The following is a 53903-nucleotide window of genomic DNA, read 5'->3' as shown; positions in this document are numbered from 1 at the left end:
ATCAAGTTCATTCTTCAAGGCCCGACCATGAGCAAGCTGAGTACCCAGACCGTCATCGATGTCCGCCACTGGAACGATTCCCTGTTCAGTTTCAAGGTGACCCGCGACGCGGGGCTGCGCTTCGAGAACGGCCAGTTCGTGATGATCGGCCTCGAGGTGGAAGGCCGGCCGCTGACCCGCGCCTACAGCATCGCCAGCCCCAATTACGAGGAGCACCTGGAGTTCTTCAGCATCAAGGTGCCGGATGGCCCGCTCACGTCGCGCCTGCAGCACCTGCAGCCGGGCGACCCGATCGTCGTGAGCAAGAAGCCCACCGGCACCCTGGTGCTCCACGACCTGCTGCCGGGGCGCAACCTTTACCTGTTTTCCACCGGCACGGGCCTGGCGCCCTTCATGAGCGTCATCCAGGACCCGGAAACCTACGAGCGTTTCGAGAAGGTGGTGCTGCTGCATGGCGTGCGCTACGTCTCCGAACTGGCCTACAGCGCGTTCATCGAAGAGGCGCTGCCGCAAAACGAGTTTTTCGGCGAACAGGTGCGTGAGCAGCTCATCTACTACCCCACCGTGACCCGCGAGCCCTTCCGCAACCAGGGCCGCGTCACCGACCTTGTGGAGAGCGGCAAGCTCTTCGAGGACATCGGCCTGCCGCCCCTCGACCCGGCGGTGGACCGGGCGATGATCTGCGGCAGCCCGGCCATGCTCGACGATTGCTGCAGGATGCTGGATGCTCGCGGCTTCAAGATCTCGCCCCACATCGGTGCGCCGGGGGATTACGTGATCGAGCGGGCCTTCGTCGAAAAGTAAGGCGCCCACCTACGCAGGAGACGCACGTTATTTCCCGGGCTTCTCCTGCAGGCGGTCCACCATCTTGTGCACTGCGGCCATCTGCGGCCCGTTCCGGGTGGCGTAGTCGACCGAACTGTAGCCCCACCAGTCCCAGCAGCCCTTGGGGTTGAGCACCCAGCGGTAGGAGCCGGCCGCCCAGCCGTTTCTGGCGATGGTCTGCGGGTACAGCACGATCAGCCGGTTGGCTTCGGCCCAGGGGTTGTAGCCGGCGCCTTCCACGAAGCGCCGGCCGATCTTGTCCTCACTCTGCTGGCAGCCGTGGAAGGCCACATGCACCCGGCAGCCGCCGGCCCGGCAAGCCGACGGCACATAGACGAAGCCCTGCTCCGCCATGCTGACGTCGGCCGGCAGCCCGCTGATGAAGGGGCGCTGGTCGAAGGCCTGGAGCGAGGCCGGCTCGGGCGCCCGAGCGGCTTCGAGCTTGCCCAGCAGGTGGCGGAGCAGCTCGCCGGGCGCGTCGAAATCGCCACAGCGGTTGATGTACGGCGGCTCGGAGGTGTTGCAGGCGTTGGGTTTGCCGTCGGCCACCGAGATCATCGCGTGGCCGGCGTCGGGCAGGCTCACCCGGCGCAGCGCATCGGCCGGCACCCACTGGCGGTAGAAGGCCTCCAGCGCATCCATCACCGGCGGTTCGACGGTGCGGTCGGCCCCGCCGCCCAGCATCCACACCTGGTCGTCGGCGAGGCCTTCGGGCGGGTCGATGAGGCCCAGACGGGCGCGGGATTCAATGCGCGGCCGGATCTCGTCGGGCTTGGGCGGCGGCGCCCAGGCCGAGGGCGACATGCAGTGGGCCAGCGCGCGGATGCTGCTGCCTTCGGCGCAGTCGTAGGGGCCGGCGGCGATGATGCCGGCGCCGCGCACCTGCTTCGAAAAGGCCACCTGGAACTGTACCGCCATGTAGCCGCCGGACGAGATGCCCGAGACCGTCAGGCCAGCCCCGTCGGCGCCCAGCCCGGGCAGGGGCTGCGCGGCCTGGCCCGGCAAAGCGCCGCCCAGCGTGGCCAGCACAATCAGCGTTTTGATCTTCATCGTCAGTACCCCAGCAAGTTCCAAAGCACGCCGCCGCCGGCGGCAAGCCCCAGGGCGCCGAAGGCCAGCGCGCCCACCGTGAAGCCCTTCGCTCGCAGGGCCGGCTCCCGCGCGTAGGCGACGGCATACCCGACGCGCCCCGCCAGCCACACGCCACCCAGGCCCGCCGCGACGGCGTCATTCACGTAGGCCGCGCAGATCCACAGGCAGGGCAAGGTCATCACGGCCCATTCGAGGGTGTTCATCTGCACCCGGTAGAGGCGCTCGAAGGCCGGGTGGCCGCTCACCGCCGGCGCCTCGATGCCGTAGCGGTGGCGTCCCTTGCCCACCGCGAAGGCGGTGCCGAACATGAGCAGGACGATCAACAGGGTAACCCCGGCGGTGAGGGGAAGCGTGGACAACATGGCGCATGAGGCTTTCATCGGACTAAAGACCATAGCTTACCGGGCAACACGGCCTTTCAGCCCACCTTGTGCCGGGATGCAGGCCAAGTCACCGTAAAATCGGGCGCTCATCCAGCCCGCGACCGGCCCTGCCGGATTCCATGCTCCGTCTTCTCGTCGAACTCCTGGCGCCCTACCGCCGCCGCGTGATCCTCGCCCTTGTGGCCCTGGTGGTGGCCGCGACGGCCATGCTGGCGGTCGGCCAGGGGCTGCGCACCGTCATCGACCAGGGCTTCTCGGCAGGCGATCCGGCCTGGCTGGACCGCTCGCTGGCGGCGATGGTCGGGGTGATCCTGGTGCTCGCGCTGGCCACCTACGTCCGCTTCTACAACGTGTCGTGGCTGGGCGAGCGGGTCACGGCCGACCTGCGGCGGCGGGTCTTCGACCACCTGCTCACGCTGCCGCCGTCGTGGTTCGAGGCCGGCCGCACCGGCGAGGTGATCACCCGCCTCACCGCCGACACCACCCAGATCGAGAACGTGATCGGCTCCAGTCTGTCGATCGCCCTGCGCAACGCGCTGCTGCTGGTGGGGGGGCTGGTGATGCTGTTCACCACCAGCCTCAAGCTCAGCCTGCTGACGGTAGGCGGCGTGCCCCTGGTGGTGGCGCCGATCATCATCTTCGGCCGACGGGTGCGGGCGCTCGCCCGGGCCAGCCAGGCGCGCGTCGCGGCGCTTGGCGAGCGCATCGACGAGACGATCCACGAGATCCGCATCGTCCAGGCCTACGGCCATGAGGTGGCCGACCGGCAGGCCTTCGGCGAGCTGGTCGAGCAGAGCTTCGCCACCGCCCGCCAGCGGGTGGCCAACCGGGCGCTGCTGGTGGCCTGCGTGCTGGTGCTTGTGTTCGGGGCGATCGCCTTCATCCTGTGGGTCGGTGGGCATGACGTGCTGGCGGGCGAGCTGTCCGCCGGCCAACTGTCGGCCTTCGTCTTCTACGCGGCCATCGTTGCCGGCAGCGTGGGCGCGCTGTCGGAGGTCTGGGGCGATCTGCAGCGGGCCACCGGGGCCACCGAAAGGTTGCTGGAGATCCTCAACACCCGCCCTGCCATTCAGGCGCCGGCACGGGCCATGCCGCTGCCCGAACCGGCGCGCGGGGCGATCAGCTTCGAGCGGGTGAGCTTCCGCTACCCGGCCCGCCCCGACACGGCGGCGCTGGCCGACTTCGACCTGCATGTGGCACCAGGTGAAACGGTGGCCCTGGTGGGGCCGTCCGGCGCCGGCAAGAGCACGGTCTTTCAGCTCCTGCTGCGCTTCTACGACCCGGAGGCTGGGGTGATCCGGATGGACGGCCTGCCCCTCACCGAGGCCGACCCGCTGGCCCTGCGCGGGCGCATGGCGCTGGTCTCCCAGGAGGCGGTGATCTTTGCCGGCAGCGTGGCCGAGAACGTGCGCTATGCCCGCCCCGATGCGAGCCTGGCCGAGGTGCGCGCAGCCTGCGTGGCGGCCTTCGCCGACGAGTTCATCGAGCGCCTGCCCGAGGGCTACGACACCGACCTGGGCGAGAGGGGCGTGCGGCTGTCGGGCGGCCAGCGCCAGCGCATCGCGATCGCCCGGGCGATTCTGGCCGACCGGCCGGTGCTGCTGCTCGACGAGGCCACCTCGGCCCTCGACGCAGAGAGCGAGCGGATGGTGCAGACAGCCCTGGAGGGCCTGATGCGCCAGCGCACCACCCTCGTCATCGCCCACCGCCTGGCCACCGTGCAGCGGGCCGACCGCATCGTGGTGCTCGACGGCGGGCGGGTCGTCCAGCAGGGGCAACACCACGAGCTGGTCGCCGCCGACGGGCTCTACGCAAGGCTCGCCCGCCTTCAGTTTGCTGCCTGAATCGGGCACTTCTGGTGCCAAGTAGTTCCTCGATGCAGCGCGAAATGCGCCGGCTTTGGCAGGAAGCACGGGCGGGTGTGATTTCCTTCGCACGGCCATAAAGGGTGAGGCGCCTCAGAATAGGCGCAATGAATAAACAACGCGCCCTCCCCGTGCCACTGCTGGCCACTCCGACAGACCCTGTCGGCGGGGCGCACATCCGTTCCAGCTACACGGTCGAGAGCGCGGACCCGCTGCGCCACAAGCAGGCCTTGCGACTGCTCATCGAGCGGATGTACAGCTGGCGGGGCCTCAACCTCGTGGAGAGTGCCGTTCATACCGACCGCCCGGATCGGATCACTCTGCTGGCCTCCGAGAAAGGTGATGTCTTCGGCACGGTGACCCTCGGGCTCGACGGCGACGCGGGCATTCTCGCCGAGACCCTCTATCCCGAAGAGATCGCCGTGCTGCGCAAGCAGGGTGCCCGCCTGTGCGAGCTGACCCGGCTGGCCATGGACACCCAGCATAATTCCCGGGAGGTGCTAGGCGCCCTGCTCCATCTGGTGTACATCCACGGCCGCCTGCTCCACCGGGCCACCGACGTGGTCATCGAGGTTCACCCCCGCCATGCGCCCTTCTACCGCCGCATGCTCGGTTTCCGGATTATCGGCAGCGAACGGATCTGCCCGCGGGTGGACGCGCCGGCGGTGCTGATGCATCTCGAGCTCGGCCACATGGACGACCAGATCGCCCGTTTCGGCGGCTCCGCCGATCCCCAGGCGCGCACCCTCTACCCCTATTTCATGTCGCGGGAGGCGCAGGACTCCATTCTCGGCACCCTCGTCGCGGCAAGCGCCGCTGCGGCGCGCGCTCCTTTGACCTGCTGAAGGTTGTCACCCCCGCATGGCTGCGCCAAGTGGGGTAAAGTTGCGCCTTCGATTTTTGCATCTCCGGAAAGTACTCCATGGCCCAATACGTCATGTCCATGCTGCGTGTCAGCAAGGTTGTCCCGCCCAAGCGGCAGATCATCAAGGACATCTCCCTGTCCTTCTTCCCCGGCGCCAAGATCGGCCTGCTCGGCCTCAACGGCGCCGGCAAGTCCACCGTGCTGCGCATCATGGCCGGCGTCGAGAAGGAATACGACGGCGAGGTTCAGTGGCAGCCCAACATGTCCATCGGCTACCTGCCCCAGGAGCCCAGGCTCGACGCTGACAAGACCGTCCGCGAAGAGGTCGAGTCCGGCCTCGGCGAGGTGATGGAGGCCAAGCAGAAGCTGGAGGAGGTCTACGCTGCTTACGCCGAGCCCGACGCCGACTTCGACAAGCTGGCCGAACTGCAGGCGAAGTACGAGAACATCATCGCCACCAGCGGCGCCGATATCGAAACCCAGCTCGAGATCGCCGCCGACGCGCTGCGTCTGCCCCCCTGGGACGCCAAGATCGGCCCCCTGTCTGGCGGTGAGAAGCGCCGCGTGGCGCTGTGCAAGCTGCTCCTGTCGCGCCCCGACATGCTGCTGCTCGACGAGCCCACCAACCACCTCGACGCCGAATCCGTCGACTGGCTCGAGCAGTTCCTGTGCCGCTTCCCGGGCACCGTGGTGGCCGTCACCCACGACCGTTACTTCCTCGACAACGCCGCCGAGTGGATCCTCGAACTCGATCGCGGCCAGGGCATTCCCTGGAAGGGCAACTACTCCAGCTGGCTCGAGCAAAAAGAGGCCCGCCTCGAGCAGGAAGCCAAGCAGGAAGGCGCCCGCATGAAGGCGATGAAGCAGGAGCTCGAGTGGGTGCGCTCCAACCCCAAGGCCCGCCAGGCCAAGAGCAAGGCGCGCCTGGCCCGCTACGAGGAGATGTCCAGCGTCGAATACCAGAAGCGCAACGAGACCCAGGAAATCTTCATCCCCGTGGGCGAGCGCCTGGGCGACAAGGTCATCGAGTTTACCGACGTCACCAAGGGCTTCGGCGACAAGCTGCTGATGGACAAGGTCAATTTCAGCATCCCGCCGGGCGCCATCGTTGGCATCATCGGCCCCAACGGCGCCGGTAAATCGACGCTGTTCAAGATGATCACCGGCCAGGACAAGCCCGACTCGGGTGACGTGGTGATCGGGCCCACGGTCAAGATCGCGTATGTGGATCAGTCCCGCGATTGCCTTGATGGCAGCAAGACCGTGTTCGACGAACTCGCCGGCGGCGCCGACATCCTCACCATCGGCAAGTCCGAGATCCCCAGCCGGGCCTACATCGGCCGCTTCAACTTCAAGGGCGGCGACCAGCAGAAGCTGGTGGGCAACCTGTCGGGTGGCGAGCGCGGCCGCCTGCACCTGGCCAAGACCCTGATGGCCGGCGGCAACGTGCTGCTGCTCGACGAACCGTCGAACGACCTCGATGTGGAAACCCTGCGGGCGCTCGAAGACGCGCTGCTCGAATTTGCCGGCTGCGCGCTGATCATCTCCCACGATCGCTGGTTCCTCGACCGCATCTGCACGCACATCCTGGCCGCCGAGGGCGAGTCCCAATGGACTTTCTTTGCCGGCAACTACCAGGAATACGAGGAAGACAAACGGAAGCGCCTGGGTGACGAAGGCGCCAAGCCCAAGCGTATCCGCTACAAGCCCATCGCCCGCTGAACAAGCGCAGGCCGATGTAATCAGGGCCCTTCGCCGGCGGCAGTCGCGGAGGGCCTTTTCATTTCAGTCACGATCGCCCCGCCCGACCTTTCGGCGTGGGCCGCGTGCGAGAACCGATTAAAAGAACGTCCGACCATGAAATTCACCCAGATCCCCCTCGGCACCCGTTTTGAATTCGAAGGCAAGATCTTCAGCAAGACGGGCCCGATGACCGCCAGCGCCGAAGACGGCAGCGGCCAGCGCCTGATCCCCCGCTACGCGGTGCTGAAGCCGGTGGACGGCGCAGCGCCGGTCGTCGATGCCGCGCCTACCCGGCAAGTGGACGAGGCCCGCGTCATCGCGGCTTTCGACGGCTTCTACGGCACCTGCCTGCGTCTGGTGGATGATTTCTCGAAGGCCGAACTGGAGGCCGCCCGGCGCAAGTTTCTGGCTGCGCTGCAGGCGCAGAAATGAAAAAAGCCGGCAGAGCCGGCTTTTCTTTCACTACCCACGTTCAGAGGAGAACATGATTTTTGGTGCCTTGGGCGAGACTCGAACTCGCACGACTTGCGTCACTACCCCCTCAAGATAGCGTGCCTACCAATTTCACCACCAAGGCACTCGGTGCGAAGGAGGCGAACTATACGTTGCCTTTTTACCTTCGTCAAGATCTAAATGAAAACCATTTAGATCTTTTTACTACGCACAAAAAAATCGCTCGCAAAACAACTCGGGCGATCTTTTCATGCCCCGTTCGGGTTGGGTGGGCGCCAGGGCGCGCCAGCCCGAACGGTCAAGATCAGGCAGCCGCAGCAGCGCCCATCGCCTTGATGGCGGAGGACAGACGGCTCTTGTGGCGGGCAGCCTTGTTCTTGTGAATGATCTTCTTGTCGGCGATGCTGTCGATCGTGCGCTGGGAGGCAACGAAGACTTGCTGAGCGACTTGCTTGTCGCCGCCAACGACCGCCTTGCGAACAGCCTTGATGGCAGTACGCAGACGCGAACGCAGGCTCATGTTGAGGGCGCGGGCCTTGACTGCTTGACGGGCGCGCTTACGGGCTTGTGCCGAATTGGCCATCTTGTAATAGTCCTGAAAGAAATGCAGTAAAGCGCAAGATTTTAAAGGGAAACCTTTTTCTCTTGCAAGCCCTTTATTGTCTTTTTCTTATTATTTCGTGCAATTGCAATTTCGGGCCGTCCTGATAGGACCGCCGCGTGGCAAACCCCAAGCCACGCCTCGGGTGCCTTGGGGGGCGTCATGGCGTTGTATTTCGCGCCCTCCAAGCCTAATATTATTGCAGTCAATCCAGCCTGCAGCCGTTCCCTTTCGGAGTCCGATCCGACATGAATGACAGCACTCCGCCCTGCGCCGACGATAGCAGCCTCGCCTCGCGGCTGGCTGTCCTCACCACCGAGCACCGGGATCTCGATGCCATCATCGCCCAGATCACCGTAGCGCCACCGGCTGGAGACGACCTGCTTCTCAGGCGTCTCAAGAAACGTAAGTTGCTCTTGAAAGACCGGATCGCGATCATCCAGCATCTGATGGACCCTGACGAGCCCGCCTGAGCCCACCTACCCCGGGCTCCTCCCTCCACCCCGTTCCTTCTCAAATCCCGCATGCCAATCCAGCGCAACGCCGGGGCCGACACGCTCGCCCTGCACGCCGGCCAGACGCCGGACCCGCTCCATCATTCCCGGGCCACGCCCATCCACTTCACCACCAGCTACGTGTTCGAGAGCAGCGACCACGCCGCTGCGCTCTTCAACCAGGCGCGGGCCGGGCATGTGTATTCGCGAATCTCCAACCCCACCAATGCGGTGCTCGAGGAGCGCATTGCTGCCCTCGATGGTGGTGTCGGCGCGATCGCCTGCGCCAGCGGCCAGGCGGCCCTGATGCTGGCGATCACCACGCTCATGGGGAGCGGCGGGCACATCGTCGCTTCGCGCTCGCTGTACGGCGGTTCCCACAACCTGCTGGCCTACACCCTGCCCCGGTTCGGCATCGAGACCACCTTTGTGGCACCCCGCGACAAGGGCGCCTGGCGCGCGGCCATCCGCCCCGAGACGCGCCTGCTGTTCGGCGAAGCCATCGGCAACCCGGGCCTCGAGGTGCTCGATGTGCCGGGTATCGCCGAGATCGCCCACGAGGCCCGGGTGCCGCTGCTGGTCGATGCGACCCTGCTCACCCCGGCGCTGCAATGCCCCCTCGACCTGGGGGCCGACCTCGTCATGCACTCGGCCACCAAGTTTCTCGGTGGCCACGGGGTTGCCGTGGGCGGCCTGCTGGTGGATGGCGGCGCCTTCGACTGGGAGGCCGCGGGCGGGCGTTTCCCCACCCTCACCGAAGCCTACGAGGGCTTCCACGGCATGGACTTCGCCGAGGAGTCGCCGATTGCCGCCTTCCTGCTGCGGGCGCGCCGGGAGGGGCTGCGGGATTTCGGCGCCTGCCTGTCACCGATGAACGCCTTCCAGATCCTCCAGGGCATCGAGACCCTCGGCCTGCGCATGGAACGCCACGTCGCCAACGCGCGGGCATTGGTGCGCCACCTCTCGGAACACCCCCTCGTCGAGGCTGTGTCATGGCCCGAGCTCGACAGCCACCCCGACCACGCACTGGCGGCTCGCCTGCTTCCCAAGGGGTGCGGGGGTGTCTTCAGCTTCAGCCTCAAGGGTGGCCGCAAGGCCGGCTGTGCCTTCATCGAAGCCCTGCGGCTGGTTTCGCACCTGGCCAATGTGGGCGACGCCAAGTCGCTGGCGATCCACCCGGCGAGCACCACCCACTTCCGCATGTCGCCGGAGGCGCTGCTGGCCGCCGGCATCGGCGAAGGCACCATCCGCCTGTCGGTCGGCCTCGAGAACGCTACCGACCTGATCGCCGACCTGGATCGCGGCCTGCAGGCTGCCCACAAGGCCACTGCCTGAGGTGCACACCATGAACCTGAATCTCTCCGACGACACCTGCTACTGCTACACCGGCGGCCGCCCGCTGCAGCCGGGCCGCCCCACCGCGGTATTCATCCATGGCGCCGGCCACGACCACAGCGTCTGGACCCTGCAGACCCGCTACTTCGCCTCCCACGGCTGGAACGTCATCGCGCCGGACTTGCCCGGCCACGGCCGCTCGGCCGGCCCCGCCCTCGAATCCATCGAGGCGCTCGCCGACTGGATCCTCGCGCTGCTCGCCAGGCTCGGCTGTGAGCAGGCGATGCTGGTCGGCCACAGCATGGGCTCGCTCATCGCGCTTGAAGCCGCGGCCCGGGCGCCCGATCGCATCACGCGGCTCGCTCTGGTCGGCTCGGTGTTTCCGATGCCGGTGGCGCCGCCGCTGCTCGAGGCCACCTTGTCTGCCCGCGAGCGTGCCCACGGCATGATCAACCAGTGGTCCTACGCTCCGCAAAGCCAGCTCGGTGCGAGCAGCGTGCCGGGCGTCAACCTCACGGCCCTCAACCAGCGCCTGATGCAGCGCCAGGCGCCCGGCGTGCTCCACCGTGACATGAGCGCCTGCAATGCCTACGCCGCTGGTTTCGAGTCGGCAGCCAAAGTGCGCTGCCCCACCCTGTTGCTCAGCGCCGACCTCGACCGCATGACCCCGCCCAAGGCGTTGGGGCCCCTCGTGCAGGCGCTCGGCAACGCAGCGCAAGTCCACCGGGTCGTGCTGTCGGGCGCCGGCCACGCGATGATGGCCGAGGCGCCCGGCGCCGTTCTCGATGCCTTGTGGAACTTTGCCGGCGCGCAGCCCTCTTCATGAGTGTGTCCCGATGAATAGCTGATCCGGATACCGCCAGCCATAAGCCCAAAAACGACAACGGAGACGAACATGGCTCAGCAAGATACCCCCGCAGATTCCCCGGGCGCAGAGGCTGCGCTCCCTTTTCCTAACGTCCGTGTCATCGGCATCGGCGCGCCGTTCCGCTGGATACGCCTCGGTTTTGCCGATTTCCGGGCTTGTGCCCGGTCGAGCCTGTTCTATGGCTTCTGTTTCACGGCCATGGGGCTGCTCACCACCTTCGTCTTCGCCCACGCCTACGCCTACACCTCGGCGGTCACCACGGGCTTCTTTCTCGTGGCGCCCTTCTTTGCGATGGGGCTCTACGAGTTGTCGCGTCGCCGCGAGCTCGGGCTACCGGGGGTGCTTCTGCCCACGCTGACCGTGTGGCGGCGCAACCTGGGCAACATCGCGCTCTTTGCGGGCGTGCTGACGGTGGTTTTCCTGATCTGGGCGCGGGCCTCGATGGTCATCTTCGCGATGTTCTACACCCAGGAGATGCCCAGCCTGGACGGTTTCCTGTCCCAGCTGTTGGCCCTCGAAAACATCGACTTCCTGCTGGTGTACGTGGCCGTGGGGGCCGGCTTTGCGCTGTTCGTGTTTGCCTTGAGCGTGGTGTCCATCCCGCTGATGCTGGACCGCAACCAGGACGCCATCACCTCGATGCTGGCCAGCCTCCGGGCGCTGATGCTCAACCCGCTGCCGCTCCTGGTGTGGGCAGCGCTGATCGTCACGCTGACCCTCATCGGCTTTCTCAGCTTCCACATCGGCCTGGTGGTCATGATGCCCGTGGTCGGCCATGCCACCTGGCACGCTTACCGGGAGCTCGTCGAACCCTTGTCCTGATCCGGTGCGGCCTGGCCACGGGCCAGGGCGATCACGGCGCCGAGCACGATCGCGCCGCCGGCCATCTGCGATGCGGTCACCGGCTCGTCCAGAAAGATCGCTGCCAGCGCAAAGGTCACGACCGGCTCGAGGGTTGACAGCGTCGCCGCGTCGGCGGCGCCCAGACGCTTGATGCCCGCAAAGAAGCCCACCATCGCCACGACGGTCGAGACGAGCGCAATTGCCAGCACCGCAGCCCATGCGGTGGCGGACTGCGGAAAATGTGGTGTCCCGCCAAGCACCAGCAGACCAAACACGCCGGCCGCGGCGAGCATCACCACCGTTGCCGCCGCCAGCGGGTCTTCTTCCTTCAGCACGCGGTTGCCGACGATGATGTAGATCGAATAGATCATCGCCGCGGCAACGCCGAGCCCGATCCCAAGCGGGCTCCCGGCGAGGCCCGCACCTATCGTCAGCGCGGTGCCCAGCAGCGCCGACAGCACGGCGAGGGCGCGCAGCAATGTGAGCCGCTCGCCTGCAAAAATCACCCCGAGCAAGGTGACGAGAAAGGGGTAAAGGTAGAGCAGCAAGGCCACCAGCCCCGCCGAGGCGTGCTTGAGGGCAAGAAAGAAACACAGGGCCTGCGCCACATAGCCGACACCGCCCATCAGCGCGAGCGTCAGCGTGTTGCGCCGTGTGGGCCAGGGGCGGCGCGAGGCGATCATCACCCCTGCCATCAGGGCGCCGGCAATCAGGAAACGCAAGAACAGCAGCGCCGTGACATCCACGCCGCCGGCAAACGCGAAGCGCGCGAAGATCGCCATCGCCCCGAAGGACAGGGCCGACAGGGCCACCAGCCCTGCTCCGATCCAGCGCGGGTTTACGGTCATCGACAACCCCCTTCAGGTGCAAAGCGGCGGATGCTGCCGCCGTGGTGCCCGGCGCGTCAAGCAGGAAACAGCGTTTCGGCCACACTTTGCGATCGGCCCAAGGGCGATTTGGTCGATGGCCTTTGCAATTCGGCGGGCCGTGTGGCGAAATCCGCGTTATAAATCTGACATTCATCCGGTGAGCGCACCCATGCAAAAACGCACCCTGTTGTCTCTCGTCTCCGTCCTTGGCCTCCTCGCCTCGCCGCTCCATGCGGCGGAAGCTTCAGCGCCAGCCCTGCCGACCGCCGAGATCTCGGTGGAAAGCAGCCGCAGCGCGCCCAACGATCAGTTTCGCGCCCAGGTGTATCACGAGGCGAGCGACAGCAACCCGGCCGAGCTCGCCCGCAAGGTGAATGCCGTCATCGCCCAGGCCGTGCAAGCCGGGCGTGCCTACCCGGCCGTCAAGGTTCGCACCGCCGGCAGCAACACCTACCCGGTCTATGGCAAGAACAGCCGCAACATCGAAGGCTGGCGCATGCGCTCGACGCTGGCCCTCGAGAGCCGCGAGGCGGCGCCGCTGTCCGAACTCATCGGCAAGCTCCAGCAGACCATGGCGGTGGCCGGCCTCAACGCTGCGCCCTCCCCCGAAACCTGGAAGAAGACCGAGGACGAGGCCATCGCCGACGCCCTGGCGGCCTTCGAAGCCCGCGCTCGCCTGGTGGCTGGCAGCCTCCACAAGAAATGGAAGATCAAGCGCGTGGCCGTGAACAGCGGCAATGCCCAGCCGCCGCGGCCGATGGTGGCCTACGCCCGCGCCGCCATGGCCGCCGATGCGGCGCCGGCGCCCATCGAGGCCGGCGACAGCCCGGTCACGGTCAACGTCACGGGTGAGATCGAGCTCTTCGAATGATCAGCGTCATCCAGCGTGTCCTCGAAGCCCGGGTGACAGTAGGCGGGCGCACGGTCGGCGAGATCGGGCCGGGCCTGCTGGCGCTTGTGGCCGTCGAGCGTGGCGATCAGCCCGCCAACGCCGCGCGGATGGTGGAGCGCTTGCTGGGCTACCGGGTGTTTGCCGACGCCGAGGGGCGGATGAACCGCTCCCTTGCCGATACCGGCGGCGGGCTGCTGCTGGTGTCCCAGTTCACCCTCGCCGCGGATACGGCCAAGGGCACCCGCGCCAGCTTTACGCCGGCAGCGCCCCCGGACGAGGCCGAGCGCCTGTTCAACGAAGTCGTCGCCCTTGCCCGCAGCCGTCACCCGATGGTGGCGACCGGCGAGTTCGGCGCCGAAATGACTGTTTCACTGGTGAATCATGGCCCGGTTACCTTCCGCCTCACGGCCTGAACGGCGCGCGGCGCTGCTGTTGCTTGCGGCGCTTCTGGCTGGCTGCGGCCAGACACCGATCCGCCAGGCCACCTACCCCGGCAAGCCTTACGCTGGCGCGCCGGCAAATCGCAACTGGTTTGCCCTGCCCAGCGACGACCACGCCCAGGAGGTCGTGCTTTACGCGCTCGGTCTCCTGGACACGGGCTATCGTTTCGGCGGCAAGAACCCGGAAGCCGGGCTCGATTGCAGCGGGATGGTGAGCTACATCGTCGAGCAGGTAAGCGGCCGCAAGCTGCCCTACAACGCCGCCGGCATCGCCGAGCGCACCCGCCCCGTGGCGTCCCACGCGATCCGGCCGGGCGATCTGGTGTTCTTCAACACCCTGGGCCGGTCGTACTCGCACATGGGCATCTACCTGGGGGACGGCAGGTTCATCCACGCCCCCAACAGCCGCGGCAAGGTGAGGGTGGACCGCATGGACAGCCGCTACTACGCCGCCCGCTTCGAGGGCGCCCGCACCCTGCTGCCGGAGGGCTGACGCCCTCCTCTCGCGTTACCTGTTTCAGCCTTCCTTCAACCAGCGCGCCGCATCCAGCGCGAAATACGTGAGGATGCCGTCGGCACCGGCGCGCTTGAAGGCCAGCAAGGATTCGAGGGCGCAGGCTTTCTCGTCGAGCCAGCCGTTGGCGGCGGCGGCCTTCAGCATCGCGTATTCGCCGCTCACCTGGTAGGCGTAGGTCGGCACGCCGAGCTCGGTCTTGACCCGCCGCACGATGTCGAGATAAGGCATGCCGGGCTTGACCATGAACATGTCGGCGCCTTCCGAGATGTCTAGCGCCACCTCGCGGATCGCCTCGTCGGAATTGGCCGGGTCCATCTGGTAGGTGTATTTGTTGCCCTTGCCCAGGTTGCCGGCCGAGCCCACGGCGTCGCGGAAAGGTCCGTAGAAGCTCGATGCGTACTTGGCCGAGTAAGCCAGGATGCGGGTGTAGATCTGGTTGGCCTGGTCAAGCTCGGCGCGGATGCGGGCCACCCGGCCGTCCATCATGTCTGAGGGGGCGACCACGTCGGCGCCGGCCTGGGCGTGGCAGAGGGCCTGCTTGGCCAGCACTTCGAGGGTCTCGTCGTTGAGGACGTAGCCGGCTTCGTCGATCAGGCCGTCCTGGCCGTGGCTGGTGTAGGGGTCGAGGGCGATGTCGGTGATCACGCCGAGCTCGGGAAAGCGCTGCTTGAGCGCCTGGACGACCCGCGGCACGAGGCCGTCCGGGTTGTAGGCCTCTTCGGCGCCGAGGGATTTCTTGCTGTCTTCCACCACCGGGAACAGCGCCAGCGCTGGCACGCCCAGCGACACGGCTTCTTCGGCCGTCCGCAGCAGGCCGTCGAGGGACGTGCGGCTGACGCCAGGCATCGAGGCCACCGGCTGGACGATGTTCTCGCCCTCGAGCACGAAGACCGGGTAGATCAGGTCGTCGGCGGAGAGGCGATGCTCGCGCATCAGGCGACGGGAAAAATCGTCACGGCGCATGCGGCGCATGCGGGTTGCGGGAAAAGCCGACTGGACTGGTTTCATGAATGTCTCACGCACTTACATCTGGAAACGAATTGCCGCGGGAACTTCTTCCCAGGCTTCATGGACTAAACAGGCAGATGGTGACGAACCGTCTCCCGCGATACCTCCCTGAGCGGGGCCTTGAGCAAGCAAGGCATTTTGGCCCCCGGCATCCCCTCGCCGGGGGCTTTTTATTTGTGCCCGGGTTTCCGAACCCCGCCTCGGCGTTGGCTTTGCGAGCCACGACGCCGGACGGCAGGCGCGTCTGCCCGGCCCGGGCAAGGCAAACGAAGCCCGGGTGCTGGGGACGAGACATGGTATCGGTGAGGCGCCGTGTGTCCGGGCTCCGGACACACGCAAGATTGAACCCCGCCGCGATCGGTGGACCGCCGGGGCTTCACAGAGGGCCCTGAAGCGGGCCACGAGGGAATGTACAGTCACGTACTAGAGGCTTTTCTGCCAGTGGTGCGGACGGAGAGACTCGAACTCTCACGCCATGGGCGCCAGAACCTAAATCTGGTGCGTCTACCAATTCCGCCACGTCCGCACACGAGGCCCGCATTCTAACGATAGCCCCGCCCCCGATCCAGCAATTTCGCGTTGGGCTGGCCCGCGCCAGCTTTGCCAGCCTGCTTCATCCGGCCCGTGGCGGCTGAGGGGGCGCTGAATCCAGCCATGCCGCCCAGTCCTTGATCCGCGCCGCCACCCAGGCGCCGTCGTCCAGCGGCAGGTCATGGCCAGCATCCCGGTGCAGATGAACAGGCAGATCCCAGCGCCGCGCGATGGCGAGTGAGCATTCCGGCGAGACCAGTGCATCCTGCCCGCCACAAAGCACCAGCATCGGCACTCCAGGCTGCGATGTCGGGGCCTTGAAGCGGGCTGCGGCGAGCAGCTGGCGCAAGGCGTTGCGTGTCGACACGGGGTGCTGCCCGGCGAGCCTTTCCCAGTCGTCGAGCACATCCGGGGGGGCCCTGTGGCTGGTCAGGCGCAGGATCGCCGCCTCCTTATCCCGGGCCGTCCGTTTCAGGGGGACCGACATCAGCGGCAGCCAGCTTGCCGGTTGCAGGCGCTGATGCAGGGGGTTGATGCCCCTCAGGCTGCCGTTGATGAGCACGCTGCCGCTAAGCTCATCCGGGTGCGCGGCCGCCCAGGCGACGGCCACCATCGCGCCGAGGGACATGGCCACCAGATGCACGGGCCCGGCCACGCCCCGGGTGGCGAGTTCGGCGCGACAGGCGGCGACCATTGCCGGAATGGTGCTTGGGCTGGCCTGCCGATGCAGCGTGCCGTTGCCGGGCAGGTCGATGGCCAGGATGCGCGCCTCCGGCAAGGCGGCCTGCAGCTGGCACGGGAAGTCGCCCCAATGGCCGGCCTCGCGGGTCAGGCCGCGCAGCAGCAGCCATGTGCCCGACCGATGGAGGCTACCCACGATGTCGGGGCGGCAGATGTGGCCGTGATCCTTAGTCGGCATCACTCACGCCTCCCATGTCGTACCAGCGGCGCAGGGCCAGCTCCCGGTGGCGGGCCCGTTCGGGGCCCGTCGGCACCCAGCCCCGGTGGCCGCAGGCGGCGCGTCCGATGAACTCCAGCCAATGGATGTGCCGGCGCAAGACCCGGGCGTGGCGGTGGGCGATGAGGGGGTTGAAGAAGCCCAGCAGGGACAGCATTTGCCGGGGGTTTTTCTTGACCCATAGCCACGACCCCATCTCGAGGGTCAGGGGCAGGTGGATGCAGGCCGGCTCGAGGCCGGCGCGCTGATAGAGGTGGTCCCACAGGTCGCCGTGGGTGAGGTACTGGCTGCTCTGGGGTTCGAACACGTAGGGGTGGTGAAGCTGGGTCTGGTCGAGGATCTCGGCCAGCGCGTGCATCTCGGGCAGGTGGGCGATCGGCAGGCGGGTGCTGGCGTAGGGAAACCAGATGCGGTCGCTGGTGCCGAAACCCGAGTGGCAATCCACCGCGATGCTGAAGTCGTGGCTGAGCAGCTCGCCTTCGACGACCTGGCATAGGGCCTGGCTTTCCGGCTGCATGGGTTCGCCCTGGCGGCCGCGATACCAGGGCAGCCACGGGCTGAACCGCTGGCCGCCGAGCAGCCATGGCACCGGGTCGCGGGCATCCAGCGGCGCGTTGCGCATGAGGTCGACGCCGGCCGGGTTGGCCCGCGTTCCCCTGGCGAGCCCGCCGGGGTTCACCACCGGCATGAAAACCATCCGCAGGTGTTCGAGCTGGTGGTGGAGCGTCTCGTCCCAGCGCAGCCGCATGATCACGCTGCGCAAAAAAGCCAGCACCACCGCCGAGCCGATCCGCTCGACCCCATGGACGCCACCGAAATAACCCACCGCCGGCACGCCGGGCGCCGGGTTGCCAAGGGTGATGGCATACACCGGAAAGTTGCGGGCGCCGGCGCTCACCTCGCACATCACCCGCAGTTCGAGCATGTCGCCGAAGGCGCTCACCAGGCGTTCAAGTTCAACCAGTTCGGGGGGCTCGCGCTCTCCGTAGTGCATGCAGGCTCTCCCGCTTCAGGCCGTGGACCTTGTCAGTCTAGCCCCGCAAAGGTGCCGCCAATATGACAGGCCGGGCTGTTGCCACCGCGGGCCTGCCGGCGTGGCGAACGTCATGCTTCTGCAACCTCGGATGCGCATGCTGTTGCCCGACCCGTAGCACGGCAGCGAGATTCCCCCCACGGAGAGCCCCAGATGATGGACAAGATCTACTGTTATCACTGCATGTCCTACCACCGCCCGGAAAACATGCGGCAGGTCACGACCCGGGCTGGTGTGCGCTGGCGCTGCATCCGCTCCATCGAGGCGGCCCGCAACACGACCGCTGCGCGCGACGCCTTCGGGGTGCGGCAGACCGAGCTGAACCGCTCGCGCAGCCTCGCCGAGCAGGAGCGCGTGATGCGCGAGTATCGCCGCCCGGATTACCGTTGCTAGGCGGCCCGGTGGGGCAGGCGAAGCTCACGGTGTTCGATGCCCTGCTGCGCTGGATCAGCGAGAGCAGCTGCGCGTCAAGACTCGCCCGCCTGGCGACACAAGGCCTCGAGCTCCCGCCCCGGCGGGACGCCGACGCCGAGCGCTGGCGGGAAGACATGGGGGACGCCGACTCACGCCCGGAGCTGCGGCCCTGCCAGGGTTTCCATCAGGGCGAGCCACCGGTCTAGCGGCCTGCAAGGGCTCGAAGAGTCAAAGGGAAAATTCGGCTGGGCGGATCTGCAGCCGATCTCTTTCGAGTCCGACGGGGCTGCGAAAGCTCAGTCGAGCGCCTTGCGGAAATACGGCAGCAGCGCCTTGGCGGCCTCTATCCTCAGGCCGGTGTCCACCGCAGCATCGTTCATGATGGCGAGCAGAAAGCCAACGGGCTCCTGATGGACGCCGTCGGTCTCCCCGGTGGGTGTGTAAGCTGGCGCGCTGGTTGCAGCCGGTTGCAGGATGCCCAGCGCCCTTTCAAGGACGTCGGGCTTGATGCTTGCCTGCCCAGCCAGAAGTTCCGCCTGCTTGTGCGGGCTCGGGGCCATCTCCAGCCAGGGCTCGTCGACGAACATGCTGCCGAGGCTGGCGTCGATGTAGGCCGACCATCTGCCATCGCCCTGGTGGGCCGGCACCAGCTTGAGGGGAGCCTGGGGGTGTAGCGTGACCCGCGTGGTCGGCACCTCGGCCAGGTAATGCTGGCGGAGGCCTTCGGCAAATGCCGCGGCCCGGGCCAGCGGCTCCGCCGTGGCAAACGAGAACCACAGCCCGTAAGCCTTGCCGCCCGACACCGAAACCGCCGGGGCCGGCAGATCGAGCTCGGTCTGCACGCCCTCGTAAAGCTGCGCAGCCTGCGTCCAGAAGCCGCTGTCGAGTTCGATGACCAGGGCACCCACCAGCCCGCCGGGGCCGACGAGATCGACGCTCGCCTCGCTCTCCCCGCGCAGCATGGTGGTCAGGGCGGCAGCGGGTGTGTCGGGCAGGTAGAGCCGCTGAAGCTGGGCGATCAGTTCGTCCATCGGATGCTCGCTGGCTGGGGGTTCAAACCGGCGCCTTCGCGCTCGCCGGCGCTGAAAACGAAACGCCCTCGCAGCGGGAGCAGACCTCCCAGGGCGGGCACTCGCAGACGGGCGGGCAGGCGCGGTAGCCGCTGCCGACGATGACCAGGCTGCTCGCCTCCATCTTGCGCCCAGCCGCCTTTGCAGGGGCAGGAGCCGCCGCGGCGCCGTCGTGGGGGCTGGGCGACCAGCGGGCAAACGGGGTCAGATCCGCCTTGCCTTCCACGTACCACAGCTTGCGCGCCGCATCCCAGCGGGCGCCCAGCTTCTTGGCTTCGTCCTTCTCGGCGAAGGGGACCTTAAGGTTTGTTCTCATGCTCTCTACGGGTCGTCGCGCCGCCCTGCTTCGCGCTGAGCGCAAAGCCTGCGGGCGGGCGCTGAAAATGCTCGGGGGCTGGTTCCATCGTTTCCGGCGATGCGCGGAACCCGCCCGACGTCTTTAAACGCGGTGACACGCCCGGCGCCGGTTTTTACATTCACCGGCTTCCGGCGCGGCTGTGCCAAAAATTTCCCGCGAATCTACCCAAGTCCCGGAGCCCGCACAAGGCGCCTGCTTCAGCCGGCCGCGCGGATCCACTCGGCGACCGACTGGGGCGTGGGAATCCGCCCGGACGACACCAGCTTCTCGTTGATCACCAGCCCGGGCGTTTTCAGCACGTCGTAGGCGATGATCTGCTGCATGTCGGTGACCTTGCTGATCTCCGCCTCGATGCCGAGGGCGGCCACGGCTTCATGGGCGATTTGTTCGAGTTTCCGGCAGTTGGCGCAGCCGGGGCCGAGGATCTTGATGCTCAACATGATCAGACTCCCTTGATTGAAGCGGTTTGCCGGCGGCTGGCCAGCGACAGCAACGCCGTCAGCGCCGCGATGAAGCCGGCCAGCCCCAGCGCCAGCACGAAAAGCGGGGTGCCGTCCATCCAGGCGCCGTAGGTGAGCCCGGCGACGGTGCTGAACAGGGCAACCAGCGCCACGTAGGTCCAGGCCTTGCGGCGGCCGATGATGGCCGAGATGATCAGGATGCTCTGCAAGGAGAGCTCCGGGTCGGCCATCAGGTAGGCCAGCAGCGGCCCGCGGTGCATGCCGAGGTCGAGGAACATCCTGGCGATGGGCACCTCCACCAGAGTCGGGAAATACATGAACACGCCAAAGGCCACGCCAGCCAGGTTGCCCTGCAGCGTGTTGGCGCCGGCGAGGGATTCTATCCATTCGGGGCGGATCAGTACCCGGACCATCCCGACGACAAAGACGCCCGCCACCAGCAGCGGAAAGATCTGCTTCACGAAGCGCCAGGATTCCCACAGCCAGTCCTGCAGTTCGTCCTCCGACATGTGCCGGCGGCCGACCCGCAGGAGCACCGCCAGCGCCAGGGCCACGCCGAAGAACTTGCCGGTGAGCCCGATGCGCAGCCCGGTGGGCGTGGCCCGGATCGCCAGCGCCGCCAGCAGCAGCGTGACGGCGATCAGCGCCAGGCTGATGCCGGTCCATCGGTTGGCGCCGTTCTGGATGTTCTCGATGCCGCGCCAGGCGCTCAAGCCGATCGCCAGCAGCAGGCCGATGAGCACCACGCCCTGCACCGAGACGCCCTCCTCGCCCTTGGCGGCGTCGAAGGGAACCAGCTGGTCCAGCCCCGCCTGCCATGCCTGGGCGGCGGGCACCGGGAGTTCGAACTGGAGCCAGCTGCCGGTCAGCACGCCCAGCTTCAGGGTGCCCGCCAGCAGCAGGGCGATCCACACCAGCAGAAAGAGCCGCGCGGCCCGCCCCATGCCCTGGGCGCCAGCGGCGCCGAAGGCGCTGTCGGTGGCCTGGTCGTGGGCTGCGTCGTCGGCCCTGAAGAGCAGGGCCATGATGAGGCCGATGCCGATCCCGAAAACCAGCGACAGCACGAAGCGTGCGATCGCCAGATCCGGGCCGATGACGCCGCCGGTGTAAACCAGCGCCAGGATGTTGGCCGCCGGCGCAAAAAACAAAAAGGTGATCGCCGGCCCCAGCCCCGCGCCCTTTTTGTGAATGCCCGCAAACAGCGGGACGATGGTGCATGAGCACACCGCCAGCAGCGAGCCGGCCGCTGCGGCTGCCGGGTAGGACACCACCTTGCTGGAGTTTCGCCCCAGAAAGCGGGTGACCGTCTCCTTGGGGATCAGCGCCGCCATCGCCCCGGCGATGAAGAAGGCTGGTAGCAGGCAGAGCAGCACGTGGGCCGCAAGATACGCCGCCAGGTTGCCGAGCCCGCCGTGCAGCACGGGCAAGATCGAGAAAAGCAGGGTGTCCATGATGGTCTCGCCGGTCGAGGGTGTCGTTGGGACTATGTATCTCCTGCCATGAAGACGCGGCGGCTCGCCAAAGGATGCAGCGCCGTCAGCCAAATCAATCGATCGGCGGACGCGGGACGAAGCAGCACACCTGCCCTGCCCCGTCGAGCTTTACCTGGCACGCCACCGACAGTTGCTCGCGCAGCCGCCGGCGCGCCCGCTGCACCCGGGATTTGGCCCCCGGCAGCGACAGGCCCTTGAGCTCGGCAAAGGCCGCCTGCGACATGCCGCCCAGGTCGCACAGGCTGACGGCCTCCCGGTCTTCCGGCGACAGCTCCGCCAGCACCCGCGGCAGGCATTGGGCGAGTTGGTCGACCGGCGCGTCGCAGGTTTCGGCGGGCTCGGCGGCGGCGAGATCGGGTGGCAGTGGCAGCGTCGGGCGCCGGCGCCGGAGGTGGTCGAGGACGGTGTTGCGCGCTACCTCGAACAGCCAGGCGCGGGGCTGGCTCACGGCGCAAAATGCCTCGCCCTGCCGGCAGGCTTTCAGGAAGAGGTCGTGAAGCAGATCGTCGGCCTCGTCCCGATCGGCCAGGCAGTGGCGCAGGTAGCGCCGCAGCTCGGCCTCGTGGGCAGACCAGGCGGCGAGCAAACACGGTACGGTCATGATCACCTCAGCAAGGGCGGCGCGGGAGGGTCTGGCCTGATCTTACGCCGGCCGTCACGCCGCCGCCCGCCCTCCCACGGAGGTCGTCACCGGCCCGCAGGCCGTGGGCGCCCCGGGTAGTCGAACCAGTGCCGGCCACGGTTGAGAATGGCCACCAGAGACAGCATCACCGGCACCTCGACCAGCACACCTACCACTGTGGCCAGGGCCGCGCCCGACTCCAGGCCGAACAGCGAGATCGCCACCGCCACGGCTAGCTCGAAGAAGTTGGAGGTGCCGATCAGGCAGGCCGGCCCGGCCACGTCGAAGGGCAGCTTCAGCAGGCGCGCACCGATCAGCGCTACAGCAAAGATTCCGTAGCTCTGCACGATCAGCGGCACCGCGATCATCGCGATCACCAGTGGCTGCGCGATGATGGTGCCGGCCTGGAAACCGAACAGCACCACCACGGTGGCGATCAGGCCGACGATGGACCAGGGCTTGAGCCGGCCCACGAAGTCGCCCACCGCCCGGGGCGAGCGGCGCTCCAGGGCGTGGCGCGTGGCCATGCCGGCAATGAGCGGCAGCACCACGTAGAGCACCGTCGACAGCACCAGGGTTTCCCAGGGCACCGTGATGTCGGTGACGCCCAGCAGGAAGGCCGCGATCGGCGCGAAGGCAAACACCATGATCAGATCGTTCACCGACACCTGCACCAGCGTGTAGTTGGCGTCGCCCTTCACCAGCTGGCTCCACACGAAGACCATCGCGGTGCATGGCGCAACCCCCAGCAGAATCATCCCGGCGATGTACTCGCTGGCCGACTGCGGGTCGACCCACGGGGCGAACAGGTACTGGAAGAACAGCACGCCCAGCACCGCCATCGTGAAGGGCTTGATCAACCAGTTTACGACCAGCGTCAGGATGAGGCCGCGGGGCTTGCGGCCCACGTCCTTAACCGCGTGCCAGTCGATCTGGATCATCATCGGGTAGATCATCACCCAGATGAACACCGCCACCACCAGGTTCACATGGGTCAGCTCCAGCCCCGCGATGAAGTGGAAGGCGCCCGGCACCAGCAGGCCCAGGCCGACCCCGGCCGCGATGCCCAGCGCGACCCACAGGCTCAGGTAGCGTTCGAAGCGCCCCATCTCAGGCCTCTTGCGTGGACGCGGACTGGCCGATCTGGTCGAGCTCGCGCTTGAGGACCTGCCCCTCCAGCTTGGCCAGCGGCAGGCTCGCGAACAGCGAGATGCGCCGGTGCAGCAGCATGAAGGCCTGGGAGAAGGCGCGCTGGATCTCGTCCGCCGAGCCCACCGCGGCGACCGGATCCTCGACACCCCAGTGGGCCGTCATCGGCTGGCCGGGCCACACCGGGCAAGCCTCGCCGGCGGCCTTGTCGCATACCGTGAACACGAAATCCAGATGCGGCGCATCGGGCCCCGCAAACTCGTTCCAGTCCTTGCTGCGCAGGCCTTCGGTGCTGATCCGGTGGCGCTGCAGCAGCTCAAGCGCGCTGGGGCTGACCTGCCCTGCCGGCTGGCTGCCGGCACTGAAGGCCCGGAAGCGGCCCTTGCCGACTTCGTCCAGGATGGCTTCGGCGAGGATGCTGCGGGCCGAGTTGGAGGTGCACAGGAAAAGCACGTTGTAGATCTTGTCGGACATCTTGAACTCCATTCTAAAAATCAGGGTTTCAGCTTGAAAGCCTTGCCGATGGGTGAGTTACCGGCGCGCTCACGGTGCGTAAGATCCTGCCAATTGAAAACTTTGATTTTTTTACAACTATCGAAATCTTGTACCAAAAACTATTTGCCGAGTCGTGGCCTTCGGTGGGCCCTTCAGCAGGCGAGTTTGTCGATGCAGGCCTTCGCGCCCACCGCCTCGGCGCATTGGCCGGGCACGCCGGCGCAGCACTCCTCGGTCAGGTAGGCGATCAGCTCTGCCATCAGGGGAAGGTTGGCGCGGTAGCGCAGGAAGCGGCCCTCCTGCTCCACGGTGACCATGCCGGCGTGGGTGAGCGCCTTGAGGTGAAAGGACAGGCTGGAAGGTGCGAGATCGAGGGCCGCGGCGATGTCGCCGGCCACCATGCCTTCCGGGCCCTTCTTGACGAGCAGCCGGAAGGCCTCGAGGCGCCAGCCGGACGACAGTGACTCGAAAATCGTGGTTGCGGTCTTGGTTTCCATTGCGTCAATATACAACACTTCGAGAAGTATGGAATTAATTTGCCCGGTCCCGACAGGCTGGCTTGGGTGTAACGGAACTGCAATGATCGGATGAAACAATTCGATCATTGTAAAAATATCAAATCGTGAGGAAAGCATGAGAGTTGGCATCAACGGCATGGGCCGCATCGGCCGTCTGGCGCTGCGCGCCGCCATGGGCGCGGCCGAGCGTCAGCCCGACGACCCGCGGGCGGGCAACCGGCTGGAGGTCGTCCACCTCAATGAGCTCAAGGGCGGCGCGGCGGCCACGGCGCACCTCCTCGCCTTCGACAGCGTGCAGGGCAAGTGGCGCGCCGACATCGCCGCGGAGGGCGACGACTGCATCCGCATCGATGACAGGCGGCTCGGCTTCAGCGCCCACGCCGGCTCGGCGGAGATCCCGTGGGGCGAGCTGGGCGTGGAGGTGGTGCTCGAATGCACCGGCAAGTTCCTCACCCCCGAGACCCTGCAGGGCCATCTGGACCGGGGTGCCAAACGTGTGATCGTTGCCGCGCCGGTGAAGGTGGGTGGTGTGCTCAACATCGTGGTGGGCATCAATCACGAGCAGTACCAGCCGGCGCGGGACCGCATCGTCACCGCGGCGTCGTGCACCACCAACTGCCTGGCGCCGGTGGTCAAGGTGATCCACGAGAACCTGGGCATCCGCCACGGGCAGATCACCACCATCCACGACCCCACCAACACCAACCTGGTGGTCGATGCACCCCACAAAGACTTGCGCCGCGCCCGCAGCGCGATGATGAGCCTGGCCCCCACCACCACCGGCAGCGCCACCGCGATCGCGCTGATCTACCCGGAGCTGAAGGGCAAGCTCAACGGCCACGCGGTGCGTGCGCCGGTGCTCAACGCGTCGCTCACCGACTGCGTGTTCGAGCTGCAGCGCGCCACCACGGCGGACGAGGTGAACGGCCTCTTCGCCGCCGCGGCCAAGGGCGAGCTGGCCGGCATCCTGGGCTACGAGGAGCGCCCGCTGGTGAGCGTCGATTACGCCCGCGACACCCGCAGCGCCATCGTCGATGCGCTGTCGACCATGGTCACCGATGGCACCCTGCTCAAGGTTTACGCCTGGCACGACAACGAGATGGGCTACGCCTGCCGGATGGTGGACCTGGCCTGCCACATGGAATCAGTGGGGATCTGATGCAGCACGCTGCCCGCAACTACGCCATCGTCACCGCCGCCTACTGGGGCTTCACCCTCACCGATGGCGCCTTGCGGATGCTGGTGCTGCTGCACTTCTACCGGCTGGGCTATTCGCCCTTCACGCTGGCCTTCCTGTTCCTGCTCTACGAGGCGGCCGGCGTGGTGGCCAACCTGATCGGCGGCTGGCTGGCGACGCGCTACGGCATCACGCGGATGCTCGCGGTGGGCCTGGTCACGCAGATCGCCGGCTTCACGCTGCTCTCGATGCTGCAGCCCGGCTGGACGGCCTTGATGTCGGTGGCGTGGGTGGTGGCGGCCCAGGGCGTGTGCGGCGTCGCCAAGGATCTCACCAAGACGGCCAGCAAGTCGGCGATCAAGGTGACCGCCGCCGCGGCAAAGGAGGAAAGCGCCAGCCAGCTCTTCAGGTGGGTCGCCTGGTTCACCGGCAGCAAGAACGCGATGAAGGGCGTGGGCTTCTTTCTGGGTGGGCTGCTCCTCGAGACGCTGTGCTTCAGCCAATCCCTGTGGGTCATGGCGGGCCTGCTGGCGCTGGTGCTGGCGGGGGTGCTGACGTCGCTGCCGCCGCTGATGGGCAAGGGCAAGGCGTCGAAATCGGCGAAGGAGCTGTTTGCCAAGAGCCCGGGCATCAACACCCTGGCGGCGGCGCGGGTGGTGCTTTTTGGGGCGCGGGACGTGTGGTTCGTGGTCGGGGTGCCGGTGTTTCTGTACTCCCGGGGCTGGACCTTCACGATGGTCGGCAGCTTTCTGGCCCTGTGGACGATCGGCTACGGCCTCGTGCAGGCCGTGGCGCCGCAGGTGGTAAAGCGTAGCGCCGACGGGCTCTCCACCGAGGTGCCGGCCGCCCGCGGGTGGTCGGCAGCGCTGGCGCTGGTGCCGGTCGCGCTGGCGCTGGCGGTGGCCTTCGACGCGCCCCGGCTCGAATGGGTGGTGGTGGCCGGGCTGGGCGTGTTCGGCGTCGCCTTTGCGGTGAATTCGTCGGTGCACTCCTATCTGATCCTGGCCTATGCGGGGTCGGAGAAGGCGGCGGAGGATGTGGGTTTTTACTACGCGGCCAATGCGCTGGGGCGCTTCATCGGCACGCTGCTGTCCGGACTGCTGTACCAGTGGGGCGGGCTGCTGTACGGGCTGGTCGGTTCGGCGGTGATGCTGGCGATCTGCTGGGCGTGCACGCTCGCCTTGCCCCTGCAGCGTGCCGAAGTGGGCACGGCGCAGGGGTGAAACCGCCGCTCAGCGGATGCCGAGCAGCTGGACTTCGAAGTTGAGGGTGCTGTTGGGCGGGATCTTGCCGAGGTCGCGGGAGCCGTAGGCGGTTTCCGGCGGGCAGGTGAACCTGGCGGTGCCGCCGACCTTCATCTTCTGGACGCCTTGGGTCCAGCACGGGATCACCTGGTTGAGGACGAAGCTGGCCGGCTGGCCGCGTTTGTGGGAGCTGTCGAACTCGGTGCCGTTGAGCAGCATGCCCCGGTAATGCACCATGACCTGGCTGGAGGCCGTCGGGCTGTCGCCTTCGCCGAGCTTGAGGTGCTCGATCTTGACGCCGGACGGTAGGGTTTCAGTGGCCGGCGCGGCGAACGCGGCGGCGGAGGCCAGGAGGGCGACGGCGAAAAACGGGGTGGCAATGTGCATGGTCATGCTCCGTGTGGGTCGAGCCGTCGATTGTAGCCAACATGCCCCGCCGCTTCGTGCCTTTGCGCGGCTTTCAGCGCTTTTGCGGCCAGTACCAGCTGGGAACGCCTTTCCGCCCGCCGCCGACGCCCTGTTTGTAGCGGCTGCGCAGGTGGCCATCGACGGCGCTGATCCACGGCGCGAGGCTCTCGTCGGCCAGCGTGTGGTCGATGAACAGCTCGGGGAGCCGGTAGCCGAACCAGCGGTAGGCGGCCAGCAGGCGCACGGTGGTCTCGGCGTCTTCTAGGGAGGCCTTGCGCGCCGAGGCGGGCAGGAAGTTAAGCTGGATCGGCTTGCCCTGGTTGGCGGTGTAGGCCCAGTCGCGCCAGACGCCGTCAATGGTCTCGTTCTGGGACGCCATCGGGGCCATCGAGAAGGTGTGTTTCTGCTGCAGCGTGAGCCGCTTCATGCGGTCGAGCTGGGCCGCGCGGGCCAGTTGCTCTTCGGGCACGAAGGGCGTGAAGAAGCCGTCGCCGCAATCGGCATGGAGCAGGAACAGCGACAGCAGCGCCTCGAGCCGGCGGTCTCCGGACATGTCGGCGATCTGTTCGAGGTAGGCGCTGCCGGCGGTGATCTGGAAGCCGGCCGGGGCCAGCGCCGGCTGGGGCGCCTTCATCAGGGCCGTGACAATGCCGTGCTCGGCCGGGGTAAGGCCGGCCACGACGCCCTCCTCGTCCTGGTGCCCGAAGCGCCCTGCCCGGCCGCCGATCTGCTGGAGCAGCGACGGGGTGAGCTCGGCCCGTTTGACGCCGTCGTACTTGTGAACGGCGGTGAACACCACCCGCTGGATCGGCAGGTTGAGGCCCATCCCGATGGCGTCGGTGGCGACCAGGATGTCAGCGTCGCCGCCCGCGAAGCGGCGGGCCTCGCGCTCGCGCACCTCGGGCGACAGGGCGCCATAGATGCAGGCCACCGGCTTGCCGAGGGCCAGCAGGTCGTCGCGCAGGTTGAGCGCGTCACGCCGGGAGAACACGATGAAGGCGTCGCCGCGCCGGGCCTTGCGCAGCGCGCCGGCGGGGTTGTTGGCGAGGGCGTGGCCGACGACGAGGGGGTGCTTGCGCGTCTTGTGGCGGACCTCCAGCGGCAGGCCGAGCCGGGCCGCCAGGGCCTGGATCGCCGGCTCCGCCGACAGGGCGCCGAGCAGCCAGACCTCCCGGGCGTTGGCGCCCACCACCGCCTGGGTCCACGCCCAGCCTCGGTCGGGGTCGCTGAGCATCTGGATCTCGTCGATCACCGCCACGTCGATCTCACGGGTCGGGTCGAGCATCTCGATGGTGGAGGCCGTCACCCGGCTGCCCTCGACGATGCGCCGCTCTTCGCCGGTGATGAGGGAGGCGCTGACGCCGAACTCGTCATTCAGGCGGGTGAAGGCCTCGAGGGCCAGCAGCCGCAGCGGGCCCAGGTAGATGCCGGAGGCGGCCGTCGCCAGCCGTTCGAAGGCGTCGTGGGTCTTGCCCGAGTTGGTCGGGCCGAGCACCGCGATCAGGCGGCGCGGGCGTCGGCGGGCCGGAAAGGTGTCCGGGTAGTCGGACAGTCTGACCGTGCGGCCGATCTGTTCGGCCAGATCGCGGTGGCGCAGCCGGGCCTGCATGTCGTCGAGCGACTGCCGTAGCGCCTTGCCCACGCGGGTGAGGTCCATCTCGCCGCTGGCCCAGTCTTCGCGCAGCTTGTTCAGGTTGGGCTGGAGGCCTTCCCTGCGGCAGGTTTCGAGGTAAGCCTCGATCTCGGCGATCGCGGCCTCGAGGGCCTGCTCGAGGTGCGCGCCGTGGGCCCGCAAGATCTCCTGTTCGGCGGCGTCCCGCGCCTCGCTGGTCCGTCGGCGCCAGTGGGCCTGCTGACCGAGGCAGGTTTCGGGGATGTGCCCGAAAACCCGAAGATTTTCTCCCGCCACGATCGCCCGACGGCCGGCGGCGAGCCAGACGCGGTTGCTGCTTAGGGTGCGGGAGAAACGGAGGTCGGTGGTCGGGCTGTTGGGCGGAGTGTTCATTTGATTGCGGGCGCGTGCTTGGGCGCGCCCGTTCGGGTTCGATCAGGTGCTGATGGGCTGCAGTGTGGCGATGACCTCCTGGAGGCGCCTGTCGAGATCGTCCACCAGCGTCTCCAGTTCGCCGCCGTCCATCAAGGCGGCTTCCAGTCTTGCGGCGCTCTCTCTCAAGGCGCGCATTCCCAGCGTGGCGGCCGACCCCTTTAGGGAGTGCGCGACACGCCGGGCCGAAACCCGGTCGCCTGCTTGCAGGTGCGCCTTGAGGGTGTCGAGGGCGTTGCCGTTTGACAGGACGAACTGCTTGACGAGTCGCAGCAGCAGCGCTTCCTTGCCGCCCAGGTTCTTGAGGGCGTAATCCACATCGATCAAGGGGCTGGCTGCGAGCGCCTGCAGGGCGGCCGAGGCGCAGGGCTGCGGGAAATGGGGCTGCTGAGCGGCTGGCGCAGTATGGGGGTTTTGGGGCTCGCCGGCCAGCGCCGCGGGTTCGTTGAGCCATTTGAGGATGACGCCGTAGAGCATCTGCGGGTCGACTGGCTTGGTGACGAAATCCACCATGCCGGCGGCTAGGCAACGCGCCCGGTCTTCGGAGAAGGCGTTGGCGGTCATGGCGATGATGCGTGTGCGCGGCCGCCCGGCGAGGGCGCAGATCTGGCGGGCGGCTTCGACGCCGTCGAGGCGCGGCATCTGCATGTCCATGAGCACCAGCGCGTAGTCGGTGGCTTTCACCTTCTCCAACGCCTCGATGCCATCCACCGCGGTGTCGGCCTGCAGGCCGGCCGACTTGAGGAGTTCGATGGCGACCTCCCGATTGATATCCTCGTCATCCACGACGAGAAGGCGGAATCGTCCGGCACAGGCTTGCAGCTTCTCGATCAATTGCGCAGTGTCGGGTGTCTCGCTGGCGGTGGTGTTGGTGCTGCGCCCCTCCTCCACCGTGAGGCTGAACCAGAATGTGCTGCCGACGCCGGGCTCGCTCTCGACCCCCGCCTCGCCCCCCATCAAGGCGGCCAGGCGGCGGGTGATCGCCAGCCCGAGGCCCGTTCCGCCAAACCGGCGGGTTGTTGACGCGTCGGCCTGTACGAAGCTCTGGAACAGATTGGCCTGCGCGTCCTTGCTTAGGCCGATCCCGGTATCCTGGACCTCGGCCCGGATGGTGAGCGTGCCGGCCGCTTGGGCGACCAGGCGGGCGCGGATGACGATCGACCCGGATGCGGTGAACTTGACGGCATTGCTGGCCAGATTGAGCAAGGCCTGCCGGAACCGCGTGACGTCGCCCTGCACCCACAGGGGCGCCGACTCGCAGGCGACCTCCACCGCGAGCTGCTTGGATCGGGCCGATTCGGAGATGATGGAGCGGACCTGGTCGAGCACGGCGGCTACCGAAAAGTCGACCTTCTCGAGCTCGAGCCGCCCGGATTCGATCTTCGACAGATCGAGGATGTCGTTGATGATGGTGAGCAGGTGCCGGGCCGAGGTGTCGATCTTGTGCAGATATTCCACATCCTCGTCGTTACGCCCCGGCTTGTGCTGCATCAGGTGGCATACCCCGATGATGGCGTTCATCGGGGTGCGGATCTCATGGCTCATGTTGGCCAGGAAGGCGCTCTTGGCCCGGTTTGCGGCCTCGGCCTGCGTCTTGGCCTGTTCGAGCTCCTCGGTCCGGGACATCACCACTTCTTCCAGGTGCTCCCGGTAGTGGTCGAGTTCGACGGCCAGGCGTTTCTTTTCGGTGATGTCTTCCTTGACGGCGACGTAGTGCGTCACCTGCCCGTCGGTGTCGAAGACCGGACTGATCACCGCAAACTCGACGTAGTCGCTGCCGTCCTTGCGCCGGTTGATGAACTCCCCTTTCCAGGTTTGCCCTTTTGACAGCGCCGCCCACAGGGCCGCGTGTTCTTCCTTCGAGGTCTGGCCGGAGTGGAGGATCTTCGGGTTCTGGCCGATGACTTCTTCACGCTGGTAGCCGGTCGCCCTCACGAAGGCTTCATTGACATACTCGATCGTGGCTTCGAGGTTGGTGATGACGATGCTCTCGGGGCTTTGCTCGATGGCCATCGAGAGTTTGCGCAGTTCGGCTTCAGCCTTGTGCCGCTCGGTGACGTCATGGACGATGGAGTAAAGCAGCCGGCGATCACCGATGTCGATTGGCCCACAGAAGGATTCGACATGCCGGATCGAACCGTCGGCGCGGCGATGCCGGAAGCTGAAGTGACTCGTCGCAGTCGCGTGGGCCCGCTGCATTTCATTGTGCAGCTCGTCCGGGGTCATGGTGTTGATCTGCGAGATGTTCATCGCCAGGAGCTCCCGCTGTGACCAGCCGTAAAAACGGGACGCGGCCTTGTTGGCGTCTATGATGGCTCCATCGTGTGGGTCGATGATGAGCATCACGGAACTGCTGTTCTCGAAGAAGCGGCGGTAGCGGGATTCGCTCTGGGCGAGCTCGCTCATCCGCGCCTCGAGGTCGTGGTTCAGATGCTTGAGGGCCAGCTGATTGGCGTGCTCCTGCCCTGCCCTGCGCTCAAGCTCCTGGACCATCGCGTTGAAGCTGGCGTTGAGATGCGCGAACTCGGGGGGCAGGTCGGCGGTGGGAAGGCGGGTGTCGAAGCGCCCGGCGCTGACACCTTGCGCGGCGGTGTTCAGCCTCTTGATGCCGTTTTCCACGAAACGGTGCAGCAGGTAACGGGCCAGCAGCAATGAGACGAGCGTTGTGACCGCGAGCAGGCTGAAGCTCAGCCACAAGCCCTGGTCGATCTGCGCGACGACCTGATTTATCGGGGCCGCGACGCTTACGATCAGAGCGCTGTTGGCGATGCGCACGGGCTCGAGGACGAACAGCTGCTCTACGCCATCCAGCCCGGTCATCAGGACGCGACGCTGGTTTGCCTTGATCGCCGCCACCAGCGCCCGTCGGCTTTCTTCCGGCAATCTGGCGGTGCGCCACTTTTCAGGCTCGGGGAAGCGCGAGATGGCTTCGCCGTCGGCGCTGAACAGGACGGATGTCCACCCGGTTGGCAGCTGATAGCTGGTGGTGAGGCGGTCGAACCAGCGGATGTTTGTCGCTGCGAAGACGGCTGCCAGGAAGTTTCCCGCGCCGTCACGCAGCGGATAGCCAAACGTGATGCCAGGCTTGCCCGACATCTTGCCGATCACGAACTGTCCGGGGGTCAGCCCCGGTGCGGTACGGACGTCATGAAACCAGACCCGATCCGACACATCGACGGGCCGTGCATCGGGCAGCGAGCTGCAGAAGACCTTGCCGTCCGCCGTGACCGCACCGAGGTTGGAAATGTCGTCCACCGACCTGGAAAGCCGCTGGGCCAGCGCATTGCAGGCGCCTGGGTCGAGGCCGGCCATGTCGTTGGCCATCGCCATCGAGGCCAGCAGCTGGCGGACCTGGCGCTGAGCCGCAGCCTCCTCCACCTGCACCCGCTGCACCAGCAGCCTCGCGTGGAGTTCGATGTCCTCGACCGCCTTGGCACGATTTGCCCGGTAATCGTGGAAGGTCAGCGCTGCAAGCGGAACGATCGCTACGAGCAGCACGAGCCACAAACGTCTGCTGAGCGAAAACCTACTGAAAACTGGGGGCATCTGGATCCATCCGGGCGGTGCAACCGAGCGTGAATTGTTTGCTCATGGGCCCCTGCCCGGGCGACGCGCCAACGATCAGCCAACAACCGGATTCCGGGGCAAACAAGCCTATTATCGTGCATCTGCAGGGGCTTTATGGAAGAACGGCACGCCGCCCGGGAGCTTTAGCGAAGGGCCCACGAGATGCGCGGGATCGCTGCGGTTTCAAACGCACACCAATCAAGGTGCGCAGTCGTTGTCGAGCCGATCGGACGCGTCCGGCCGCGATTTCCAGGATCATTGAGATGATCGTCAGCGTCATGCTCGAGGACCACGGGCAATGCCTCGCCGCGGGCTTGAGCGACCATCTGGGCACGCCTGTTGGGCTCGATCAGCTGCTCGCCAGACTCCGGGAGTGGATCGTTGGCGGCCGGAATCCGGCGCCAGGCGGGGATTGGCCGCAAGGTTGCGTACAGCATCTGAACGCCTGCCGAGCAGACAGGATCAAGGCGATTGTAATAAACCGTTAAAATGTTCTGCGGCGCAACAAGTACCGGTTTTCGCCCTGTGCGTGGGGCTAAAATCAATCAGCTTTAGTCTTTGGAACGCCGGTTATGTCACCCGAGTCTGCTTGGTCTCCCGCATTGAGTGTCGGTCACCCCATTCTGGATGCACAGCATGAAAGGCTGCTGCTGCTCTGCAACAGGCTTTTCGGGAGTGCGGACGGCATGAACGAAGGCGACCTCATCGCGTTGCTGAACGACCTGGCCGCGCTGGTTCACGAACACTTCGAAACCGAGGAGCGCGTCCTGCGCGAGTTCGGATACCCTCATTTCAAGACACATCAGGCCGAGCATGACGCGCTTCGCGGCCGTCTGACCGACCTGCTCTACGCGACGATTCATGATCGATTCGACATCGCCGGCCTGCCCCAGCTCGCCAGGGATCTGGTCCTGAATCACGTTCGCGACTGTGATCTCGGCTATAAGCGCTTCCTGGCCCGCACCAGCCTGTAGCGCATCCTGAAACCTGCTTATTGATGAGTACTGGGGGTGGCTGAGCAAGCCGATCAAGCACCCTCAACATTCCAGGCTGCCGTAGAAAAGCAAAAAGCCCTGATTTCTCAGGGCTTTGCGCTTGAAACTAGGTCTTGGCGGAGAGTGAGGGATTGTGCAGAGAGTGCCGCAATCCCAGTATCTACGCGGGTTTCCGAAGGCCTCGCTCGGAAATGTTCCCAACAATGTACCCACGAAGAGTCACGAAATCAACCCCACATCAATAACTGGAGGTGCTCTACCTGTATCCAGCCTCAAGCTGGGCTATCTGCTTAAAGTCATCAAAAGCGTAAGGACGACCATCAATGAGACAACGAGATATCCAGACGAATACGTCATTAATATCCCCGCTTTGAGTCCGGACGTCCTCAATGTGTTCCCAGTCAAGAGCCTCTCGAGCCCGACCAGACGACACGCGGGAAATCGAGATAGCAGCAGCAAGCCGTTCAATTTCTTGGTCATTACTGCGCAGAATCACCTCCGCATTGGGCAACTGGTCCAACACCTCGTTCGATAGCCCATAGGATAGAACCGAAATATCAAATGACGTTCCCAGCCTTCGTAGCTCCCTCACGAGCGTCTCATCTTGAAGCGCATTGGCAGTAACCAAATACGCATGATGCGCCCACTTTGAGTTACTCACACATTGAAAAAAGCTCTCGCGGAACGACGACAAACTTAGTCCAACCTTCAATTCGACACTCGTAAGACGGAACGGTTGGTCCCCAAGGCTGCGCTTAACCTCCAAGAGCCCACGATCAATCTGATAGCCCGCATCAGAGATACGTCCCACATCCCAGTCCAGAACAACTACATCCGGGAATTTCCACTTGTTTACGCCTGCGGGCTGCCTTGCAGCAGTGGTATGCTCTATGTGAACAGGGAAACGATTTCCAATTTCGCAATAACGGATGAACAAGGCGCGGAATTTCTCCTCCCGCTGACTAGACCTCCCGCCATCTTGTTCGGCAGGTTGCTCAACCACGCCAACCTCAGTCAACACCGCATCCTGAGCCTCCACAACTGGGGTAGCAGCCCGCAGATAGTAACCGTGTCCCTGAGACACCCGCGCTATTGGAGATGTCGGATCACCAGCCATCACCGAAAAGTGCTGTCGAATTGTCGCTTCCGTATACTCACCTTGAAGCCTCGGGCGAACGGCCTCCAGTAGAGACGTTCCATTAACGGCACTGTCGGGGTTTTCAGGCAGAAGACCCGGGAGAAGTTCGCTCAGTTGGTCTCGCAGTGTCATATGTTCCCTAGTGGCGAAGCTGTCCGAGGCAGTAAGGACGAAGACATCAAAAGATACTGTTTAAGTATACCACCAGGAAGGCTCCACCACCACATAACGATGAGCGAACCCACTAGCTAGCAGCAAAGCGGAAGATAATGGATTTCTCCTAGGAATTTCGGCGGAAATTTCTTAGAGGCCAGCCCTCTTCGAGAGCGACTAGTCTTCCCCCCCCCTCGCCCCCGCACAGCACCGCTCTGTCAGCAAACGTCGAGTGTCTACCTAAAGATCAGTCGTACCTGAATCGAGGGCCACGTCAGCCCTCCCCCGAGCGCCCGACCGGTCCCTCTCCGAACCTCGCCGTTTTGTACTGAAATATAACCGTTGGCCGGTACAAAATCCGGTACAGCCAAACCGTACCGACAAACACGGTATTGACGGCGGTACATCGTACCGACACAATGCACCCCGTTTTAAATACAAGACGGGAGCCGCACGCCATGCCCACCTTCGCCTACCTACGGGTCTCGACGACCGAGCAGACCACGGAGCAGCAGCTTCGTGAAATCACCAACGCCGGCCATGTCATCGAGCCGGACCGGGTCTATGTGGAGCACGGCGTCTCGGGTAAAGTGCCGGCCCTTGAGCGCCCCCAGTTTGCGCACCTTCGGAGCCGCCTGACCGCTGGCGATACGCTGGTCGTCGCCAAGCTCGACCGGCTGGGCCGGAACGTGCTGGACGTGATCGCCACAGTGGAAGACCTCGCCAAAGCCGGTATCACCCTCGAAGTGCTGGGGCTGGGCAAGCTCGACGGCTCGGCTCAGTCGCAGCTCACCTTGAACATGCTCGCGGCCATCAGCCAGTTCGAGCGGCAAATCATTTCGGAGCGGACGAAGGCCAAGCTCGCCCAGAAGAAGGCCGAGGGCTTCAAGCTGGGACGGCCGCCGAAGACAGCCCCCGACGTGCGGGCCAAGGCTGCCGACCTGTTCAGCCAGGGCATGAGCTGGCGGAAGGTCGCGGCGGAGCTGGGCATTGCGCTATCGACCCTCCAGCGGCTCATGAAGGCGCCGCAAACCTGACCGCCCACAGCTCGCCGAGCCAACAGCCGCGAGCACCGTCACTACTTCAATTCTTTTCCGTGCCTGTCCGTGCCAGGGGACGGGTACGAATTTCCCCGCGAAGGAGCCCATGAGCAGACCCTGTAGCGTTTCCCAGTGCCCCGAGACGGCAGCCGGCTTCGGCGCCCTCTGCAATCGACACAAGGCCATCCGGCGCCGTCACGGCCATCCCGAGCAGACCGGTGTCACCGTTCAAGAACTCGCGCCCTACCGCCAGAGGGTCAGACTGCGGATGGAGAAGAACCAAGGCAATCAGGCCTGGAGCATCCTTGCCCAGCGCTGGGGCGTGGTCATCGACGCGGCCAAGGCCCAGGAGGCGGAGGCCCTGCGAGGCCGCGCCTTCATGTCCCATGAGCGGGAAGCCGGCCAGGAACTCGTGAAGCTGGCCCGCGAGGTGCCCGTGGAGACGCTGACGGAGACCGTCCTCGCCCTGTTCCTCATGCAGGAAGAGCAGCCCAGGCGCTTCAAGTCCGATGCCGCCTTCGATGCCCAGCTAGCGAGACGCGCACGGGCCTTGACCGACACCAACGCGGGCACCTACTGGGACGACAAGGCAAAGCGGACGAAGCGCGTCTATCGCGATGTGGCGCCCCGGACGCTGGCGGTCATCGCAGAACACATCAAGGCCGCCTTCGGCGTGGCGGGGCTTTATGTGGCCCGCCTGGAGCAGCGAGAGAACGAGTAGACCAAGAACCAACAAGCGGCCCTTGTCGAGGCCCTGGAGAACTTGCAGTGAGAGTAAAAGAAGAGCCGAGCTTTCTGGCCGCATTGAACGCACTGGCGGCACAGGTCATGCAGGGCCACCCGGCCCCGGAGACGCCACCGCAATACCTCAGCCCCGAGGAAATCCGCCTCCACATTCCGGTGTTCCAACATCGGCAGCCCCTGAAGCACGTCAGCGAGGCGCATATCAAGGAATTGGCGAAGGCGCCCCAGCATGGCAAGGACTTGGCCCCCATCACCGTCTGGTGGGACGGTAAGTGGTGGGCCTGTATTGACGGACATCATCGGATTGCAGCCTACCGTAGCGCCGGCAAGGGCCATCATGCCGTTCCGGTCGAGGTCTTCAGCGGCCCCCTTGAAGCGGCCGCTGCCCGAGCGGCCGAAGGGAACACCCGCGACAAGCTCACCATGAGCAGTCGTGAGAAGACCGAGACCGCATGGCGGCTTACCCTCGCGGAGACCTCGTTCTCCAAGGCCAAGGTGGCAGAGCTATCCGGCGCCAGCGTCCGCACGGTCGCCACAATGCGCGAGGTCCGGGCAAAGCTCGCCCAGTTGCACCCCGACCGCGACCCGAGCGAACTCAACTGGCACCAAGCACGGATGCTTGCCCAAGGCCAGGAGGTCGAGGAAATCGACTGGGACGACCGAATCGAGAAAGAGGCGCAGCAGTTCGCCAACATCCTCGCCAAGCACTTGGGGAAGCGCGGCCACCAGCGCCGCGAGGCCTTCGCCAGAGCCCTGGAAATCTACGATGCAGGCCTGCCGGACTTCCTTCGAGAGCACTGGACACTGAACGAAGAAGACGACGATATCGGCATCGACGACTGACCGGGCCGCGGTGTGTGCATCCTTACCTGTGTGCAATTGCACAGCGGAGGCCACGGAGTGCTCAAGGGCCCGGCCGGGGCGGCGCCACATCGAACGTGATCCGTTCCAGAATCTCGACCTTGACCCGCAGCGGCGTCTCACCTCGATAACCGCGCTTCACGGCGCTTTCGCCCTCCCGGGAGTGCCCCGAGATTGCATCGGCGCGGGGCTCATTGAGTTCCTCCGCACGGGCCATGAAGGTCGAGCGGAATGCGTGAAAGCCGACCAGACGGGCGCCCCGGGTCTCGTCACGCAGCCCCAGAGTCTGCAAGTGGAGCCGGAACCACCGCTCAGCGCCGCCCGCCGCCCTGCCCTTCACGGGGGCCCACATCGGGAACAGCAAAGCCTCGCCCGCATCCTTGAGCCGCTTCACGTAATCCACGAAGCCCAGGCCGACGAGAACGGAATGAACGGGAACACGGCGCTTCGAGGTCTTGTTCTTGACTGATTTATCCACGCCTTCGGCAGCCTCGCCCTCCTCCGTGATGTCGAGGAACCAGACCCCCGACGCCTGCGGGTCATCGTCCCGGATGTCGCACTGCGGGTTCAACTGGCACAGCTCATTGATCCGGGCGCCCGTGTAGAGGCCCAGGAGCGGCAGCCAGTAAGCCGAAGCCTGCGACGGGTCCGCAGCAAAGGCCACGGCCTCGGGGCCCTCGAATAGCCGCCGAAGCTCCTCGGGACGCATGGGACGCTGACGGTTCTTGCCCTCCTCCTCGGTTCCCCGGTATTTGATGCCCTCGGTCGTCAAGTGAATCGGCCAGCCGTCATCCCCGAAGGTCACGCGGGCATACTTGAAGAACGACCGCAGCGCCATCTTGTACGTGTCGTCGAAGGTCTTTTCGGCCATGCGCTCCGGCCAGTCCATCGCGGCAAGCTCCTGGACGGTCTTGCCGGTCTGGCGGCGCTTGTCCAGCCAACGCGGCGGGAGGCGCTGAATCATGTCGAAGAACTCTGTGACGGGCTTCTGGCGAAGCTGGGAAACCGGCACGTCGCCCATGAACTCGATGAACAGCGGCAGCACCGCCTCATACTTCTTCGTCACGGGAGCCTTGGGGTCGTGTTGCTGGACGAAGGCAGCCTTGACGACAGAGAGCAGCGGAGCGGCGTCAGTCGCCACGGGCTCGGGCGCAGCGAGGGCGGGACGTGGTTGAGGATTGGGCGTGGAATCAAAGCCACCGGCTGCGCGTTGCTTCACGACCTCCGCAACCTCAAGGCACGCTTCGGCGAACGCCAGCGCCGCGTCAGTTGCCTCCGACGATGACTTCTCAAGCGGGACGCCTACGCCGGCCATGCGACGGAGCGCCAACGCCTCGAACTCGTCCAACACACCGGGAAACGCGCCCTGGACAGCCAGCCGAGCGGAATCACGGTCAATGCCGATGACGGACAGGCGATATTCAGCCGAGAGTGCTCCGCCTTCAGCCAGGAGCCGGCGCCCTGCCGCCGAAGCATCGGCCGCCAGTTTCTCTGCCTTGAAGCGGGCAACCTCCTCGGCCAGCACCTCACCGAGTTCCTGCGGGGTGAGACCCGGGCGAACGGGAACGGCGGTTCCCCCCTCGGCCACCCGACGAAGCCCCTGGAATTGGGCCGAAAGGTCGGCCAGCCAGCGAAGGCACTCCGCCCGCGCCTCTCGTGCGTCAGGGGTCTTCGTGGAAAACGTGAGGGTCTTGACCCCGCCGAAGTGCGGGAGAACGTCTGCGGGAATCCGCTTCTTGTGGCGCCATTGCTCGCCGTGACGTTCAAGCGTGGGGTGAGTCATCTTGTCGGCTTTCATCCTTGGATTTTAGCTGGATGTTCCCAGCGAAGTTCCCAAGAAAGCCTTCGGGGGTCGTCTGCAACCCCTTGAATTACAAGAAACCCGAGAAAAAACAAAGGCCCCTTTCGGGGCCCATGTCGTTCTTGGCGGAGAGTGAGGGATTCGAACCCTCGATGCAGGTTTGTGCCCGCATGCTCCCTTAGCAGGGGAGTGCCTTCGACCTCTCGGCCAACTCTCCGCAAGAGCTGCGCATTATAGACAACGCACAGCCGCTACGCAAGAACTATTTGGATCAGGCTGCTGCCTGGTCCAGACCGAAGGCGCGGTGCAGCACGCGGACGGCCAGTTCGAGGTACTTTTCGTCGATGGCGACGGAGATCTTGATCTCGGAGGTGGAGATCATCTGGATGTTGATACCCTCTTCCGCCAGGGTACGGAACATGCGCGAGGCGACGCCCGGGTGGGAGCGCATGCCGACGCCGACGATGGACACCTTGGCCATCGTGCGGTCACCGCGGACTTCGCGGGCGCCGGTGTGGGTCTTGACGCTCTCGAGGATGCCCAGCGTCTTGTCGTAGTCGGGGCGGTTCACCGTGAACGAGAAGTCGGTGGTGCCGTCGTGGCCGACGTTCTGGATGATCATGTCGACATCCACGTTGGCTTCGGCCACCGGGCCGAGGATCTGGTAGGCGATGCCCGGCTTGTCGGGAACGCCCAGCACGGTGATCTTGGCTTCGTCGCGATTGAAAGCAATGCCGGAGATGATCGGCTGTTCCATGTTCTTGTCTTCCTCAACGGTAATCAGGGTGCCCTCGCCTTCCTCCTGGAAGCTGGAGAGGACCCGAAGCTTGACTTTGTACTTGCCGGCGAACTCCACCGAGCGGATCTGCAGCACCTTGGAGCCGAGGCTGGCCATCTCGAGCATCTCTTCGAAGGTGATGGTGTCCAGCTTGCGGGCTTCCGGCACGACGCGCGGGTCGGTGGTATAAACACCGTCCACGTCGGTATAGATCTGGCATTCGTCGGCCTTGATCGCCGCCGCCAGCGCAACGCCGGTGGTGTCGGAGCCGCCGCGGCCGAGGGTGGTGATGTTGCCGGCTTCATCGACGCCCTGGAAGCCCGCGACAACGACCACCGAGCCGGCGTCGAGATCGCGGCGGATGTTGTCGCCGTCGATGTCGAGGATGCGGGCCTTGGTGAAGGCGTCGTCGGTGAGGATGCGCACCTGGCCGCCGGTGTAGCTGCGGGCGTTGATGCCGAGCTCCTGGAGGGCCATGCAGAGCAGACCGATGGTGACCTGTTCGCCGGTGGAAATCACAACGTCGAGCTCGCGGGGGCTGGGGGCCGAGCTGACTTCCTTGGCCAGCGCGATCAGGCGGTTGGTCTCGCCGCTCATCGCGGACAGGACGATCACCATCTTGTGCCCCTGGGCGTGAAACTTCGCGACCCGCTTGGCTACGTTCTTGATCCGTTCGGGGTTGCCGACGGAAGTGCCGCCATATTTCTGAACTATGAGCGCCATCTTGACTTCTAAAGACGTGGATGTGGAAAGCGCATGATCTTAGCGGATAACTCGAAATCTTGCAGCTTCCCGTGCTGAGGGGGTGTTTTCCCGAGATTGCGTGTATCACGTCACAAGAAATCTGTGTGGAAAACCCTAATCATTGCAAGTAGGGCATTGTATGTCTCACGAGTAGTGATCTATACTTTTCGACATATAACGAAAGTTATAGACATAGACGACTAGACCGTTGTTATGGCTACCAGACTAAAAACCCCTTGAGGACTGCAAAAATGAAGACCACCGAAAAAGTTGATGTGCGTGAAATCCGTCGTAAGCTGGGCATGAACCAATCCCAGTTCTGGTCCAAGATCGGCGTGACCCAAAGTGGCGGTTCCCGCTACGAAAGCGGCCGCAACATTCCCCGCCCCGTGCAGGCCCTGCTGCGCCTGGTGCACATCGAGCAGGTCGATATCAGCAAGATCAAGAAGGACGACGTTGAAGTGGTCGAGTACCTGAAGGCCACCAACCCCGAACTCTTCAAGACCCTGAAGAAGGAAGCCCGCGCGAAGCGCAAGGAGCGCGTCGCCCACTAAGCTGCGCGTGGCGTCGTTCCCTCAAGGGCTGACCACCACGGTCAGCCCTTTTTCTTTGATGCGCAGGGCGATCTGCTCGAGCTCGTCGAGCGCCAAGCGCTGCAAGTGCCCGGCCTCGGGCTGCAGCGAGGGCCTGGCCAGGCCATATAGATGCACGCCACGCAAGGCGCCCGGCCCGGCCAGATCGAGGGCTGCCAAGTAGGCATCGATCATCGCCTGCGACGGCGCCTCGTCGTCCCGGCGGACCATGCACGTCTGCACCCAGGTCGGGCACAGCGATGCGCACAGCGCCAGTCGGCGGGCGTGGGCCTCGGGCGCCAGGTCGACGCCGTTGATGCGCATGAACTCCTCCGCCCTGCCCCCATCCAGCTTGAACCACACCTCGCCGCCGGCCGCCGCCAGGCTCTGCAGGGCTTTCTGCACGTAGGGCCGATCCACCAGGCTGCCGTTGGTGATCAGGCGGATCGGGACGGCAGCCAGCCCCGCCACGTCGCGGATCGCCACGACCCGCTCGACGATCTCGGCAAAGGCCTTGCTGCTGGTGGGTTCGCCGTTGCCCGAAAAGGCGATGTCGCGGATCACCTGCGCCTCGGGCGGCACGTGGTCGGCCATGAAGCTGCCGTGGAGCAGCTCGTCGAGAAAGCTCCGGAGCTCGCCCTCAAGTTGCGCCAGATCGATCTCCGGCGCTGCGCCGCGGACGAGGCCCGGCACCTGGCAGTAGGCGCAGTGCCAGTTGCAGGCGTTGTTGGGGTTGAGGTTGATTCCCACCGAGACGCCGCCGGCACGCCGCGACACCACGGGGTAAACGTAGGTCATGTGGATGAAGCTGCGGTTGTGGTCGCTCACCGTGAGCATCTGCTGACTGGAGTTCATGCCGCGGGTCCGGGCGTTGAAACGAGGCTGCGTATAATAGCTGCTCTATTTTCCATTTTCCGGTGTTCCCATGCGCATCACTCGCCGCCTGGAATTCGACGCGGGCCACCGCATTCCCGACCACGCCAGCCAGTGCCGCCACCTCCACGGCCACCGCTACGCGCTGGAGATCACGCTGTCCGGTGACACCATCAAGCGCGACGGTTCGCCAGTGAACGGCATGGTGATGGACTTCGGCGACGTCAAGGCGATCGCCAAGCAGCAGGTCGTTGATGTCTGGGATCACGCCTTCCTCGCCTATCGGGGCGACACGGCGGTGGTCGCCTTCCTGCAGAGCATGCCTGGCCACAAGACGGTGATCCTCGACGTGGTGCCCACGGCCGAGAACCTCGCCGCCGAGGCCTTCCGCATCCTCGACCCGGCCTATCGCGACATCTACGGCAACCACCTGCGCCTCGAGCGGGTGCGCCTGTTCGAGACGCCCAACTGCTGGGCCGACGCCGTGCGCGCCGAGCAGGCCTGAACTCCGCCGGGCGCCGCCCTTCCGCCTGAAGACAACGGGACAACCATGATCGACCTCTACTACTGGACCACCCCCAACGGCCACAAGATCACTCTTTTTCTCGAAGAGGCCGGCCTGCCCTACCGCATCGTGCCGATCAACATCGGCAAGGGCGAGCAGTTCCAGCCCGACTTCCTGAAGATCGCCCCCAACAACCGCATCCCGGCCATCGTCGACACCGCGCCCACCGGCGGCGGTGAGCCGATTTCGGTTTTTGAATCCGGCGCGATCCTGCTCTACCTGGCAGAAAAGACCGGCCGCTTCCTCTCCGCCGACCCGCGGCAGCGCATCGACACCCTTCAGTGGCTGTTCTGGCAGATGGGCGGGCTCGGGCCGATGGCCGGGCAGAACCACCATTTCACCCAGTACGCTCCCGAGGCCGTGCCCTACGCCATCGAGCGCTACGTCAAGGAAACCGCCCGCCTCTACTCGGTGCTCGACAAGCGCCTCGCCGACCGCCCCTTCATCGCCGGCGACGCCTACTCCATCGCCGACATGGCCTGCTACCCGTGGGTCGTGCCCCACGACAAGCAGCGCCAGAACCTCGATGACTTTCCCCACCTCAAGCGCTGGTTCGAGGCCATCGGCGCCCGGCCGGCCACCGCCCGCGCCTACGCTCTCACGGCGCAGATCAACCCGGCCCCGGTGATGGACGAAGCCGCCCGAAAGGTCCTCTTCGGGCAGGACGCGGCGGTCGTCAAACGCCCGTAAGCCGGCCAGCGGGACGGCGAGGCGCGCTTCCGGTAAAATTAACGATTATTTGAAGCCGCCTCTTTCTCCCGGGCCCAAGACCGCTTCACCCTTCACCCGGCCCGCGTCCCGCACCCATGACTGCAACCATCGAACGCTTCGACCAGCTCGATCTCCAGGCGCCCATTCTGGCCGCCCTCGCCGAGATCGGCTACGAGACCCCGTCGCCCATTCAGGCCGCCTGCATCCCGCATCTGCTCGCCGGCCACGACATCCTGGGCGAGGCCCAGACCGGCACCGGCAAGACCGCTGCCTTTGCCCTGCCCGCCCTCGACCAGGTCGACATCAACCAGCGCAACCCGCAGGTGCTCGTCCTCACCCCCACCCGCGAGCTCGCCATCCAGGTGGCCGAGGCCTTCCAGCGCTACGCCAGCAAGATGCCCGGCTTCCATGTGCTGCCCATCTACGGTGGCCAGAGCATGGTCGTGCAGCTGCGCCAGCTTCAGCGCGGCGCCCATGTGGTGGTCGGCACGCCCGGCCGCGTCATGGACCACCTCGAGCGCAAGAGCCTCAACCTCGAAGGCCTCACCACGCTGATCCTCGACGAAGCCGACGAAATGCTGCGCATGGGCTTCATCGACGACGTCGAATGGATCCTCGAGCACACGCCCACGGCCCGCCAGACCGCGCTGTTCTCGGCCACCATGCCCGACGCCATCCGGCGTGTCGCCCACCGTTACCTGCGCGACCCGAAGGAGATCAAGATCAAGGCCGCCACGGCCACCGTGTCGACCATCAAGCAGCGCTTCCTGCAGATCGCCGGCCCGCACAAGCTCGACGCCCTCACCCGCATCCTTGAGGTCGAGGACGACTTCGATGCCGCCATCGTCTTCGTGCGCACCAAGACCGCCACCGTCGAGCTCGCCGAGAAGCTCGAGGCCCGCGGCTACGCCGCCGCCTGCCTCAATGGCGACATGACCCAGCAGCTGCGCGAGCGGGTCATCGAGCAGCTCAAGAACGAAACCCTCGACATCGTCGTCGCTACCGACGTGGCCGCCCGCGGCATCGACGTGCCCCGCGTCAGCCACGTCATCAACTACGACATCCCCTACGACACCGAGGCCTACGTGCACCGCATCGGCCGCACCGGCCGGGCCGGCCGCAATGGCAACGCGATCCTCTTCGTCGCGCCCCGTGAGACCCACCTGCTGCGCCAGATCGAGCGCGCCACCAAGCAGCCCATCGAGCCCCTCAAGCTGCCCAGCCGCGAGGCCGTGGCCGACAAGCGGGTGGCAGCCTTCCGCCAGCAGGTGTCCGAAGTCCTGGCCTCGGAAGACCTCGGCTTCTTCCTCGACGTGATCGCCGCCATCGAAGAAAAGCACGACGCCGACGTCCACACGATCGCCGCTGCGCTGGCCTTCCTGGCCCAAAAGGATAGGCCGCTGCAGATGCCCGACACCGGCCGGCCCGACATCGCCCAGCTCGCCGGCGGCGGCAAGCCTGAGCGCCCGACCCGCGAAGCGCGGGACAACCGCAGCGAGATCCTCGAGCGCCGCCGCGACTACGCCGAGGGCCGCCTCGCCCGCTACCGCATCGACGTGGGCCGCGAGCACATGGCCAGCCCCAAGGATATCGTCGGCGCCATCGCCAACGAGGCCGGCATCGAGAGCCGCTTCATCGGTCAGATCAACCTCTTCGAAGACTACAGCACCGTCGAGCTGCCATCCGACCTGCCCAATGATGTCCTCCAGATCCTGCGCCGCGCCCGGGTGCGCCAGCAGCTGCTGAACATCCGCCTCGCCAGCCCCGAAGAGGCCAGCCGCGAGCGCGGCGGCCGTGGTGCGCCGCCCAAGAAGCCTTTCCGCAAGGAAGGCGGCTTCGACAAGCCCGCTTGCGGCTTCAAGGCCCGCAAGCCCAAGCCCTGAGCGGGCTCCGCGCCTGCTTCAGCCCAGGCCCAGGCTATCGACGATCCGCTCCAGCGCAGCCAGGCAGCGGGCGTCGATGGCCTTGTCCACCTCCTCACGCATGATCGCCAGCGTCTTGGCCACCGGCACCGCGCCCCGGTAGGGGCGCTCGGCGGTGATCGCATCGAAGATGTCGGCGGTGGTGATGATCCGCGTCTCGAGGCTGATCTCGGCCGCCTGCAGACCGCGGGGGTAGCCCCGCCCGTCGAGGCGCTCGTGGTGGGCGCCGGCCACCTGGGCCAGCTCGCCGAAGGCGTCGATGCGCGACAGGATCGATTCGGTGTACTGGGCATGGCGCTTCACCGCCGCCCATTCGTCCTCGTCGAGTTTGCCCGGCTTGTCGAGCACCGCGTTGCTGACGCCCAGCTTGCCCATGTCGTGGAGCAGCGCTGCGCGCCTCAGCCAGCGTCGCCGCTGCTCGTCGAGCCCCAGTTCGGCGGCGATCCCTTCGGTGTATAGCGCCACCCGGGCGCTGTGCCCGGCCGTGTAGGGGCTCTTGGCGTCCACCACCTGCCCAAAGGCAATCGCGATCTCGTCGAGGTAATCCTCGTCCAGCGCCACCACGAAGCGCCCCGGCTCCAGGGCGAAGACGGCCGCCTCCAGGCTCGGCGCCGACAATTGTTCCCAGAACGCCGGGTCTGCCGCGCAGCGCCGGAAGGCGGACACCACCGCCGGGTCGAACCAGCTGCCACAGCGGTCTTCCACCTCCCAGCAGGCTGCGTCGGCGCCATCGGACACGTTGAACACATCCACCACCTGGGCCAGCAGGGCGATCCGCGACAGCACCGGGATCGCCTCGCCCTTCAGGCGCTCCGGCCGCCCGCCGCCGTTCCAGTGCTCGTCCAGGCTGTGGATTCCGGCCGCCACGCCATCGCCGAAGCGCAGCTGCCGCGCGATGTCGGCGCCCCGCGTGCAGCGGGTCTGGATCAGCTCCTGGGCGATCTCGTCGCCGTGCTGGACGATATGGGCGATCGCCTTGAAGCGTTCCGTGAGCCCAGCCCCCAGCCCCGTGTGGCCGATCACGAACTTCAGCACCTTGGGCAGGCTGCCATTCACCGTCTTAAAGTCGTGCTTGAACGAGAGGTCGTCGGTGAGGTAGAGCTCGCAGATCCGCGCCGCGTTGCTGCTGCAGCCCAGGTCTTTAAGCAGCAGCGTGTAGTAGAGCTCCCACAGCGTCTCGTCGGGGAGGCCCATCGCACGCCCCACGTGCATGCCTATCCAGCAGCTGCGCACGCAGTGCCCCTCTGCCTGGCCTTCCGTGATGTCGAGGGCATGGCTCAAGGCCCCGATCAGCTCCGACAGTGTCAATCCACCCAGCGGCATGTCGCTCTCCCGGGCAGCCTGTCCTTCTGGCAGGACGCCTTCCAGACTTTGCCCAATTTGGTATTTACGGCACGGGGCGGGATGACTGGACCCCGGAGAAGCCCATGGAGCAAGCCACACGGGAAAGGGGGCTCTGGTAAAATGTCACGTTACATTCATCACCGTGTAACACTCGACGCCATGTTTGGACGCCTGTTGCCCCAAGAGGGCCGTTTCTTCGAACTCTTCAACGACCACGCCGAGCAGATCGTCCTCGGCGCCCACCAGCTGGTTGCCCTGATGGACGACCTCGCCGGGGCCGAGCAGCACATTTCCGCCATCGAGACGATCGAACAGACCGCCGACAAGATCACCCACGAGACCGTCGCCCAGGCCCACAAGAGCTTCATCACCCCCCTCGACCGCGACGAGATCCACAGCCTCATCAACGCCATGGATGACATCCTCGACACCATCCAGGACGTCGCCGAGTGCACCACGCTCTACCACATCCAGCGCATCACCCCCGAAGCCGTCCAGCTCACCAACGTGAGCCTGTCGTGCTGCAACCGGGTCAAGATCGTCGTCGGGCTGCTCTCCAACATGGACAACGCCAGCGCCATCCTGCAAACCTGCCAGGAGATCGACCAGCTCGAGACCGACGCCGACCGCATCATGCGCGGCGCCATGTCCCGGCTGTTCCGCGACGAGCGGGACGCCCTGCAGGTCATGAAGCTCAAGGCCATCTACGAGCAGCTCGAATCCATCACGGACCGCTGCGAGGACGTCGCCAAGATCGTTGAAGGCATCGTGCTGGAAAACGCCTGAGCATCGCCATGGAACACGTACAGATCGGGTTCTGGGTCATCGCCGGGCTGGTCGTCATCGCCCTGCTGTTCGACTTCATGAACGGCTTCCACGATGCCGCCAACGCCATCGCCACCGTCGTCTCCACCGGGGTGCTGAAGCCCCACCAGGCGGTTGCCTGGGCGGCCTTCTTCAACTTCATCGCGCTCTTCATCTTTCAGCTCAAGGTGGCCGGCACCGTCGGCAAGGGCATCATCGATCCCGGGGTGGTTGACCACTACCTCATCTTCGGCGCCCTCCTCGGCGCCATCGCCTGGAACATCGTCACCTGGTACTACGGCATCCCGTCGAGCTCGTCCCACGCGCTTATCGGCGGCATCGTCGGTGCCGCGATCGCCAAGGCCGGCACCGACCCGCTGATCGGTTCCGGCATCATGAAGACGGTGGCCTTCATCGTCATCTCACCGCTGTTCGGCTATGTGCTGGGTTCGCTGATCCTGGTCGCGGTGGCCTGGATATGCCGCAACAAGACCCAGCGCCGTGTCGACAAATGGTTCCGTCGCCTCCAGCTGGTGTCTGCGGCGCTCTACAGCCTGGGGCACGGCGGCAATGACGCGCAAAAAACCGTCGGCATCATCTGGATGTTGCTTATCGCCGCGGGCGTCACCGGCACCAACGACCCCGTGCCCAACTGGGTCGTGGTGCTGTGCTACATGGCCATCGGCCTCGGCACCCTGTTCGGCGGCTGGCGCATCGTCAAGACCATGGGCCAGCGCATCACCAAGCTCAAGCCGGTCGGCGGCTTTTGCGCCGAAACCGGTGGCGCCATTACGCTCTTCCTGGCCACCTCCCTCGGCATTCCCGTGTCCACCACCCACACCATCACCGGCGCCATCGTCGGTGTCGGTTCGGTGCGCCGGACGGCGGCAGTGCGCTGGGGCATCGCCGGCAGCATCGTGTGGGCCTGGGTCCTGACGATCCCGTGCTCGGCCCTGATCGCCGCCGCGGGCTACTGGCTGGGGCGCGTGGTCCTGTAAACTGCAGGCGCTTCCGCCCGCCGGGCGATGTGGGAGAATCGAAGCCGATTCATCCGCGTCGCCCTTTCCACATCTGCAGCCTCAATTCCATTTCCAGATCCAATGGCCAGTCCGACTCCCAAGCAACAAAAGACCTTTGCGCTGATCCGCATCATCGGCGGCTTTGCCGCGGCCCTCGTCCTCGGCTACTCCTTCGTGGTGAACGTCCTCGCGGGCCAGCCCGTCGAGGGCGCGCTGCTGATGACCGGCCTGATGGCCTTCGTCGGTCTTGCCTACGCAGCCTATTACACCCGCACGCTGAGCCGGCTGGCGAAGGCCGAACAGGACGCCGCAAAATCTTGAAGGCTCCACGTACGGCCGGAGCGCTGCGCATTGGCATCGCCGCAGGCCTGGGCGTGCTATTGTCGGCCTGCGCCACCACCGGTCCGGTGGAGTCTCGCCGTTCGCCGAGCCTGCCCGACAGCCCGCCGGTACAAACCCAGCCGCGGCAGCAGCCCTCCGCGCCCGCCCCGGGCCTGCCTCCGCCACTGCCGCCCGCAGTTGTCGCCCCGCCGACGACCCCGGCCAGGCCGGCCCCGCAGCCCGCTTACCCCTCCGAGCGTGAGGGCCGGGCGCGGGTCGCGGGTTTCCTGCCGCCCCAGGTGCGCGACCGGGACGGCTGGGCGGCCGACATCTTCTCGGCTTTCGCCGCGCTCAAGATCCCGCCAACGCCCGACAACATCTGCGCGGCCGTGGCGGTGATCGAGCAGGAATCCACCTTCCAGGCCGACCCGGTGGTGCCCGGCCTGCCCCAGATCGTCTGGAAGGAGATCGACGTCCGCCGCGAGCGCCTGCACCTGCCGCGCCTGCTGGTGGATGCCGCCATGCTCAAGACCTCCCCCGACGGGCGCAGCTACAAGGCGCGCATCGACGCCCTGCGCACCGAGAAGGAGATGAACGCCCTCTTCGAGGACATGATCTCCGAACTCCCCAACGGCAAAGCCCTGCTCGGGGGCTACAACCCGGTGCGCACCGGCGGCCCGATGCAGGTCAGCGTGGCGTTTGCCGAGGAACAGGTGCGCGAAAAGGCTTACCCCTATCCCCGGCGTGGCAGCGTCCGCAACGAAGTCTTCACCCGCCGCGGAGGCCTCTATTTCGGCATCGCGATCCTGCTCGACTACCCCGCGCCCTACAGCCGCCCCCTGTATCGCTTCGCCGACTTCAACGCCGGCCGCTACAGCAGCCGCAACGTGGCCTTCCAGGCCGCCGTGGCGCAGCTCGGCGGGCGCAGCCTGACCCTCGACGGCGACCTGCTGCGCTACCAGGGCGGCCAGCCCTCCGACGAGCCGAGCGCCACCTTCAGCGCCCTCCTCGAGCTCGTCCCCCGGCTCGGCCTCAGCCCGGCCGAGATCAAGCGCGACCTGCGCCTCGAGAAGAGCGCCGCCTTCGCCCAGACCAGCCTCTACAGCCGCGTCTTTGCCGCGGCCGATGCCCGGGCCGGCAGCCGCCAGCCCCGCGAGGCGATGCCCCGGATCGACCTCAAAAGCCCCAAGATCCAGCGCAAGCTCACCACCGCCTGGTTCGCCGAGCGGGTCGACAGCCGCCATCGCACCTGCCTTGGCCGCGATCGCTCGGCGAGCCCGTGACGACGGCGGGTTTCCAGAAGTGCATTCCTTGACCCAGGCCAGACGACGGGGCACGGGGGAGCGATACAATTCAGTACTCACCATGCTGAGAAAGTATGGTTTGATGCTTTTATAAGACAGCCACGAGGGAAAAAAACAGATGACAGTTCACGCCCAGTACGCAGCCAAGCGCGTCACCGCCGCCGAGGCGATCCGTAATGTTCATAACGGCGACACCATCGTCGTGCCGACCGCCGTTGCCGAGCCGCCGGCGCTCCTCAACGCCCTGTCCGAGCACCGTCGCGACTTCCGCGACGTCAAGGTGTCGCAGATCCTGGCCGTGCGCAAGTTCGGCTACCTCGACCCGACCACCGCCGAAAACGTGCGCCACGTGGCCTACTTCTTCAGCGGCGCCACGCGTCCGGGCTTCAAGGAGGGCGTGGGTGACTTCTACCCCAGCTACTTCTCCGAGATGCCGCAGCTCATCGACCGTGGCCTGATGCCCGCCGAGGTGGTGTTCACCCAGGTCTCGCCGATGGACGAGCACGGTTACTTCTCGCTGGGCCTGGCCCCCGACTACACGATGGCCGCCATCCGCAAGGCCCGCGCCGTCGTCGTCGAGGTGAACCCCAACGTGCCGTTCGCCTTCGGCAACTGCCACATCCACATCTCCCAGGTCACCGCGCTGGTCGAGAACGATGAGCCGGTGCTCGAGGTTGGCCTGCCGACCATCGGGCCGGTGCAGGAAGCCATCGGCAAGTACGTGGCCGACATGATCGAAGACGGCTCGACCCTGCAGATCGGCTACGGCGGCATCCCCGACGCCGTGGTGATGCAGCTCACCCACAAGCACGACCTCGGCATCCACACCGAGATGGTGGGCGACGGCATCCTCACGCTCCTCGAGGCCGGCGCCGTCACCAACCGCCGCAAGAACTTCATGCCCGGCAAGATGGTCGCCACCTTCGCCCTCGGCTCCAAGAAGCTCTACAAGTTCCTGCACCGCAACCCGATGGTCGAGATGCACCCGGTCGACTTCACCAACGATCCGTACATCGCTGGCCAGAACGACAACCTGATGTGCATCAACGCCACGCTGGAGATCGACTTCCTGGGCCAGTGCGGTTCAGAGAGCCTCGGCCCGCTGCCCTACTCCGGCACCGGCGGCCAGTCCGACTTCGTGCGTTCGGCCAACCGTTCCAAGGGCGGCAAGGCCTTCATCGTGCTGCCCTCGACGGCCAAGGACAACACGATCTCGCGCATCGTCCCGACCCTCACCCCGGGCACCCACGTATCCACCAGCAAGAACGACATCAACTACGTGGTGACCGAGTACGGTGTGGCCCAGCTGCGCGGCAAGAGCGCCAAGCAGCGCACCCAGGCCCTGATCGGCATCGCCCACCCGGACTTCCGCGGTCAGCTTACCGAAGCCGCCAAGAAGATGAACCTGCTGTAAGCTGCAGCAGCGTCCGCCGGGCGCAGTAAAAACACGAGGGGCCTGCAGTCATGCAGGCCCCTCGCTCGTTCACCCGGGCAAAGCCGCCGGGTGATCAGGCGATCTCGAACTCCAGCTTGAACGACGCGCCCTCGTCCTGCCCCAGCACCTCGACCAGCCAGGGCATCACCTTTTTCAGGGTGGCCGGCAGTGTCCACGGCGGGTTGATGATGAACAGCCCGCTGCCGTGCATCCCGAAGCCATCGTCGGCCGGCTTGTGCACGTCCATGCTCACATGCAGCCATTTGGTGTCGGGCAGGCGCTTGAGCTTCTCGGGCAGCTCGCGGGACTGCATGCTGTGGAGCTTCGGGTACCACACCATGTAGGTGCCGGTCGGGAAGCGGCGCAGGCTTTCCTTGAGCATGGCCACCACCGTGCGGTAATCGGTCTTGACCTCGTAGGGCGGGTCGATCAGCACCAGCGCGCGGCGCGTCGGGGGCGGCAGGAAGGCGTTGATGCCGGTGAAGCCGTCCTGCTCCAGCACGATGGCCTTGCTCCCCTCGTCCTCGAACGTTTTCCGCAGCAGCCGGCAGTCGGCCGGGTGGAGCTCGAACAGGCGCATCCGGTCGTCGGCGCGCAAGAGCGGCGCGGCACAGCACGGCGAGCCCGGGTAGAGGCGCAGCTTGCCGGTGTTGTTGTTCAGGTCGCGCACCACCTTGAGATAACTCTTCACTTCGGAGGGCACGTCCTTGCGCCCGAGGAGGCGCGCGACGCCCTCATCGAACTCGGCGTTCTTGCGGGCAAAGGCCTCGTCCAGCGCGTAGCAGCCCGCCCCGGCGTGGGTGTCGATGTACCAGTAGGGCTTGTCCTTCTGGTTGAAGTATTCGAGCAACTGGACGAGCACGAAGTGCTTGAGCACGTCGGCGTGGTTGCCGGCGTGGAAGGCGTGGCGATAACTCAGCATGGCGTTGGCGCAGCGGCGCAGAAACGAAAGATCAGGGGCGCGATGCTAACACCTCGACCGCCCGGCCGCCGGTTTTGCGTGGGCGGCCGGGCGGCGGAGGTCAGCCCGCGGCGTCGTACTTGCGGGATGAGCCGCGGAAACGTTCGACCGGGTACTTGGCCTCGTTCTTGACGAGCTTGGCGCGGGTTGCGGCCTCCAGGTCGATGCCCGCCCGGTCGGCGATGAGCAGCAGGTACATCAGTACGTCGGCGCATTCATCTTCCAGCGCCTCGCGGCCGTGGAGATCGGCCGGCAGCGCCTCGATCTCGTCGTCGGCCTTCCACTGGGTGAGCTCGAGGAGCTCGCCGGCTTCGAGGTTGAGCGACACGATGAGGCTGCGCAGGGAATGGAACTGCGCCCAGTCGCGGGCGTCGCGGAAGGCGGTGACGAGGCGGCTCAGCTCGGCGAGGTCGGCGCCCATCGCTCAGCCCTTGCGGCCGTCGAGGAAGGCGGCCACCGCGCCGTCGTGCTCGGCCGAGCCGTGGGTGAGGGCCTGGTAGGCGGCGGAGAGCTCGAGGATGGAGTCGAGCCGGCTGGTCTGGGCCTCGCGCATCAGGCGCTTGGTCATGCGCAGGGCCTGGCCCGGGTTGGCGGCGATGCGCTCGGCCAGGGCATTGGCCTCGTCGAGCAGGGTTTCGTGGGGCACTACCCGCGACACCAGCCCCATCGCCAGCGCAGCCTGGGCGCCGACAAGCTCGCCGGTGAAGCTCATCTCGGCGGCCCGGGCGTAGCCAACCACCCGCTGCAGCAGCCACGCGCCGCCGTCGCCGGGGATCAGCCCCAGCTTCACGAAGCTCTCGGCGAAGCTGGCCTTCTCGGAGGCGATGCGGATGTCGGCCATGCAGGCGAGGTCGCAGCCGGCGCCGATGGCCGGGCCGTTCACCGCGGCGATGGTCGGCACGTCAAGGCGGTGGAAGGCCAGCGGGATGCGCTGGATGCCGCGCCGGTAGTTGTCGCGGATCTCCATCCCGCTGCCGGCCGCCAGCCCGCGCTTGTCGCGGAAATCCTTGACGTTGCCGCCGGCGCAGAAGGCGCTGCCGGCGCCGGTGAGGATCACCACCTTCACAGTCGGGTCGGCCTGCACCCGCTCGCAGGCGGCCACCACGGCGTCCCACTGCGCCTGGCTGGAGAGCGCATTGCGGGCCTCGGGGGCGTTGAGGGTGAGCGTGACGATGGCCTCACG

The 53903-nt window shown here is 66.1% G+C and carries 56 protein-coding genes and 3 tRNA genes (1 of these 59 only partly in view); 29 read left to right on the top strand and 30 right to left on the bottom strand.

Annotation, left to right across the window (positions count from 1 at the left end):
• Positions 1-27 precede the first annotated feature (27 nt).
• The gene (locus ZRA01_RS04630) at positions 28-804 is read left to right on the top strand and encodes a ferredoxin--NADP reductase (RefSeq protein ID WP_141349759.1); all 777 of its coding nucleotides are present in this window, start codon (positions 28-30) and stop codon (positions 802-804) included.
• Positions 805-831: 27 nt separating this feature from the next.
• Here ZRA01_RS04630 and ZRA01_RS04625 read toward each other — a convergent pair whose 3' ends face one another.
• Positions 832-1875: an extracellular catalytic domain type 2 short-chain-length polyhydroxyalkanoate depolymerase gene (locus tag ZRA01_RS04625; protein ID WP_246093280.1), complete on the bottom strand. Its 1044-nt coding sequence runs from the start codon at positions 1873-1875 to the stop codon at positions 832-834.
• Between the two features lie 2 nt (positions 1876-1877).
• Positions 1878-2279: an MAPEG family protein gene (locus ZRA01_RS04620; RefSeq protein ID WP_218028647.1), complete on the bottom strand. Its 402-nt coding sequence runs from the start codon at positions 2277-2279 to the stop codon at positions 1878-1880.
• Positions 2280-2419: 140 nt separating this feature from the next.
• Between ZRA01_RS04620 and ZRA01_RS04615 the strand changes: the two genes are divergently transcribed.
• The 4 genes from ZRA01_RS04615 (at position 2420) to ZRA01_RS04600 (ending at position 7205) form a co-directional block, all read left to right on the top strand.
• Positions 2420-4144: an ABC transporter transmembrane domain-containing protein gene (locus ZRA01_RS04615; protein WP_141349757.1), complete on the top strand. Its 1725-nt coding sequence runs from the start codon at positions 2420-2422 to the stop codon at positions 4142-4144.
• Positions 4145-4272: 128 nt separating this feature from the next.
• Positions 4273-5010 (top strand): N-acyl amino acid synthase FeeM domain-containing protein, encoded by a 738-nt coding sequence (locus ZRA01_RS04610; RefSeq protein WP_141349755.1) that lies wholly within the window; start codon positions 4273-4275, stop codon positions 5008-5010.
• A 77-nt stretch (positions 5011-5087) separates the two neighbouring features.
• Positions 5088-6752, top strand: a complete 1665-nt coding sequence (gene ettA / locus ZRA01_RS04605; protein ID WP_141349753.1) for an energy-dependent translational throttle protein EttA — start codon at positions 5088-5090, stop codon at positions 6750-6752.
• A gap of 135 nt (positions 6753-6887) precedes the next feature.
• Positions 6888-7205, top strand: coding sequence for a hypothetical protein (locus ZRA01_RS04600; protein WP_141349751.1), 318 nt, complete (start codon positions 6888-6890; stop codon positions 7203-7205).
• Between the two features lie 60 nt (positions 7206-7265).
• Here the strand turns inward: ZRA01_RS04600 and ZRA01_RS04595 are convergent.
• Both ZRA01_RS04595 and rpsT read right to left on the bottom strand, forming a co-directional pair.
• Positions 7266-7350 (bottom strand) — tRNA-Leu (locus ZRA01_RS04595).
• Positions 7351-7530: 180 nt separating this feature from the next.
• Complete coding sequence (gene rpsT, locus ZRA01_RS04590; RefSeq protein WP_141349749.1) at positions 7531-7809, bottom strand: 30S ribosomal protein S20; 279 nt, start codon at positions 7807-7809, stop codon at positions 7531-7533.
• A 266-nt stretch (positions 7810-8075) separates the two neighbouring features.
• Between rpsT and ZRA01_RS04585 the strand changes: the two genes are divergently transcribed.
• The 4 genes from ZRA01_RS04585 (at position 8076) to ZRA01_RS04570 (ending at position 11346) form a co-directional block, all read left to right on the top strand.
• On the top strand, positions 8076-8300 hold the full coding sequence (locus ZRA01_RS04585; RefSeq protein ID WP_141349747.1) for a DUF465 domain-containing protein: 225 nt from the start codon (positions 8076-8078) through the stop codon (positions 8298-8300).
• Between the two features lie 51 nt (positions 8301-8351).
• Complete coding sequence (locus tag ZRA01_RS04580; protein ID WP_141349745.1) at positions 8352-9656, top strand: O-acetylhomoserine aminocarboxypropyltransferase; 1305 nt, start codon at positions 8352-8354, stop codon at positions 9654-9656.
• A 10-nt stretch (positions 9657-9666) separates the two neighbouring features.
• Positions 9667-10482: an alpha/beta fold hydrolase gene (locus tag ZRA01_RS04575; protein ID WP_141349743.1), complete on the top strand. Its 816-nt coding sequence runs from the start codon at positions 9667-9669 to the stop codon at positions 10480-10482.
• A 69-nt stretch (positions 10483-10551) separates the two neighbouring features.
• Positions 10552-11346 carry a DUF2189 domain-containing protein gene (locus tag ZRA01_RS04570; RefSeq protein ID WP_141349741.1) on the top strand — a complete coding sequence of 265 codons (795 nt, stop codon included), beginning with the start codon at positions 10552-10554 and terminating at the stop codon, positions 11344-11346.
• Here ZRA01_RS04570 and ZRA01_RS04565 read toward each other — a convergent pair.
• Positions 11316-12215 carry a DMT family transporter gene (locus ZRA01_RS04565; RefSeq protein WP_141349740.1) on the bottom strand — a complete coding sequence of 300 codons (900 nt, stop codon included), beginning with the start codon at positions 12213-12215 and terminating at the stop codon, positions 11316-11318. The two genes, ZRA01_RS04570 and ZRA01_RS04565, sit on opposite strands and share 31 nt — an antisense overlap.
• Before the next feature lie 190 nt (positions 12216-12405).
• Here ZRA01_RS04565 and ZRA01_RS04560 point away from each other — a divergent pair, with 190 nt between their 5' ends.
• Genes ZRA01_RS04560 through ZRA01_RS04550 form a run of 3 tightly spaced genes read left to right on the top strand, consistent with a single transcriptional unit; the run spans position 12406 to position 14061 of the window.
• The gene (locus ZRA01_RS04560) at positions 12406-13107 is read left to right on the top strand and encodes an SIMPL domain-containing protein (RefSeq protein WP_141349738.1); all 702 of its coding nucleotides are present in this window, start codon (positions 12406-12408) and stop codon (positions 13105-13107) included.
• Positions 13104-13541 carry a D-aminoacyl-tRNA deacylase gene (dtd, locus tag ZRA01_RS04555; RefSeq protein WP_141349736.1) on the top strand — a complete coding sequence of 146 codons (438 nt, stop codon included), beginning with the start codon at positions 13104-13106 and terminating at the stop codon, positions 13539-13541. Before ZRA01_RS04560 ends, dtd begins: the two co-directional genes overlap by 4 nt.
• Positions 13510-14061 (top strand): C40 family peptidase, encoded by a 552-nt coding sequence (locus ZRA01_RS04550; RefSeq protein WP_141349734.1) that lies wholly within the window; start codon positions 13510-13512, stop codon positions 14059-14061. Before dtd ends, ZRA01_RS04550 begins: the two co-directional genes overlap by 32 nt.
• A 24-nt stretch (positions 14062-14085) precedes the next feature.
• On the opposite strand, the gene hemB is transcribed toward ZRA01_RS04550, so the two are convergent.
• The 4 genes from hemB to ZRA01_RS04530 all read right to left on the bottom strand — a co-directional run bounded on the left by hemB (position 14086) and on the right by ZRA01_RS04530 (position 17576).
• Complete coding sequence (hemB, locus tag ZRA01_RS04545) at positions 14086-15093, bottom strand: porphobilinogen synthase (protein WP_141349732.1); 1008 nt, start codon at positions 15091-15093, stop codon at positions 14086-14088.
• A 442-nt stretch (positions 15094-15535) separates the two neighbouring features.
• Positions 15536-15619, bottom strand: a tRNA-Leu gene (locus tag ZRA01_RS04540).
• A gap of 87 nt (positions 15620-15706) precedes the next feature.
• On the bottom strand, positions 15707-16543 hold the full coding sequence (locus ZRA01_RS04535; RefSeq protein WP_141349730.1) for an alpha/beta fold hydrolase: 837 nt from the start codon (positions 16541-16543) through the stop codon (positions 15707-15709).
• Positions 16533-17576, bottom strand: coding sequence for a M14 family zinc carboxypeptidase (locus ZRA01_RS04530; protein ID WP_141349728.1), 1044 nt, complete (start codon positions 17574-17576; stop codon positions 16533-16535). The genes ZRA01_RS04535 and ZRA01_RS04530 overlap by 11 nt, the downstream gene beginning before the upstream one ends.
• Before the next feature lie 192 nt (positions 17577-17768).
• On the opposite strand from ZRA01_RS04530, the gene ZRA01_RS04525 reads away from it, so the two are divergent.
• Together ZRA01_RS04525 and ZRA01_RS04520 are read left to right on the top strand one after the other, a co-directional pair.
• A complete protein-coding gene (locus tag ZRA01_RS04525; protein ID WP_141349726.1) occupies positions 17769-18008 on the top strand; it encodes a hypothetical protein in 240 nt (79 codons plus the stop codon).
• A gap of 8 nt (positions 18009-18016) precedes the next feature.
• Positions 18017-18235 (top strand): hypothetical protein, encoded by a 219-nt coding sequence (locus ZRA01_RS04520; protein ID WP_141349724.1) that lies wholly within the window; start codon positions 18017-18019, stop codon positions 18233-18235.
• A 90-nt stretch (positions 18236-18325) separates the two neighbouring features.
• Here the strand turns inward: ZRA01_RS04520 and ZRA01_RS04515 are convergent, their stop codons facing one another.
• The 8 genes from ZRA01_RS04515 to ZRA01_RS04480 all read right to left on the bottom strand — a co-directional run bounded on the left by ZRA01_RS04515 (position 18326) and on the right by ZRA01_RS04480 (position 24174).
• Positions 18326-19060 (bottom strand): hypothetical protein, encoded by a 735-nt coding sequence (locus tag ZRA01_RS04515; RefSeq protein WP_141349722.1) that lies wholly within the window; start codon positions 19058-19060, stop codon positions 18326-18328.
• Between the two features lie 22 nt (positions 19061-19082).
• Positions 19083-19415, bottom strand: coding sequence for a DUF5710 domain-containing protein (locus tag ZRA01_RS04510; protein WP_141349720.1), 333 nt, complete (start codon positions 19413-19415; stop codon positions 19083-19085).
• A 239-nt stretch (positions 19416-19654) separates the two neighbouring features.
• A complete protein-coding gene (locus ZRA01_RS04505; protein WP_141349718.1) occupies positions 19655-19897 on the bottom strand; it encodes a thioredoxin family protein in 243 nt (80 codons plus the stop codon).
• A gap of 2 nt (positions 19898-19899) precedes the next feature.
• Positions 19900-21369, bottom strand: coding sequence for a permease (locus tag ZRA01_RS04500; RefSeq protein ID WP_141349716.1), 1470 nt, complete (start codon positions 21367-21369; stop codon positions 19900-19902).
• 94 nt (positions 21370-21463) lie between these two features.
• Positions 21464-22012, bottom strand: a complete 549-nt coding sequence (locus ZRA01_RS04495) for a sigma-70 family RNA polymerase sigma factor (RefSeq protein ID WP_141349714.1) — start codon at positions 22010-22012, stop codon at positions 21464-21466.
• 86 nt (positions 22013-22098) lie between these two features.
• Complete coding sequence (gene arsB, locus ZRA01_RS04490; protein WP_141349712.1) at positions 22099-23142, bottom strand: ACR3 family arsenite efflux transporter; 1044 nt, start codon at positions 23140-23142, stop codon at positions 22099-22101.
• A 1-nt stretch (position 23143) separates the two neighbouring features.
• On the bottom strand, positions 23144-23656 hold the full coding sequence (locus tag ZRA01_RS04485) for an arsenate reductase ArsC (protein WP_141349710.1): 513 nt from the start codon (positions 23654-23656) through the stop codon (positions 23144-23146).
• A gap of 173 nt (positions 23657-23829) precedes the next feature.
• Positions 23830-24174, bottom strand: coding sequence for an ArsR/SmtB family transcription factor (locus ZRA01_RS04480; protein WP_141349708.1), 345 nt, complete (start codon positions 24172-24174; stop codon positions 23830-23832).
• Between the two features lie 136 nt (positions 24175-24310).
• Between ZRA01_RS04480 and ZRA01_RS04475 the strand changes: the two genes are divergently transcribed.
• Positions 24311-25354 carry an ArsJ-associated glyceraldehyde-3-phosphate dehydrogenase gene (locus tag ZRA01_RS04475; RefSeq protein WP_141349706.1) on the top strand — a complete coding sequence of 348 codons (1044 nt, stop codon included), beginning with the start codon at positions 24311-24313 and terminating at the stop codon, positions 25352-25354.
• Positions 25354-26595, top strand: coding sequence for an organoarsenical effux MFS transporter ArsJ (gene arsJ, locus ZRA01_RS04470; protein ID WP_141349704.1), 1242 nt, complete (start codon positions 25354-25356; stop codon positions 26593-26595). Before ZRA01_RS04475 ends, arsJ begins: the two co-directional genes overlap by 1 nt.
• Before the next feature lie 9 nt (positions 26596-26604).
• On the opposite strand, the gene ZRA01_RS04465 is transcribed toward arsJ, so the two are convergent.
• From ZRA01_RS04465 to ZRA01_RS04450, 4 genes are all read right to left on the bottom strand, one after another.
• Positions 26605-27003, bottom strand: a complete 399-nt coding sequence (locus ZRA01_RS04465) for an FKBP-type peptidyl-prolyl cis-trans isomerase (RefSeq protein ID WP_141349702.1) — start codon at positions 27001-27003, stop codon at positions 26605-26607.
• A 73-nt stretch (positions 27004-27076) separates the two neighbouring features.
• Positions 27077-29029, bottom strand: coding sequence for a helicase-related protein (locus ZRA01_RS04460; protein ID WP_141349700.1), 1953 nt, complete (start codon positions 29027-29029; stop codon positions 27077-27079).
• A 42-nt stretch (positions 29030-29071) separates the two neighbouring features.
• On the bottom strand, positions 29072-32566 hold the full coding sequence (locus ZRA01_RS04455; protein ID WP_170182907.1) for a PAS domain S-box protein: 3495 nt from the start codon (positions 32564-32566) through the stop codon (positions 29072-29074).
• Positions 32567-32778: 212 nt separating this feature from the next.
• A complete protein-coding gene (locus ZRA01_RS04450) occupies positions 32779-33072 on the bottom strand; it encodes a hypothetical protein (protein ID WP_141349695.1) in 294 nt (97 codons plus the stop codon).
• Between the two features lie 135 nt (positions 33073-33207).
• Here ZRA01_RS04450 and ZRA01_RS04445 point away from each other — a divergent pair, with 135 nt between their 5' ends.
• Positions 33208-33609, top strand: coding sequence for a bacteriohemerythrin (locus ZRA01_RS04445; RefSeq protein WP_141349693.1), 402 nt, complete (start codon positions 33208-33210; stop codon positions 33607-33609).
• 277 nt (positions 33610-33886) lie between these two features.
• On the opposite strand, the gene ZRA01_RS04440 is transcribed toward ZRA01_RS04445, so the two are convergent.
• Positions 33887-34900: a hypothetical protein gene (locus tag ZRA01_RS04440; RefSeq protein ID WP_141349691.1), complete on the bottom strand. Its 1014-nt coding sequence runs from the start codon at positions 34898-34900 to the stop codon at positions 33887-33889.
• A 479-nt stretch (positions 34901-35379) separates the two neighbouring features.
• Here ZRA01_RS04440 and ZRA01_RS04435 point away from each other — a divergent pair, with 479 nt between their 5' ends.
• From ZRA01_RS04435 to ZRA01_RS04425, 3 genes are all read left to right on the top strand, one after another.
• Positions 35380-35958: a recombinase family protein gene (locus ZRA01_RS04435; protein WP_141349689.1), complete on the top strand. Its 579-nt coding sequence runs from the start codon at positions 35380-35382 to the stop codon at positions 35956-35958.
• A 109-nt stretch (positions 35959-36067) separates the two neighbouring features.
• Complete coding sequence (locus tag ZRA01_RS04430; protein WP_141349687.1) at positions 36068-36682, top strand: hypothetical protein; 615 nt, start codon at positions 36068-36070, stop codon at positions 36680-36682.
• A 47-nt stretch (positions 36683-36729) separates the two neighbouring features.
• Positions 36730-37548: a ParB N-terminal domain-containing protein gene (locus ZRA01_RS04425; RefSeq protein ID WP_141349685.1), complete on the top strand. Its 819-nt coding sequence runs from the start codon at positions 36730-36732 to the stop codon at positions 37546-37548.
• A gap of 61 nt (positions 37549-37609) precedes the next feature.
• On the opposite strand, the gene ZRA01_RS04420 is transcribed toward ZRA01_RS04425, so the two are convergent.
• The 3 genes from ZRA01_RS04420 to ZRA01_RS04410 all read right to left on the bottom strand — a co-directional run bounded on the left by ZRA01_RS04420 (position 37610) and on the right by ZRA01_RS04410 (position 40868).
• Positions 37610-39364: a site-specific integrase gene (locus ZRA01_RS04420; protein WP_141349684.1), complete on the bottom strand. Its 1755-nt coding sequence runs from the start codon at positions 39362-39364 to the stop codon at positions 37610-37612.
• A 126-nt stretch (positions 39365-39490) separates the two neighbouring features.
• Positions 39491-39584 (bottom strand) — tRNA-Ser (locus ZRA01_RS04415).
• Between the two features lie 54 nt (positions 39585-39638).
• Positions 39639-40868 (bottom strand): aspartate kinase, encoded by a 1230-nt coding sequence (locus tag ZRA01_RS04410; RefSeq protein ID WP_141349682.1) that lies wholly within the window; start codon positions 40866-40868, stop codon positions 39639-39641.
• 272 nt (positions 40869-41140) lie between these two features.
• On the opposite strand from ZRA01_RS04410, the gene ZRA01_RS04405 reads away from it, so the two are divergent.
• Positions 41141-41443, top strand: a complete 303-nt coding sequence (locus tag ZRA01_RS04405) for a helix-turn-helix domain-containing protein (protein ID WP_141349680.1) — start codon at positions 41141-41143, stop codon at positions 41441-41443.
• A gap of 21 nt (positions 41444-41464) precedes the next feature.
• Here the strand turns inward: ZRA01_RS04405 and ZRA01_RS04400 are convergent, their stop codons facing one another.
• The gene (locus ZRA01_RS04400; RefSeq protein ID WP_141349678.1) at positions 41465-42316 is read right to left on the bottom strand and encodes a radical SAM protein; all 852 of its coding nucleotides are present in this window, start codon (positions 42314-42316) and stop codon (positions 41465-41467) included.
• Between the two features lie 70 nt (positions 42317-42386).
• Here ZRA01_RS04400 and queD point away from each other — a divergent pair, with 70 nt between their 5' ends.
• The 3 genes from queD (at position 42387) to ZRA01_RS04385 (ending at position 45493) form a co-directional block, all read left to right on the top strand.
• Positions 42387-42839, top strand: a complete 453-nt coding sequence (gene queD, locus ZRA01_RS04395; RefSeq protein WP_141349676.1) for a 6-carboxytetrahydropterin synthase QueD — start codon at positions 42387-42389, stop codon at positions 42837-42839.
• 45 nt (positions 42840-42884) lie between these two features.
• Entirely contained in the window at positions 42885-43589 is a 705-nt protein-coding gene (locus ZRA01_RS04390; RefSeq protein ID WP_141349674.1) for a glutathione binding-like protein, read from the top strand.
• A 116-nt stretch (positions 43590-43705) separates the two neighbouring features.
• Positions 43706-45493: a DEAD/DEAH box helicase gene (locus tag ZRA01_RS04385; protein ID WP_141349672.1), complete on the top strand. Its 1788-nt coding sequence runs from the start codon at positions 43706-43708 to the stop codon at positions 45491-45493.
• Positions 45494-45511: 18 nt separating this feature from the next.
• Here ZRA01_RS04385 and ZRA01_RS04380 read toward each other — a convergent pair whose 3' ends face one another.
• Positions 45512-46855 (bottom strand): HD-GYP domain-containing protein, encoded by a 1344-nt coding sequence (locus tag ZRA01_RS04380; protein ID WP_141349670.1) that lies wholly within the window; start codon positions 46853-46855, stop codon positions 45512-45514.
• Positions 46856-47050: 195 nt separating this feature from the next.
• Here ZRA01_RS04380 and ZRA01_RS04375 point away from each other — a divergent pair, with 195 nt between their 5' ends.
• From ZRA01_RS04375 to ZRA01_RS04355, 5 genes are all read left to right on the top strand, one after another.
• A complete protein-coding gene (locus ZRA01_RS04375) occupies positions 47051-47662 on the top strand; it encodes a DUF47 domain-containing protein (RefSeq protein WP_246093279.1) in 612 nt (203 codons plus the stop codon).
• 8 nt (positions 47663-47670) lie between these two features.
• Positions 47671-48678, top strand: coding sequence for an inorganic phosphate transporter (locus ZRA01_RS04370; protein WP_141349666.1), 1008 nt, complete (start codon positions 47671-47673; stop codon positions 48676-48678).
• A gap of 102 nt (positions 48679-48780) precedes the next feature.
• Positions 48781-49020, top strand: a complete 240-nt coding sequence (locus ZRA01_RS04365; protein ID WP_141349664.1) for a hypothetical protein — start codon at positions 48781-48783, stop codon at positions 49018-49020.
• Complete coding sequence (locus ZRA01_RS04360) at positions 49017-50303, top strand: DUF1615 domain-containing protein (protein ID WP_246093278.1); 1287 nt, start codon at positions 49017-49019, stop codon at positions 50301-50303. The genes ZRA01_RS04365 and ZRA01_RS04360 overlap by 4 nt, the downstream gene beginning before the upstream one ends.
• A 139-nt stretch (positions 50304-50442) precedes the next feature.
• Positions 50443-51738: an acetyl-CoA hydrolase/transferase family protein gene (locus ZRA01_RS04355; RefSeq protein ID WP_141349662.1), complete on the top strand. Its 1296-nt coding sequence runs from the start codon at positions 50443-50445 to the stop codon at positions 51736-51738.
• 94 nt (positions 51739-51832) lie between these two features.
• Here the strand turns inward: ZRA01_RS04355 and ZRA01_RS04350 are convergent, their stop codons facing one another.
• The 3 genes from ZRA01_RS04350 to ZRA01_RS04340 all read right to left on the bottom strand — a co-directional run.
• Positions 51833-52681 carry a 23S rRNA (adenine(2030)-N(6))-methyltransferase RlmJ gene (locus ZRA01_RS04350; RefSeq protein WP_141349660.1) on the bottom strand — a complete coding sequence of 283 codons (849 nt, stop codon included), beginning with the start codon at positions 52679-52681 and terminating at the stop codon, positions 51833-51835.
• Between the two features lie 100 nt (positions 52682-52781).
• The gene (locus ZRA01_RS04345) at positions 52782-53141 is read right to left on the bottom strand and encodes a nucleotide pyrophosphohydrolase (RefSeq protein ID WP_141349658.1); all 360 of its coding nucleotides are present in this window, start codon (positions 53139-53141) and stop codon (positions 52782-52784) included.
• A 3-nt stretch (positions 53142-53144) separates the two neighbouring features.
• Positions 53145-53903: the 3' portion of a crotonase/enoyl-CoA hydratase family protein gene (locus ZRA01_RS04340; protein ID WP_141349656.1), read on the bottom strand. Its footprint extends 33 nt past the window's final position; 759 of the gene's 792 nt are visible here — the last part of the coding sequence; its start codon lies beyond the right edge, outside the window; its stop codon occupies positions 53145-53147.

The organism is Zoogloea ramigera (assembly GCF_006539865.1).
GTDB classification, from domain to species: Bacteria; Pseudomonadota; Gammaproteobacteria; order Burkholderiales; family Rhodocyclaceae; genus Zoogloea; species Zoogloea ramigera.
This window is presented reverse-complemented; position numbering and strand designations above follow the sequence as displayed.

Coding starts and splice junctions, on each gene's coding strand:
- arsB (WP_141349712.1), bottom strand. CDS start 23,142: ATGGGGCGCTTCGAACGCTACCTGAGCCTGTGGGTCGCGCTGGGCATC.
- ZRA01_RS04355 (WP_141349662.1), top strand. CDS start 50,443: ATGACAGTTCACGCCCAGTACGCAGCCAAGCGCGTCACCGCCGCCGAG.
- ZRA01_RS04380 (WP_141349670.1), bottom strand. CDS start 46,855: ATGCCGCTGGGTGGATTGACACTGTCGGAGCTGATCGGGGCCTTGAGC.
- ZRA01_RS04440 (WP_141349691.1), bottom strand. CDS start 34,900: ATGACACTGCGAGACCAACTGAGCGAACTTCTCCCGGGTCTTCTGCCT.
- ZRA01_RS04430 (WP_141349687.1), top strand. CDS start 36,068: ATGAGCAGACCCTGTAGCGTTTCCCAGTGCCCCGAGACGGCAGCCGGC.
- ZRA01_RS04625 (WP_246093280.1), bottom strand. CDS start 1,875: ATGAAGATCAAAACGCTGATTGTGCTGGCCACGCTGGGCGGCGCTTTG.
- ZRA01_RS04495 (WP_141349714.1), bottom strand. CDS start 22,012: ATGACCGTACCGTGTTTGCTCGCCGCCTGGTCTGCCCACGAGGCCGAG.
- arsJ (WP_141349704.1), top strand. CDS start 25,354: ATGCAGCACGCTGCCCGCAACTACGCCATCGTCACCGCCGCCTACTGG.
- ZRA01_RS04570 (WP_141349741.1), top strand. CDS start 10,552: ATGGCTCAGCAAGATACCCCCGCAGATTCCCCGGGCGCAGAGGCTGCG.
- ZRA01_RS04385 (WP_141349672.1), top strand. CDS start 43,706: ATGACTGCAACCATCGAACGCTTCGACCAGCTCGATCTCCAGGCGCCC.
- ZRA01_RS04465 (WP_141349702.1), bottom strand. CDS start 27,003: ATGCACATTGCCACCCCGTTTTTCGCCGTCGCCCTCCTGGCCTCCGCC.
- ZRA01_RS04575 (WP_141349743.1), top strand. CDS start 9,667: ATGAACCTGAATCTCTCCGACGACACCTGCTACTGCTACACCGGCGGC.
- ZRA01_RS04560 (WP_141349738.1), top strand. CDS start 12,406: ATGCAAAAACGCACCCTGTTGTCTCTCGTCTCCGTCCTTGGCCTCCTC.
- dtd (WP_141349736.1), top strand. CDS start 13,104: ATGATCAGCGTCATCCAGCGTGTCCTCGAAGCCCGGGTGACAGTAGGC.
- ZRA01_RS04505 (WP_141349718.1), bottom strand. CDS start 19,897: ATGTTGAGCATCAAGATCCTCGGCCCCGGCTGCGCCAACTGCCGGAAA.
- ZRA01_RS04435 (WP_141349689.1), top strand. CDS start 35,380: ATGCCCACCTTCGCCTACCTACGGGTCTCGACGACCGAGCAGACCACG.
- ZRA01_RS04500 (WP_141349716.1), bottom strand. CDS start 21,369: ATGGACACCCTGCTTTTCTCGATCTTGCCCGTGCTGCACGGCGGGCTC.
- ZRA01_RS04610 (WP_141349755.1), top strand. CDS start 4,273: ATGAATAAACAACGCGCCCTCCCCGTGCCACTGCTGGCCACTCCGACA.
- ZRA01_RS04515 (WP_141349722.1), bottom strand. CDS start 19,060: ATGGACGAACTGATCGCCCAGCTTCAGCGGCTCTACCTGCCCGACACA.
- ZRA01_RS04450 (WP_141349695.1), bottom strand. CDS start 33,072: ATGCTGTACGCAACCTTGCGGCCAATCCCCGCCTGGCGCCGGATTCCG.
- ZRA01_RS04565 (WP_141349740.1), bottom strand. CDS start 12,215: ATGACCGTAAACCCGCGCTGGATCGGAGCAGGGCTGGTGGCCCTGTCG.
- ZRA01_RS04345 (WP_141349658.1), bottom strand. CDS start 53,141: ATGGGCGCCGACCTCGCCGAGCTGAGCCGCCTCGTCACCGCCTTCCGC.
- ZRA01_RS04400 (WP_141349678.1), bottom strand. CDS start 42,316: ATGAACTCCAGTCAGCAGATGCTCACGGTGAGCGACCACAACCGCAGC.
- ZRA01_RS04420 (WP_141349684.1), bottom strand. CDS start 39,364: ATGAAAGCCGACAAGATGACTCACCCCACGCTTGAACGTCACGGCGAG.
- queD (WP_141349676.1), top strand. CDS start 42,387: ATGCGCATCACTCGCCGCCTGGAATTCGACGCGGGCCACCGCATTCCC.
- ettA (WP_141349753.1), top strand. CDS start 5,088: ATGGCCCAATACGTCATGTCCATGCTGCGTGTCAGCAAGGTTGTCCCG.
- ZRA01_RS04405 (WP_141349680.1), top strand. CDS start 41,141: ATGAAGACCACCGAAAAAGTTGATGTGCGTGAAATCCGTCGTAAGCTG.
- ZRA01_RS04530 (WP_141349728.1), bottom strand. CDS start 17,576: ATGCACTACGGAGAGCGCGAGCCCCCCGAACTGGTTGAACTTGAACGC.
- ZRA01_RS04510 (WP_141349720.1), bottom strand. CDS start 19,415: ATGAGAACAAACCTTAAGGTCCCCTTCGCCGAGAAGGACGAAGCCAAG.
- ZRA01_RS04445 (WP_141349693.1), top strand. CDS start 33,208: ATGTCACCCGAGTCTGCTTGGTCTCCCGCATTGAGTGTCGGTCACCCC.
- ZRA01_RS04600 (WP_141349751.1), top strand. CDS start 6,888: ATGAAATTCACCCAGATCCCCCTCGGCACCCGTTTTGAATTCGAAGGC.
- ZRA01_RS04485 (WP_141349710.1), bottom strand. CDS start 23,656: ATGTCCGACAAGATCTACAACGTGCTTTTCCTGTGCACCTCCAACTCG.
- ZRA01_RS04370 (WP_141349666.1), top strand. CDS start 47,671: ATGGAACACGTACAGATCGGGTTCTGGGTCATCGCCGGGCTGGTCGTC.
- ZRA01_RS04475 (WP_141349706.1), top strand. CDS start 24,311: ATGAGAGTTGGCATCAACGGCATGGGCCGCATCGGCCGTCTGGCGCTG.
- ZRA01_RS04460 (WP_141349700.1), bottom strand. CDS start 29,029: ATGAACACTCCGCCCAACAGCCCGACCACCGACCTCCGTTTCTCCCGC.
- ZRA01_RS04580 (WP_141349745.1), top strand. CDS start 8,352: ATGCCAATCCAGCGCAACGCCGGGGCCGACACGCTCGCCCTGCACGCC.
- ZRA01_RS04525 (WP_141349726.1), top strand. CDS start 17,769: ATGATGGACAAGATCTACTGTTATCACTGCATGTCCTACCACCGCCCG.
- ZRA01_RS04535 (WP_141349730.1), bottom strand. CDS start 16,543: ATGCCGACTAAGGATCACGGCCACATCTGCCGCCCCGACATCGTGGGT.
- rpsT (WP_141349749.1), bottom strand. CDS start 7,809: ATGGCCAATTCGGCACAAGCCCGTAAGCGCGCCCGTCAAGCAGTCAAG.
- hemB (WP_141349732.1), bottom strand. CDS start 15,093: ATGAAACCAGTCCAGTCGGCTTTTCCCGCAACCCGCATGCGCCGCATG.
- ZRA01_RS04585 (WP_141349747.1), top strand. CDS start 8,076: ATGAATGACAGCACTCCGCCCTGCGCCGACGATAGCAGCCTCGCCTCG.
- ZRA01_RS04550 (WP_141349734.1), top strand. CDS start 13,510: ATGGCCCGGTTACCTTCCGCCTCACGGCCTGAACGGCGCGCGGCGCTG.
- ZRA01_RS04480 (WP_141349708.1), bottom strand. CDS start 24,174: ATGGAAACCAAGACCGCAACCACGATTTTCGAGTCACTGTCGTCCGGC.
- ZRA01_RS04620 (WP_218028647.1), bottom strand. CDS start 2,279: ATGTTGTCCACGCTTCCCCTCACCGCCGGGGTTACCCTGTTGATCGTC.
- ZRA01_RS04350 (WP_141349660.1), bottom strand. CDS start 52,681: ATGCTGAGTTATCGCCACGCCTTCCACGCCGGCAACCACGCCGACGTG.
- ZRA01_RS04365 (WP_141349664.1), top strand. CDS start 48,781: ATGGCCAGTCCGACTCCCAAGCAACAAAAGACCTTTGCGCTGATCCGC.
- ZRA01_RS04390 (WP_141349674.1), top strand. CDS start 42,885: ATGATCGACCTCTACTACTGGACCACCCCCAACGGCCACAAGATCACT.
- ZRA01_RS04410 (WP_141349682.1), bottom strand. CDS start 40,868: ATGGCGCTCATAGTTCAGAAATATGGCGGCACTTCCGTCGGCAACCCC.
- ZRA01_RS04630 (WP_141349759.1), top strand. CDS start 28: ATGAGCAAGCTGAGTACCCAGACCGTCATCGATGTCCGCCACTGGAAC.
- ZRA01_RS04615 (WP_141349757.1), top strand. CDS start 2,420: ATGCTCCGTCTTCTCGTCGAACTCCTGGCGCCCTACCGCCGCCGCGTG.